The sequence below is a fragment of the Pseudorhodoplanes sp. genome (assembly GCF_059499825.1).
This window is the reverse complement of the sequence record NZ_JCABZI010000018.1, coordinates 167,633-224,428: the sequence shown is the minus strand read 5'-3', so window position 1 is coordinate 224,428 and position 56,796 is coordinate 167,633. Positions and strand designations below refer to the sequence as shown.

Genomic DNA, 56,796 nt, shown 5'->3' with positions numbered 1-56,796 from the left:
TCGCTCGGCGCTTACGGCTCGGCGATCTACGGCGCGGCCGGCCTGTTCATTTTCACGCTCGTCAACCTTGCCGGCACGTATGAGAGCAAGACTGCACAGAACGTCCTGACGGTGCTCGAATCGTGCGCCCTCGCGGCGATCGCGCTGGTCGGCTTCATCTATGGCGGCGGCGTTGCGCCCGCGGCAGCGCCCGCGGCCGACCTCAGCATCGGTGCGTTCGGGCTCGCGATGGTGCTGATCCTGCTGACCTATGGCGGCTGGAACGAAGCGGCCTACATTTCGGCCGATCTGAAGGACGTCAAGCGGGACATGATCCGCATTCTCCTGATCGGCACGGCGGTCGTGACGGTGCTGTATGTGCTGATCAATCTCGCCTACCTCAATGTTCTGGGGCTGGACGGCATCCGCAAGAGCGACGCCGTCGCGGCATCGGTCATGCGCGCGGCCTTCGGCGCAAGCGGTGCGATCATCCTGAGCGTCATCGTGATCTGCGCCGCAGCCTCCACTATCAACGCCAGCATCTTTACCGGCGCGCGGCTTTATCACGCGCTCGGGCAGGACCTCGCGCTCGAGCGGCTGCGGATATGGAACGTCGAGGGTAACAATCCACGCAACGCGATCGTTGTGCAAAGCGCGATTGCATTCGTGCTGATCGTTTTCGGCGCCATGTCGCAGGACGGCTTTCTCGGCATGGTGCTCTACACCTCGCCGGTCTTCTGGTTTTTCATCTTGCTGACCGGGCTCGCTTTGATCGTGCTTCGCCAGACAGATCCGAACCGGGAACGGCCGTTCCGCGTGCCGCTTTATCCGGTGACGCCGATCCTGTTCTGCCTGATGTGCGGGTATCTGCTTTATTCAAGTCTGGCCTATGCAGCCAGCAAGGACGCCAATATCTTCGGCTGGATCGGCGTTGGCGTTCTCCTGCTGGGCGTCCCCTTGGCCTTCCTCGTGAAAGGCAGGCGCACAGCCTAACTGACCGAGGTTTGCTTGCCCGAGACCTACGACGCCCTGATCATCGGTGCCGGCCATAACGGCCTCGTCTGCGCCGCCTATCTCGGCATGGCCGGGCTGAAGGTGAAGGTGGTGGAGCGCCGGTCCGTCGTGGGGGGCGCGGCGGTGACCGAGCAATTCCATCCGGGGTTCCGCAATTCGGTCGCGGCCTATACGGTCAGCCTGCTCAATCCGAAGGTGATCCGCGATCTCGATCTCGCCGCGCACGGGCTGAAGGTCGTGGAGCGTCGCGCGCTCAATTTCCTGCCGACTGAAGACGGCCGCTATCTGCTCACCGGCGAAGGGCGCACCAAGGCCGAGATCGCCAAGTTCAGCGCCAAGGATGCGGCAAACTACGACGCCTATGGCGAGGAACTCGACGCTATCACCGATGTGCTGCGCGATCTCGTCCTGCAGCAGCCGCCCAATCTGGTGCAGGGCTGGAACGCGCGCTCGTTCCGCGAAGCGCTGCGGCTCGCTTTCGTCGGCAAGCGGCTGCGCAAGCTCGACACGGAGCGCCAGCGCGCGCTGCTCGACCTGTTTGCCAAATCCGCCGCCGAGTATCTCGACCGCTTCTTCGAAAGCGATCCGATCAAGGCCGTGCTCGGCTTCGATGCCGTGGTCGGCAATTACGCCAGCCCCTACACGCCGACATCCGCCTACGTCCTGCTCCACCATTGTTTCGGCGAGGTGAACGGCAAGAAGGGCATCTGGGGTCATGCGATCGGCGGCATGGGTGCAATCACCCAGGCGATGGCGAAATCGGCGCGTGCCCAGGGCGTGGACATCGAAACCGATGCAGGCGTGCGCGAAGTTATCATCGAGAAAGGCCGCGCCACGGGCGTTGTGCTTGACGATGGCCGAACCATCCGGGCACGCGCGGTCATCTCCAATCTCAATCCGCGGCTCCTTTACGACAAGCTCATCCCGGACACGGCACTGCCGCCCGCCTTTCTCGCGCGCGTGAAGCACTGGAAATGCGGCTCGGGCACTTTCCGCATGAATGTCGCGCTGTCGGAATTGCCAAGCTTCACAGCCCTGCCCGGCCGCGAGCTGGCGGACCATCACACCGCCGGTATCATCCTGGCGCCGACCCTCGCCTATATGGATCGCGCCTATGACGACGCGCGCAAATTCGGCTGGAGCCGCGAGCCGATCGTCGAAATGCTGATCCCGTCAACGCTCGACGATTCACTGGCGCCGAAGGGCCAGCATGTCGCGAGCCTGTTCTGCCAGCATGTCGCGCCGCAACTGCCGGACGGCTCGTCCTGGGACGACCACCGCGACACCGTCGCCGATCTGATGATCGCGACCGTCGACAAATACGCACCCGGCTTCAAGCAGAGCGTGATCGCACGCAAGGCGCTGACGCCGCTCGATCTCGAACGCGACTTCGGTTTGATCGGCGGCGACATTTTCCACGGCGCGATGTCGCTCGACCAGATTTTCTCGGCACGGCCGATGCTGGGCTATGCGGATTATCGCTCGCCCGTCGCAGGGCTTTATCTGTGCGGCTCCGGCACCCATCCCGGCGGCGGCGTCACCGGCGCGCCAGGCCACAATGCAGCGAAGGTGGTTGCGGGGGATTTGAAACGGCGGATCTAGCTATCCCTGCCGCGGCTCTTTCCGCTTCGCCACCCGCGTGCGCACATGCGTGTGGGTGATATCGTAGACCTGCTTCATGACGATCTGCTGCAACTGCGGAGCATTGTCGATGTTGCCGTGGTCGAGCCGGGTGTCGCCGGACAGATTGATGTTGCTAAACTCGCCGGTGAAGCCCGCAGGCTCGATCGCCGGGCGGCCGAAACCGTTATTCTGGTAGAAGTTCTCGAACCGCAGCACATTGAGCGGCACCTGCAGGCCTTCGGTGATGTCGAAGGTCACAGCGAGATCGACCGGGATGCCGGCCTGCGCCAGACGGTCGGCGACCTGCACCACCGCATTCGATCCGAGGGAATGCCCGATCAGGACCACATGCGCGTTGTCGCCATTCTGATGGCCGGCAATGATGTCATGGGCGATCGGATCGACATCGGTCCAGCTCCAGAGCGAGACATTGGCATAGCCCTGCGCCTTGAATTGCGCCGCCAGTTGATCCATGCCGCTGGAGAATACGCCGAACAGCCCGCGGATCAGATAGATCTGCGCCTGCTCGACCTGAAGCGCGGGCGCGCGGCTATGCGGTGCCCGCTGCTGGGAGAACACCGTGTGCAACGGCAGCGCAGTCAGTGCCGCACCAGCAGCGAAGGTGGTGAAGTCTCGGCGCGTGATGCGTGTCATTCTCAGTCCCCTCGAAAATTCGCGGGAACTTTAAGCAAAGCGGGATGACCGACTCAAGAACCGAAATTTGCCTTTTCAGGCCGCCAGCATTTTCTGCACCTCGTTGACGAGGTCGCGCAGATGGACCGGCTTCGACAGCACCTTGGCGTGTTTCGGTGCCTGCGAATCCGCGTTCAGGGCCACGGCGGCGAAGCCGGTGATGAACATGATCTTGATTTCGGGATCGAGTTCGGAGGCACGGCGCGCCAGCTCGATGCCGTCCATTTCCGGCATCACGATATCGGTGAGGAGCAGTTCGAACGGCTCTTCGCGCAGCCGCTGATAGGCTGAAAGCCCGTTGTCATAGGATACAACGTTGAAGCCGGCATTCTGCAGCGCCTTGACCAGAAAACGGCGCATGTCAGTGTCGTCTTCGGCAAGCAGGATTTTCGGCAGATCGTTACTCATACACTCAACCGATCTCTTGATCCGCCGGGGCGGCCGGCTGGAAGCTTCTATCTGCGGGCGTGAGATTGCAAGATGGCGCCGCCGCAAACGGCGACCGCGATCTCCCTGCCCCTGTTCCATTAGCGCGATGCCCGGTAAATATCGGGTGAAAGCTGGGCCTTCGGCGGTCAAACTCGCACAATAAATGCGTCCCGGGCCCGAAAAGGGATACCGAAAAGCGCCCTAGCGCTCTATGTTGCGTCTGCACAACGGCCCGCAAGATTTCGGTGTTAATGACCGTTTCGGACGAATTCGACCCGCCTTACGACGTGATTGAGCCGGACCACTGGCGTGGCCCGGTGGTTTTCAACTCGCCGCATAGCGGTTCGGTCTATCCGCGCGCGTTCCTGATGGCGGCGAGGCTCGACCATGCCACCTTGCGGCGGAGCGAGGATTCCTTTGTCGACGAACTGATCGCGGGCGTCGTCACGCGCGGCTTTCCGATGATGCGGGCGCATTTCCCGCGCTGCTATGTCGACGTCAATCGCGAACCCTACGAGCTCGATCCGCGCATGTTCGACGGACGGCTGCCGTCCTTCGCCAACACGCGCTCAATGCGGGTCGCCGGCGGGCTCGGCACGGTCGCCCGCGTGGTTGGCGACGCCCAGGAAATTTACGACCAGCGCATCTCGGTCGACGACGCGCTCCGCCGTATCGAGAGCCTGTACAAGCCGTACCATCGGACCTTGCGCAAACTGTTCACCCGCGTGCATGCCGATTTCGGCGCCGCCGTGTTGGTCGATTGTCATTCGATGCCGTCGGCGACCGGATCGCGCGACGACCGGCCGCGCGCGGATGTGGTGATCGGCGACCGTTACGGCACCAGCTGCGTCGCACCGGTGGCGGATACCGCCGAACAGGTTCTGCGTTCGCTCGGCTATTCGGTCAGCCGCAACAAGCCCTATGCGGGCGGGTTCATTACCGAGCATTACGGCAATCCATCCGCCGGGCTGCATGCGCTGCAGATCGAATTGAACCGTGCGCTGTACATGGACGAGCGCAGCCACGAGCGGATCGCAAATTTCCGCCGGCTCGCCGGCGATATCGAATTCCTTGCCGATCAGATCGCCGCGATCCCGCTCGAGGAGTTGCGGCCCTATCGCGCGGCGGCCGAATAGCTTCGGCATCGCTCGCGCGAACGCGCTCGCTGCAAACCGTATTCTGTATGGCTTTGCGGCCGCTGCTGCGCCCCAAAAGAAAAAGGGCCGCTAGCGAACTAGCGGCCCAAGTCTAGGGAGGAAACGCCCAAGGAGGGCGGCGGGAATGTGCAAGGCACATTGCCGCGCTGCAGCAATATTGCATTGCGCCGCACCAAAAGCAAGGGGAAACGTCAGTATCACTGTCCTATCCCCAGGACCGGGGATGTCGCCGGGTATCGATCGAGAACGAATAAATCAATAAAACCAATAGGATAAGCCCTGCCTGGAAAGCGAATACAGCGCGATATGCATCCAGCGCATACCCGTCGCTCGCTAACGGATACAGGTCGATAATGAATCCGGTAATCGACTGGGACACGAACACGCCTCCCATCGTCCCGATATTCATCAGTGTGATTCCGCGCCCGACCATGGCGGGCGGAAACAGCGACTTGCCGTGCGCGATCAGAACCGACAGCACCGCGGTGGAAAATCCGATAGCGATAAACCACAAGGGGAGCGCCCAGGGCGGGAAGATCCCGATCCAGGCGGCCAGCCCCATGGCCATGGCGGTCAGAAGCTGCGCCATCAGCACCGGGCGCTTGTAGCTCTTGAACAGCCTGTCGCTCGCCCCCCACAGGAACGATCCCACGACCTGAGCCACCACCGCGACGAACAGCATGTTGCCGCGCTCGGTCAGGCTGAAGCCGTAGATATGCGTGAGATAGGGGCCACCCCACAGCCCGACCACGATCACGAAACTCGAATAGCCGGCGCATTGCATCGCAAAGACCGGCCAGAACGAGGGCACCCGCGTCGCCTCGAGCGTACCGCGCAGGCTGTCGCGCAAGGTCTCGCGGATCGCCGGGCGATCGTCCGCCTGCTCCCGCACCACCACCGAGACCAGTAGCGCTGCAACCAGCACAAACACTGCGATCGCGACGAAACTCATGCGCCAGCCGATCAGCGCGACCGCGAAGGCAAATGGCGCCGTCGCCAGCAGGGTCCCGAGCGTGCCGAGACCGATCTGGAGGCCCACCAGGGTCGCAAACCGGTCCGGCGGATAACGCTTCGCATAGAGTGCAAGCGGCGCCATCAGATAGCAGGACGAGCCCAGCCCCATCAGCACGCGGGCCACAATCAGCCAGACCGGCGACGCAGCCATCGCAAACATCAGGGTGCCGAGGATCGCAATCGCGGCGCAGACCAGCATGCAATTGCGAGGGCCATAGCGGTCGAGCGCGACCCCGAGCGGGATTTGCGCGGCCGCGAACGAAAAGAAGAACACGCTGGCCAGCAATCCGATTTGGGAGGCTGACAGTCCGAGTTCGCTCGCCAGATTGGGCGCGATGACGCCGACCGAGTTCCGCAGGAACTGGCTGACGATATAAATGCCGCCGAGCGCCGCCACGAGCAGGACGGTCTCGCGGGTTGCGAGCGATATCGGGCGCGCCTCCGCTGACATGGTTCCCGGCCTTGAGCGGTTGTGCAGGGCGGTTCTGGTCGCACGCGCGCGCGCGTCGGGCAACCCACGCAGGTGCAGAGGTTCGGTTGCCCGCTCTGCAACTATTCGATAGGTGAAAGCGGTAACGGGGCGCGGCGGACACATGACGGCAATCGATTTTGCGGCATTCGTCGACCGGCTTGCCGCGGTATCCGGCGAAACCATCCTGCCGTTTTTCCGCTCGTCGCTCGGCATCGACGACAAGGGGCCGGCGGGCCGCTTCGATCCGGTGACCGCCGCCGACCGCGCCGCCGAACAGGCGATGCGCACGCTGATCCGACAGACCTTCCCGGAGCATGGCATTATCGGCGAGGAGTTCGGGTCCGAACGTGCCGATGCGGAATATGTCTGGGTGCTCGACCCGATCGACGGCACCAAGTCCTTCATTTCCGGGATGCCGGTCTGGGGCACCCTGATCGCACTGACGCGGCTTGGCGAACCCGTTTTCGGGTTGATGCATCAGCCGTTCATGCGCGAGACGTTTTCCGGCGACGGCCTCGCCGCCGATTATCGCGGGCCGGCCGGAAAGCGCAGCCTGCGGTCGCGCTCCTGCACCGGCCTGTCGGATGCGATCCTGTTCACCACCAGCCCGCTGCTCATGAACGAAACGGATCGCGCCGCCTTCCGGAAGGTCGAGGCGACGGTCAAACTCTCACGCTACGGCGGCGATTGTTATGCCTATTGCATGCTGGCGGCGGGACATATCGATCTGGTGATCGAGACCGAGTTGAAGCCCTACGACATCCTGCCGCTGATCCCGATCCTGGCCGGCGCCGGTGCCGTCGTCACCTCATGGGACGGCGGACCGGCGGCGCTTGGCGGGAGAGTGATCGCGGCCGGCGACGCCCGCGTCCATGCCGCGGCGCTGGAGCTTCTGAAGAGCTAGCAGACCTCGCTTGTGCCGCCCCGGAGGCTATGGCGTAATTGCTCGCCCAAGCTTGCGAGCGCGCCATGACCGCACCGGACGGTTTCTGGTCGACTGACGATGCCGCCCCAGGCATGGGGCTGAGCTATTGGATCGAGGCGATCTGCGAAGCCTTTCTCGAAATGAAGGCGGACGGCGATCGCGAAAACTTCGCAGCGCAACTGACCAAGTTCCAGTTCGGCCCGATCGATCTGAACTTCGTCGACACCGACCCGCAGGAAGTCTGGCGCAGCCGCGCTGCAATCGCGCGCAGCCGCGAGAATTTCTTCTACCTTCTATACATGCACGGCGGTCACATGGGCGTCGCGCAAGGCGGCCGCGAAGCGATTATCGCCCCCGGCAATTGCATGCTGGTCAACAGCCGCGAGCCGTACCGTTTTTCGCTGCCCGACAAGAACCACTGCCTGTCGGTGCAGATCCCGCAACGCTGGCTGCGGACCTGGCTGCCGCAAGCGGACGACGCGACCGTGATCACGCTTGCCGATCACTCGCCATGGGGTGCGACGCTTGCGAGCGCGCTCGGCAATCTGCGACCCGATGCGCTCGACCGGATTGTGCTGCCGTTCGGCGTCGTCGCCGACCAGATCGGCGCTATGCTGGCCCTCGCCACCGGCCATCAAGACGTGGACCTTTCCCCGCATGGCGGCGCACTCATTCGCCGGCTGACCCGCACAATCGCGGAGCAAAGCGCCGACCCCGCGCTCGAGCCGGCCGCGGTTGCCGCCGCGCACGGAATTTCAAAACGCTATCTGCATCTGGTGCTGGCAAAGGGCGGCACGAGCTTCGGCGCGGCGCTGATCGAGGCCCGGCTGAACCGCGCGAAGGCGCTGCTGGAAGACCGGCGCTTTGCGCGGATTTCGATTTCGGACATCGCCTGGCGCAGCGGCTTCGCGAACCCCAGTCATTTTGCGCGGCGTTTCCGGCAGCGCTTCGGGATCGCCCCCACCCTGTTCCGCAAGACATTGCACGGCTAGGCGCAAGACACTGCACGGACAGTCGCGCGGCTTTTGCGCCCTCGTGCATCGTTCCGCAATGACAAGCAGAGGGGGAACACCATGGGTTACACCTTCGTCCTCGTCCACGGCTCCTGGCACGATAACCGGCCCTGGCAGCCCGTGATCAAGCGCCTCGAAGAGACCGGTCACAAAGCCTACGCGCCGACCGTGGCCGGGCACGCGCCCAACGATCGCAAGGACGTAACGCATGCCGATTGCGTGAAATCGTTGGTCGATTTCATCAAGGAGAAGGATATCCGCGACTTCGTTCTGGTCGGGCATTCCTTCGGCGGCACGGTAATCCAGCCGGTCGCCGAGCAGGTCGCCGATCGCGTTCGCCGGCTGGTATTCTGGAATGCCTTCGTGCTGCTCGACGGCCAGAGTCTCGAAGACAATGTCCCGCCGCATTACAAGCAATTGTTCGACGCGGTGGCGCAGCCCGACGGCGGGGTGATGCTGCCCTACCCGATCTGGCGCGACGCCTTCATCAACGATGCCGACGACGCGCTCTCCCGCAAGGCCTATGAGATGCTGTCGCCGACACCGCATCGCAGCCACACTGACAAGGTGCCGTTGAAGACCTTCTATTCGCTGCAGATCCCGAAGAGCTATCTCAACTGCACCGAGGACATCGCGCTGCCGCCGGGCGAATGGGGCTGGCATCCGCGCATGTCATCGCGGCTTGGCCTCTACCGCCTGGTGCAGATGCCCGGCAGCCACGAGGCGATCTTCACAAATCCGCAATTGCTTGCCGACAAGTTCGTGGAAGCGGGCCGGGATTGACTTCGACTGACGCATGCGGCCCAAACTAGGACCGCATGATCGCCGAGAATGACATCAGCGCACTCACCGTCTGGCTTGCGGAAGCCGGGCTGAACGGCGTCGCCGAAGACGCTTTGGTGGCCGGCTTTTGCGAACGGGCCGGCGCCATCGGCCTGCCGGTCAATCGCTGTCTGGTGCTGATCGACACATTGCACCCGGTCTACGAAGGCCGGCTGTTCCGCTGGGGGCACGATCCGTCACAGCCGGGTGTCGTCGAATATGGCCGCACCGCCTTGCCGGACGGTCTCGTGCTCGGGGCTGAAGAGGAACGGGCGGCGGCGAGCTGGCGGGCCAGCCCGTTCTTCCACATGCTGCAGACCGGCGAGACGCTGATGCGGCTGACCGAGGCGCATACCGCGTGGTTTCCGGTCATGCAGGACTATATCGACGCGGGAATGAAAGGCGGCGCGGCCATCGTCAACCGGTTTGCCGCCGAAGGCGTGATCGGCGAAATGGACGCGGTCTATTCGAGCTGGATGACCCGGCGTCCCGGCGGCTTTTCGGAAGACCATCTTGCGGCGCTCGCCCGCCTCGTTCCGTCGCTCGCGCTGGCGGTGAAAACCCTCGCGCTGACCCGCATGACCGGCACGCTTATGGAAACCTATCTCGGCCGCGATGCTGCGCGCCACGTGCTCTCAGGCCGCATCATCCGCGGCGTCGCCGATCGCATCGACGCCGCGATCTGGTTCAGCGATCTCCGCGGCTTCACGCGGGTGACCGATTCCGCGCCCGAGCAGGTGATCCCGCTGCTCAACGATTATGCCGAGGTCGCGGTGTCGGCGATCCATGCTCATGGCGGCGACGTGCTCAAACTGATCGGCGACGGCATCCTCGCGATTTTCACTGCTGCGGATCGCGCCCATGCCTGCGGTGCGGCGCTCAGTGCCGCTGCCGACGCGCGGCGCGAGGTGGCCCTGCTGAATGCCCGACGCGCTCACGGCTTGCTGCCGGTCACCGATATGTATCTCGGCCTGCATGTCGGCGAAGTCTATTACGGCAATATCGGATCGCTCGACCGGCTCGACTTTACCGTGGTTGGACCGGCGGTGAACGAAGCCAGCCGCATCGCCACCATGTGCCGGTCAGTGGAGCAGCCGGTGCTGGTGTCGCAAGCCTTCGCCGCCGTCGACGGCATGCGCGGCCGGCTGGTGTCGGTCGGGCGCTACGCGCTTCGCGGGGTCGAGCGCCCTCAGGAATTGTTCACGCTGGAGCCGGGCGGCGGCATCCAATAGCGCAGCCTCAATACAGCGGCGTGCCGGGCACGAAGGCGTCGAACGCCGCCCAGAATTGTGCGCGGTAGCGATCGGTCTCCATCATCATCTCGTGCCGCGAGCCGGCAATGATGAGATGCGAGCCCGCCCGCAGCCGTCCGGCAAATTGCTCGATGGCCGGCGTCGAGACGGTCACGTCACGGCCCGCCGCGATCATCATGATCGGCTGGCGGATTTTTCCGGGATAATTGACGTTCTCGAACTCCTTCATCATCGCGAACGCTGCCGACGCCCAGGCATTGGTCGGCGAGCCAAGGCCGAGCGCGGGCTCCGCCTCCAGCACAGCAGCGGCGCGAGCATGACGCACCGGATCGGATGTCAGCACGTTGCCGAGGAACGGTTGCGACGCCACCACTATCGGACTGCCGCCCGGGACGTAAGACGTGCCCATGCCGATGCCGTTCAGCAGCGACACCGCCGGCTTGGCGAAGGGCGTCAGCAATTGTGGCCCGAGGCTGATCAACGGCGCGCACAGAACCATGCGGTCGAACCATTGATAGCCGCGATAGGCGATGCGGGTCAGGATCGACGCGCCCATCGAATGGCCGATCGCGTAATAAGGCGGCGGGCAATCCGGCAGCACGATCTCACGCATGAAGGCTTCGAGATCGGTCTCGTATTCGCGGAAGCTCTCGACATAGCCCTTTTTCGGATCGCGCAAGGTGCGCTGCGACATCCCCTGCCCGCGCCAGTCCATGGTCGCGACCGCAAAGCCGCGCGACCGCAATTCGCGGGCGGTCTCGAAATACTTTTCGATGAATTCCGCGCGCCCCTGAAAGATGCAGACAGTGCCCTTGCGTCCCGCCGGAGGCGCCCAGCGCGCGAACCGCAGATCGATGCGATCCGGCGTCTTCAGCGTACCGGAGACGACATCCTCAGGCACCGGATTGGCGGGAATCGAAATGAGTTTCATGAGGGAACATGCGCACGAGCCGGCGACGCGGGCAAAGATTCGCCGGACAGAATCATGCGCCACTCCTTGGGGGCGGCGGGTGCGGCGTTATAGCAGGGGCCGGGCCAGTCTCAATTGGCCTGCGCGAACAACTGGGGGCAAATCCAGACAACTTTATAAGCCGTTGATTTTTCTCAAATTCGCCACCCCTTGACGAAAAAACGCAGCTTCCTAGATCAAGGGTGCGCCGGCCATAAGGCGGCGCAATACCTTAAGGGTCCGGCCCATTCGGGAGGATCCGATTGCACATGTCGCTTCAAGGAGGACATACCATGCGTCACTTCGATCTTACCCCCTTCTATCGTTCGACCGTCGGTTTCGACCGGCTGTTCAACCTCCTCGACCAGACCAGCGCGGAAAGCGCCCCCGGTTACCCGCCTTATAATATCGAGCGGACCGGCGAGAACGATTACCGCGTCAGCGTCGCGGTCGCGGGCTTTGCAGAGTCCGAGCTCAATATCGAGCTGAAGGAAAATACCCTCACCATCAAGGGCGAGAAGCAGGCCAAGACGGAAGAGAAATCCGGCGAGGTCCTGTATCAGGGCATTGCTGCACGCGCCTTCGAGCGGGTCTTCCAGCTTGCCGATTTCGTACAGGTGAAGGGCGCCGCGCTCGAGAACGGTCTCCTGCACGTCGACCTCGTCCGCGTCATTCCGGAGGCCAAGAAGCCGCGCCAGATTCCGATCAATGGCAAGTCCGGCGACAAGGCCATCGAAGGCCAGGTCGAGACCCGGGTCGCCGCCTGATCGGCTGCGTTCTGACGTCGAAGAAGAAGTGGCGCCCCGGGCAACCGGGGCGCTTTACTTCATGTGAGCATCGCTTGAGCGTCAGTCCAGGCTCCGTGAACGCTAGTCCAGACGCATCCAGTCAACGGAGCGACAGATCACGCCGCTCAACACGCAGCCGCGCGATGTGAGGCGTTTTCCGATCACCTTCAGCTTCGTCGAAATCGTCAATTTTCGCTGCGGATCGTAGGCGGAGCCGGCCCAGCCGTCGCCTTGTTGTGTGACCGCGAAGATCAGCTTCTCACCAACCTTCTCGCCGCTTCCTGAATCCTTCACCCAAGTGTTTGTGGCACACAGGGACTCGCCACAGGCGGCAATCCGGATGCGGACATTGCCGTCCCCGCGTTGCCAATCTCCAAGCAGGGTATTGGCGAAAGCGCAGCTTGGTAGAGCCGCGATTGCGCCTGCCATTATGAGTGGTTTCAACCTGATCATGTCGCCCCCGTCATGCCGAAACGCGCCAGCTACGGCCGACCTACGTTCGCGGTTTCAAGCCGTATTAAAATGCTGGCGGCATGCGGTCGCGTTCTCGGGCTGCACGACGAATTGGTCACAGCAGCAGCAGCAGCAAACAACGCGCCGCAGGTTCGTGTGTTGGCGCACGCACCTGCGGTTCGCAGTTTAGAACCGGATCGCCTCGCCCGGCTTGTCCGCGGGCTTCGCTGCGTCCTTCGGCTTGCTGAGATCGATGACACGGATCTCACGCTCTGCCGTTTGCGGTTTCTTTGCCGCCTCGGGCTTGGTTGCAGCTGCAGGCGCCGCGCGCGTTTGCTTGACCGCAGGCTTTGCGGCTTCAGGCTTTGTGGCTTCGAGCTTTGCGCCTTCAGTTTTGGCACCCTCGGTCTTGGCGCCGTCGGCTTTGCCGGCATCGCGCTTCAGCGCATCCGGGCTCACCTCGGCCTTGGCTTCAGCCTGGCCGGGCTTCTGCGCCGCCGCAGGTTTGGCGTCAGCAGGCTTGGCGTCGGCAGGCTTAGCGTCAGCCGGTGCGGCAGAGGCCGGCTGTGTAACCGATGCAGCCGGCTGGGTGCCGGGGTCGTTGGCCCGCGCCAGCGCCGGACGCGGTCGCGGCACCGGTGTGGCGTCATTCGGCGCAGCATCCCTGCGCACCGCCGGAGCACGACGCGCGACATTGCCGGTCACCGACGGCTCTCGCACCGGCGCAACCTCGCGTGACGGCGCGCGTGGCGACAGCGAACCCTGTTGCCGGTCGTTGTCGAAGAATTCGTCGTCATCAGGGAACGGTCCACCCGGCGGAAGCGCCCGGCCGTCCATCGGATCGTAAGGTGCTTGGCCACCATAGCCGGGCGGCGGAGGCGGACCGAAGCGCCCGCGTCCGAGCGGACGCACCGCCAGCACCTGCCCGTCGCGTGCATCGAGCACAACGTTGACCTCGCGGCCGTAACCGTCGACGGCCGCAATCACATAGCGACCGCGCCTCCAGGCCGGACGTCCGACCGGACGGAGCCCCATCGACGCAACGATGGTCGACACTTCGTAGGCCGGCAGCAGATCGGCCGCCACCGGTTGCGCCTTTGACGGCGTCGCAGCCATCGCAACCGCGAACGCTGCAATGATGAGTGTGTGTTTCAAGTCGCCCCTCCCAGGGAGGCAAGATCAATCCCCGTCAGCGAAGGTGCTGCGTGATTGGGGCGACGCTACGGCGGAATTTCAACCGCTTTGCACCAGGCTCGCGAATTTTTCGATTTCGCTTTCCACAGTCGCGAACGATGTGACCAGCCGCACCAGCATCTGATCGGGCGCAATCGCAACGTCATCGCCGGCGAGCGTCTTCGGACGCACATAATAGGCGGCGCCGGCCGCCTTCAGTTTCGCGTCCAGCGCCTGAGGCAGCAGCGCGAACACGATATTGGCGTCGACCGGCCACACAATGGGAACGCCGCAAGCGCGCAGGCCGTCCGCCAGCCGGTCGGCCATGGCATTGGCGTGCCGCGCGAGTGCGAGCCAATAGCCGTCGTTCAGATAACCCTCGAATTGCGCCACAAGGAAGCGGTGTTTCGACAGCAGATGCCCGGCGCGCTTTCGCCGCTCCGGCATGAAGTCCGCCTGCTCGCGATCGAAGAACACCACCGCCTCGGCGGCCATGGCGCCGCCCTTGGTGGCGCCGAACGAGAGCACATCCACACCGGCTTTCCAGGTGGCTTCCGCCGGCGTCACATTCATGCGCGCGAGCGCATTGGCGAAACGCGCGCCGTCCATATGCACCGCAAGTCCATGCGCATGCGCGACCTCGCTCAGCGCCGCGACCTCGTCGACGCGATAAACCGTACCGGCCTCGGTTGCCTGGGTGATCGAGAGCGCCGACGCGTTGACCTGATGCGGCACATGGCCGGAATAGCGCGCGATCGCGGCCGCTACCGTGTCGCGGGTGAGCTTGCAGCCGGCGCCGCGAAGGCCGATCAGCTTCAGCCCGCCGCCGAAGAATTCCGGCGCGCCGCATTCGTCCGACATGATGTGCGCCTGCTCGTGGCACAGCACCCCGCCCCACGGCGGCGTCACATGCGCCAGTGACAAGGCATTCGCCGCGGTGCCGGTCGGCACCAGGAACACGGCGGCGTCGCATTCGAACAACTCGCCGATCCGCTTCTCGACATCCCGGGTCAGCGCGTCGTTGCCATAGCCGAGCGCGAAACCGTCATTGGCGCGCAGCAGCGCATCCATGATGCCGGGCGCCGCCGCCGCGGTATTGTCGCTGGCAAAATTCACCAGAAAATCCCCGTTTGCTGCCGCGGCCCGGCGGGCCGGTCGCCGACCGATAGCAGAGACCGGGCAAAATTGGCTCACCCGCCCCCCAGAATCTACTTGTTACGGGGCGCGTCGGCGGAAAGAATAAAGTTGGAAGAATGCCAGGGTCGCTTGGCCCACCTCTTGTCGGCTGGGCGAAAATTTGGCAAAGATGCGATAGGACAGCATTGCTGTCCCACTTCAGGAAGTCGAGGCGGCGGGTTGTGCGAGCCACCCTGCCGACCGGGGGTGCGCGGTGCGGCTCGGCATCGAGGCACCGACTTCGAAGCAGTCCGCAAGGGCGTGCCGATGGGCAGGTCCGGGCTGCCGCTCCGAGCAGGAAATTTTCGCCGAACGCAGTGGCCGGGATACCGGCGCGGCGAAGGCGGCAGGTACGCCGAGGAATGCTTCAAGGGACGGCATCGATATGAGCTGGAAGATCGATCGGGGAGAGCAGCAAAAGCGGACCGCCTTGCGCGCGTCCGATTTTGCCGATTCCGCCGATCCCGGGCTGCCAGCCGCGACCGGTCTTTACGACCCGGCACTCGACAAGGATTCCTGCGGTGTCGGCTTCATCGCCGATATCAAGGGCCGCAAGTCGCACAAGATCGTCGAGGATGCGCTCACCATCCTGGTCAATCTCGAGCATCGCGGCGCCGTCGGCGCCGACCCGCGCGCCGGCGACGGCGCCGGCATCCTGGTGCAAATCCCGCATGCCTTTTTCGCCCGCAAGGCGAAGGAATTAGGCTTCACCCTGCCCGCGCCCGGCCATTACGCGGTCGGCTTTCTGTTCCTGCCGCGCGACCAGGAATGGCGCGATCAGATCCGCAAGACCTACGAAGAGGTCGCGGCGCAGGAAGGCCTGAAAATCCTGGGCTGGCGCGAGGTCCCGACCGACAATTCGACGCTCGGTGAATCGGTCAAGCCGACCGAACCCGTGCACATGCAGGTGTTCATCGAGCGCCCCGCGCACATCAAGACCGAGCAGGATTTCGAGCGCCGTCTGTACATCCTGCGCAAGGCAATCTCGAACGCGATCTACCAGCGCCGCGAGCGCCGCCTCTCCGGCTATTATCCGGTGTCGCTGTCTTGCCGCACCATCATCTACAAGGGCATGTTCCTCGCGGACCAGCTCGGCGCCTATTATCCTGACCTCCACGAGCCCGATTTCGACAGCGCGCTGGCGCTGGTGCATCAGCGGTTCTCGACCAACACCTTCCCGGCCTGGTCGCTCGCCCATCCGTATCGCTTCATCGCGCATAACGGCGAAATCAACACGCTGCGCGGCAACGTCAACTGGATGGCGGCGCGGCAGGCGTCGGTCTCCTCGCCGCTGTTCGGCGACGACATCAACAAGCTCTGGCCGATCTCCTATGAGGGACAGTCCGACACCGCCTGTTTCGACAACGCGCTCGAATTCCTGGTGATGGGCGGTTATCCGATGTCCCACGCCATGATGATGATGATTCCGGAGGCTTGGGCCGGCAATCCGCTCATGGACGAAGAGCGCCGTGCGTTCTACGAATACAATGCCGCGCTGATGGAGCCGTGGGACGGCCCCGCCGCCATGGTTTTCACCGACGGCACCCAGATCGGCGCCACGCTCGACCGCAACGGCTTGCGCCCGGCGCGCTATTACCTGACCCGCGACGACCGCATCATCATGGCGTCCGAGATGGGCGTGCTGACGATTCCGGAAAAGGACATCGTCAAGAAATGGCGTCTGCAGCCCGGCAAGATGCTGCTGGTCGACCTGCAGGAAGGCCGCCTGATCCCCGACGAGGAACTGAAGGCGCAGATCGCCAAGTCGCATCCCTACAAGGAGTGGCTGCACGCGACCCAGATCGTGCTCGAAGAGCTGCCCGAATCCAACGGCAAGTCGGCGTTGTCGAACCTGTCGCTGCTCGATCGGCAGCAGGCTTTCGGCTACACCCAGGAAGACATCAAGATCCTGCTCGCCCCGATGGGTTCGACCGGCGAGGAAGCGATCGGCTCGATGGGGAACGACACGCCGATTTCGGCGATGTCGGACAAGTCGAAGCTGCTCTACACCTATTTCAAGCAGAATTTCGCGCAGGTCACGAACCCGCCGATCGATCCGATCCGCGAAGAGATCGTGATGAGCCTGGTGTCGATCATCGGGCCGCGGCCGAACCTGTTCGACATCGAAGGCACCTCGACCACCAAGCGCCTCGAGACCCGGCAGCCGATCCTGACCGACAAGGACCTGGAAAAGATCCGCTCGATCGGCGACATCGAGGACAATCACTTCCAGTCCTGCACGCTCGATACGACCTTCCCGGCCGAACAGGGCGCGGCCGGACTCGAGCCGGCGCTGAAGCAGTTGAAGGCTGACGCCGAGAAGGCGGTGCGCGCCGGCATCAACATCATCATCCTGTCGGATCGCAAGGTCAGCGCCGAGCGCGTGCCGATTCCGGCGCTGCTGGCCTGCGCCGCCGTGCATCATCACCTGATCCGCGAGGGGCTGCGCACCTCGGTCGGCCTGGTGGTTGAATCCGGCGAGCCGCGCGAAGTGCATCACTTCGCCTGTCTCGCAGGCTACGGCGCCGAAGCGATCAACCCCTATCTCGCGTTCGAGACCCTGATCGCGATGAAGGACGCGATGCCGCAGAAGCTCGACGACAAGGAAGTCGTCAAGCGCTACATCAAGTCGGTCGGCAAGGGCATCATGAAGGTGATGTCCAAGATGGGCATCTCGACCTACCAGTCCTATTGCGGCGCGCAGATCTTCGATGCAATTGGCCTGAGCAGCGAATTCGTTGCGACCTATTTCACCGGAACGCATACGCGCATCGAAGGCGTCGGCCTTGCCGAGGTCGCCGAGGAAACCGTGCGGCGGCATCGCGACGCCTTCGGCGATGCGCCGGTCTATCGCGATGCGCTCGATGTCGGCGGCGAATATGCCTATCGCGTGCGCGGTGAGGATCACGTCTGGACCGCGCAGACGGTCGCGAACCTGCAGCATGCGGTGCGCGGCAATTCCTATGAGCAATATCGCGCCTTCGCGCGGACCCTGAACGAGCAGACTGAGAAGCTGCTCACCATCCGTGGATTGTTCCGGATCAAGAGCGCGGAAGAAGACGGCCGCAAGCCCGTGCCGCTCGAGGACGTCGAGCCGGCCAAGGACATCGTCAAGCGCTTCGCCACCGGCGCCATGTCGTTCGGTTCGATTTCGCGCGAGGCGCATACCACGCTCGCGATCGCGATGAACCGGATCGGCGGCAAGTCCAATACCGGCGAAGGCGGCGAGGAAGCCGACCGTTTCAGGCCGATGCCGAATGGCGATTCGATGCGCTCGGCGATCAAGCAGGTCGCCTCGGGCCGCTTCGGCGTCACCGCCGAATATCTCGTCAATTCCGACGTGATGCAGATCAAGATGGCGCAGGGCGCAAAGCCCGGCGAAGGCGGACAATTGCCGGGCCACAAGGTCGACCAGGTGATCGCCAAGGTGCGCCACTCGACGCCCGGCGTCGGGCTGATCTCACCGCCGCCGCATCACGACATCTATTCGATCGAAGACCTCGCGCAGCTCATCTACGACCTGAAGAACGTCAATCCGGCGGGCGACGTGTCGGTGAAGCTCGTGTCCGAGGTCGGCGTCGGTACGGTCGCGGCGGGCGTGTCCAAGGCGCGCTCCGACCATGTGACCATCGCCGGCTATGAGGGCGGCACCGGCGCCTCCCCCCTCACCTCGATCAAGCATGCCGGCTCGCCGTGGGAAATCGGCCTTGCCGAAACGCACCAGACGCTGGTTGCCAACCGCTTGCGCGGCCGCATCACCGTGCAGGTCGATGGCGGCATCCGCACCGGCCGCGACGTCGTGATCGGCGCGCTGCTCGGTGCTGACGAGATCGGCTTTGCCACCGCGCCGTTGATCGCGGCCGGCTGCATCATGATGCGCAAGTGTCACCTCAACACCTGCCCGGTCGGCGTCGCGACCCAGGACCCGGTGCTGCGCAAGCGGTTCACCGGCCAGCCTGAGCATGTGATCAACTACTTCTTCTTCGTTGCTGAGGAAGTACGCGAGATCATGGCCGAGATGGGCTTCCGCACCTTCGACGAGATGATCGGTCAGTTGCAGATGCTCGACCGGCGCGCGGTGGTCGAACACTGGAAGGCCAAGGGGCTCGACTTCTCCAAGATGTTCACCAAGCCGGTCGCACCGGAAGGCGTCGCGATCTTCAATTGCGAAAAGCAGGATCACAAGATCAGCGACATTCTCGACCGCAGGCTGATCGCGCAGGCGCGGCCCGCCCTCGATGGCGGTGCGCCGGTAAAGATCAACACTGAAATCCGCAACATCGACCGGTCAGCCGGCGCGATGCTGTCGGGCGAAGTCGCCAAGCGCTACGGCCATGAAGGGTTGCCCGACGACACCATCCATGTGTCGCTGACCGGGACCTCCGGCCAGAGCTTCGGCGCGTGGCTCGCCAAGGGCGTTACCTTCGACCTGCAGGGTGAAGGCAACGACTATGTCGGCAAGGGCCTGTCCGGTGGCAAGATCATCGTCCGGCCGGCCGCGGATTCCGGCATCGTGCCGGAGGAGTCGATCATCGTCGGCAACACCGTGCTGTATGGCGCGATTTTCGGCGAATGCTACTTCCGCGGCGTTGCCGGCGAGCGCTTCGCCGTGCGCAATTCCGGTGCGGTCGCAGTCGTCGAAGGCGCGGGCGACCATTGCTGCGAATACATGACCGGCGGCATCGTCATCGTGCTCGGCCCGACCGGCCGCAATTTCGCAGCCGGCATGTCGGGCGGCATCGCCTACGTGCTCGACGAGAGCGGCGATTTCGAAAAGCTCTGCAACATGGCGATGGTGGACCTCGAACCCGTGCCAGCGGAAGAATCCATCAACGAGCGCTTTTATCATTCGAAACACGACCTCGAGACCGCCGGCCGCGTCGAGATCCTGACCGACATGACGCGGCACGATGCCGAACGCCTGCGCTATTATATCGGCCAGCATGCGAAGCTGACCGGATCGACGCGGGCAAAGGCCATCCTCGACGACTGGAAGACTTATTGCGGAAAATTCCGCAAGGTGATGCCGCTCGAATATCGCCGCGCGCTGAAGGAAATTCAGGCCGCGCAAGCGCTCGAGGCTGCGGAGTGAGGCCTGTCATCAATGGGTAAGATTACGGGCTTCCTCGAGATCGAACGCGAGGATCGCGATTACGCTCCGGTCGAGGAGCGTATCAGGAATTATCGCGAATTCGTGCTGCTGCTTCCTGAAAACGAGACGCGCGACCAGGCCGCGCGCTGCATGGATTGCGGCATCCCCTATTGTCACAACGGCTGCCCGGTCAACAACCAGATCCCGGACTGGAACGACCTCGTCTATCGCGGCAACTGGGAAGAGGCCGCGCGCAACCTGCTGTCGACCAACAATTTTCCGGAAGTCACCGGCCGCGTGTGTCCGGCGCCGTGCGAAGCGTCCTGCACGCTCAATATTGAGGACGTTCCGGTCAACATCAAAACCATCGAATGCGCGATCGCCGACAAGGCGACGATCGAGAACGGCTGGATCAAGCCGGAGCCGGCCGCGCACAAGACGGGCAAGAAGGTCGCCGTGATCGGCTCAGGCCCCGCTGGCATGGCCTGCGCGCAGCAGCTCGCACGCGCCGGCCACGACGTGCATGTCTACGAGAAATTTGCCAAGGCCGGCGGCCTGATGCGCTACGGCATTCCCGACTTCAAGATGGAGAAGGGCGTCGTCGACCTGCGCGTCAATCAGATGGAAGCCGAAGGCGTCACCTTCCATTACGGCGTGCATGTCGGCGTCAACATGCCGGCCGACAAGCTGCTCGCCGATTATGACGCCGTCGCGCTCACCGGTGGCGCCGAGCATCCGCGCGACCTGCCGATCCCCGGCCGCGACTTCGACGGCATCCATTTCGCGATGGATTTCCTGCCGCAGCAGAACCGGAGAGTCTCCGGCGAGCCGCTGAACGGCGTGAAGGAGATCCTGGCCGGCGGCAAGCATGTCGTGGTGATCGGTGGCGGCGATACCGGCTCCGATTGCATCGGCACCTCGATCCGCCAGGGCGCGCTGTCGGTGACAAATTTCGAAATCATGCCGATGCCGCCGGTGCGCGAGAACAAGGCGCTGACCTGGCCGGACTGGCCCTACAAACTGCGCACCTCGTCGAGCCATGAGGAAGGCGCCGAACGCGAATTCTCGGTGCTGACGCAAGCCTTCGAAGGCGAGAACGGCAAGGTGACCGCGATCCGCTGCGTTCGCGCCGACGACAAGATCAAGCCGATCCCCGGCACCGAATTCACCGTAAAGGCCGATCTGGTGCTGCTCGCGATGGGCTTTGTGCATCCGGTGAAGGACGGCATGCTGGCCTCGCTCGGTGTGGCGCTCGATCCGCGCGGCAACGCCAAGGCCAATACCGAGGATTACAAGACCTCGATCGCCAAGGTGTTCGCGGCCGGCGACATGCGCCGCGGCCAGTCGCTGGTGGTCTGGGCGATCCGCGAGGGGCGCCAATGCGCGCACGCGATCGACAAGTTCCTGATGGGAACGACGACGCTGCCGCGATAAGGGCAGCGGCGTCGGGGTACGATCAAGAATCTACCGCCCGAACAATCCGAAGAAGAACCGCGGGCCGGAAGATTCCGGGGCCTGCCGCCGCCAGAACGGCTGCTGTTGCTGCTGTCGCTGGGCGGCGACACGCGGCGCCGGCGCCCCCGGCTTCTGCCCCGGTGCCGCCGCCTGCTGAACCGGTGCTGCGGCAGGCTGAGCGCGCACGATTGCAAGCGGCGCGCCGGTCGGCGGCAGCGGCTCGGACGCAACCAGATTCGGCATCCGCGGCGGCCAGGCGAGATCGTCGGCGCGTCCGGCTTCGGAACGCTGCGGCTCGCCCTTCACCAGCATGCGATTGGCCACGGCATCCAGCGCCGGCGGCGTCTTGGCGGGAGCGGCACCGGCAAGATCGGTCGGCTCTTGCAGCGGCGTACCGAGCAGGATCACGGGCCCTGCCAGCGGCCGCGCGGTCGGACCGGCGGGCTTTGCCGGCTGCGCCGGCTGCGGGTCGACCGACACGTTGGAGAGTGCCGCGGGGATCGGCTCGCGCAGCACGCGCTTGAGATCGCGCTCGACATAATGCGCGAGCTTGCGGGCGCCGAAGCGGGTGAAATGCACGCCGTCCTGCGCGCGCAGCACACGGATCTGGCCGGTCTCGTCCGGCCCCCGCTGCATGAAATTGCCGCGCTCATCGACGAAGCCGTCCCAGATATTGACGAAGAGGAAGCCGGCCTTCTCGACGCGCGCGCGGAAGATGTCGTTCAGATATTGCATGTCGGCGGTCGACTTCGCGCCGCGAACCGCCGGCACGCCGACCCACAACACCGGGACATTGGCGGTGCGAAGCGCGGCGATCATCTCGTCGATCCTGGCGCCGTAAAGCTCTTCCCACTGCTCGCTGCGGAATTCGGCCGGAGCGGCGGGACGCGCGCGCTGCGGCTCCGTTGCGGCAATCGTCGGGGTCTCGTCGTTATTGACCTCGCCGGGCTTCTGGCCCTGCGGCGCGGCCTGTCCGGCCTGTCCGGGCTTGGCCGCCGGCTGCGGCTTCGGCGGCGCCTTTTCGCGAATCTCCACACGGTCCTGCAAGCCGAGAAGGACGATCACCGCCTGCGGCTTTTCGGCGGCGATCAGTTCGCGCGCGACTTTCGGCCATTCCGCATCGCTCTTCTGCTCGTAGCGGATCAGGCCGGAAAACGCGCGGTGCTTGCGCACGATGCCGATCTCGGGCGTCTCGGCGAGTTGCTCCTCGAGGCCGAAAGCAAGCCAGTCGGCCATCGTGTCGCCGAGCACCAGAATCCGGATGGACGGCGGCACCTCGACCTTTTTCGGAGCGGGCGCTGTACTGAAATCCTGCTGGACCGGCGCACGCGGCTTTTGCGGTCGGGGCGGGCCGAAAAAGCGATCGTCGAAGGGAAAAAACTGCGCCTGCGCCGGCCAGCCGGTCACGGCCGCCGCCAGCGCCAGGCCAGCAAGACCCATCGCCCGAAGCAGCCAGCGCCTTCGCGTATCGTTATTGCGCGCCATTTGGCCCTTGCGTAACCGGTGCCCATCGCCCGGCGACTGCCCGGGTCATATCGGACACCAATAGCAAAAGAACATGGCGAGTCGAAGATCGATCCGCCCTGCCCTCAACCGCCGCGCAATCGGACGAGCACCGTGGTGCTCGGGAAACCGTCCGGAACGAGCCCGGCTCGCGCCTGGAAATCGCGGATCGCGGCGCGGGTCTTGGGTCCCAACCGGCCGTCCGGGGTGCCGATATCGAAGCCGCGGCGGGCCAGCAATTGCTGCATTTCGGTGCGCTCGTCGCGCGTCAGAACCCGCTCATGCCGCGGCCAGGACTGGATCAGGGGGTCGCCGCCCCTCAGCCGGTCCGACAGATGCCCGATCGCCAGCGCGTATGCCTCGGCCGGGTTGTAGCGCATGATCACGCGAAAATTATTCAGCATCAGGAAGCCCGGGCCCTGGCTGCCCGCCGGGACCATCAGGAACGCGCGGTCGGATGGGCGCGGAAACGGCTTGCCGCCCGCCCGCCTGATGCCGAGTTGCTCCCATTCGCGCAGGGTCATCTGCTTGCTGCGATCGGCCAGCATGAAATTGAAGCTTTTCGGAACCTCGACCTCGTAGCCCCAGGTCTGTCCGCTCTCCCAGCCATTGCGCCGGAAGTAATTTGCGGTCGAGAATAGGAGATCGGGCACCGACGTGGTGAGATCGCGCCGGCCATCGCCGTCGGCATCGACGGCGTAATTCTTGTAGACCGTCGGCATGAACTGCGTCGGCCCGAACGCGCCGGCCCAGGAGCCCTTCATCCGATCGGCGTGAACGTCGCCGCGATACAGGATTTCGATCGCGGCCAGGAATTCATTGCGGAAATAATCCTGGCGGCGTCCAACACAGGCAAGCGTCGCGGTCGAGCGCACGACCGAACGCTCCCCCATCATCGTCGAGTATTTCGACTCGATGCCCCAGATCGCGGCGATGACATAGCGGTCGACGCCGTAGGTCTTCTCCATCGCATCGAATGCCGCGCGGTTTTCGGCAAGGATTTCGCGTCCGCGCTGGATGCGCTCCTCGCCAACCAGCCGGTCGAGATAATCCCAGAAGGCGAGCGTGAACTCGGGCTGCGCATCCACCAGATCCATGATCCGCAGATCGGGCGTCAGGTCGCGAGTGAAGGCATCGTAGGCCTGCTTCGGAATGCCGCGTTTCGCCGCTGCCGGATAAAGCCGTTGCAGGCACCCCTGGAAATCGGCGGCAGCGGCGCGAATGGCGTCGGCCGACATCTCCGGATGGCCGGATGAGCCGGACTCGCCGCTCCAGTCCGGGCCGGTCGCCTGGGCGAAGGAGCGGCGCGCGCTGGCCGAATGCGCGGCTCTCGGAGCCGGGGCAGCCGCCCGGGCTTGCGGGACACCGGCAGATTGCGGGACACCGGCAGGCTGCGGAATTGAAGACGTCGCCATGACGCTGCGATCGTCGGTCGCGCCGGCACAGCCGATCAGCAATGTGCCGAGAGCGGCGACCGCGCACAGACTCGCAGTGGTTCCACGCCGACGGACCATCTCACCCTCACGCAACCGGGACACAAAAGCGCCCTATGGGGAACGCATACGGTTGCCAGACGATTAACGACATTCATAAATCCGTGGAGGTTTTGCGGCCTGCGACGGTTTTTCGTTCAAACCCATGTTAACAGAAGCCCCGTTTTCCACAGTCTTCCGCGGTTCCCCACATGAAGCCCATCCGTAAGGCGATCTTCCCGGTGGCCGGTCTCGGCACCCGTTTTCTTCCGGCGACCAAGGCGATGCCGAAGGAAATGCTCACGGTGGTCGACCGTCCGCTGATCCAGCACGTGGTTGATGAGGCGCGCGAAGCCGGCATCGAGCACCTGATTTTCGTCACAGGACGCAACAAGGGCGTGATCGAGGATCACTTCGACCGGCAGTTCGAACTCGAAGTAACACTGAAAGAGCGCAGCAAGAAAAGCGAACTGAAGCTTCTTGCGGAAGACACGCCGGACGCCGGCACCACCAGCTTCACCCGCCAGCAATCGCCGCTCGGCCTCGGTCACGCGGTGTGGTGCGCGCGCGAACTGGTCGGCAACGAGCCGTTCGCGGTCGTGCTGCCTGACGTGCTGGTGCAGAACGAGCCCGGCTGCCTCGCGCAGATGGTTGCCGCCTACAACAAGCAGAAGGGCAAGGCCAATATCATCGCGGTGGAAGAAGTGCCGGCCGATCGCGTGCACATGTATGGCATCGTCGGTGTCGGCAAGGACAGTGGCGCCGTCATGCCGATCACGCAAATGGTCGAGAAGCCCAAGCGCGAGGACGCGCCATCCAATCTCTCGATCACCGGGCGCTACATCCTGCAGCCGGAGATTTTTTCGATCCTGGAGAACCAGCAGACCGGCGCCGGCGGCGAAATCCAGCTCACCGACGCGATGATCACGCTTGCCAAGACCCAGCCCTTCTACGCGGTGAAGTTCGAGGGCCGGTCCTACGATTGCGGCTCCAAGCTCGGCTTCCTGACCGCCAACGTCGCCTATGCGCTCAAGCGCAAGGACATTGCCGGCGAGTTGCGCGAGGAACTGAAGGGATTGCTGGGGTAATATCCCGATCCGTCACCCTGAAGCGCGTGGCGCGAGCCGCGCCTCGGAGGGCGACGCTTCAGCCCCTCACCGCTGCAACCGCAATCCCAGCGTGAAGATATTCGAGGTGTAGTCCCAGCCCTCGACAGTCGACTTCAGCCATTCACGGCGCGCTTCCGCCTTCAGGTGAACTTCGCGGGTCAGCTTGTAGATCATGCTAGCGGCGATCAGAAAGCGGTCGTCAGTGCGGTCAGAGCCTTCGTAATTGTCGGTGCCGTATCCGAGTGTCACGGTGCCGATGAGCCAGCGCCGGAAGGCATGATCGATCTGCACCCCGTAATCCTGGCTGAGCGCGCCCGCCACACCAGACAGGATGGACTCATTGACCGAGGTCTTGGCGTAGATCTTCCACGTGGTCAGCGGCGTCGCATAATAGGTGAGTTTTGCGTCGACCAGGGGCGCGCGAATGGTGGGAAACGTGTCGTCTGCGTATCTACGTTCCAGAAAGCCGATCGACGCCTCGCCGACCAGCTGGCGGGACAATTCGAATTCCGATCCGACCTTGATGGTCGAGCCATCGGAATTGCGCGCGACGCCTGCGGCATCGTTTTCGCGGTCGTGTCGCCGCTGATCCATGCCGTATTCCACGAACGGCTTGATGCCGGGCAGCATCTCATAAGCCGCGCGCACCCGCGCGCCATATTGATTATAGTTGCGGTCGCGGAAGTCGACATACGTGCCCTGATAGGTCTCTGCATCGCCATAGGCTGTGCGATCAATCGAGCCTTTCAGAGATAATTCAAGCCGATTGAAGCTGTGCGTGATCCCTGCTGTCGCGCCGGGCGTGATGTAGAGTGGAGGCGTAGAGATATTGGCGGGCAAATTCGGATCGCCCGGATTGTCCGCCTGCAAACCGAAACGGCCTTCGAATTCGGCTTTGGTTTGCTTGCTGATATCGAGCCGCCCCCTGGCTTGCAGATCGAGATTGGGCTGGCTGAGGTTTTCAAGACCGTTTTGGTTGTACCAGATGTAACTACCCTTCAGGTCGGCGGACAATTCGTGCCGCGACCAGTCCGACTTGATGCTGACTTCGGGCGCGACTTTTTCGAACGTCGATCCTTTCGGGAACTGGCGCTGACCCGGGTTGCTGTTGTAGCCGCCTGATACTTCCAGCGCGGGCTTGTAGAGGAACGAGCCGGCATAGAAACCGACCGGGCCGAACGGGTCCTCCTCATCCACACGCTTGCGAACCGGACGCGCAACCACCGCACCGGTGGCATCGAGCGGGATCGGCGCCGAATTGGTCGCGCGCCGGCGCTGCGCTGCACGGCTCTCCTGGCGCTGAAACGGAGCAGCCACCGTCCGGTCCGGCGCCGTGGCGGCAATCGGCGGAAGATTGTCGGCATCGGTGCGCGCACGCTTCTGTGCGGCCTCCTTCGCCTTGCGCCGGACCCGTGCATTGGTGGCGTCGAAGCCGGTCGTGCCGGCAGCACTCGACACCGGCGCAATCGGCTCGCCGGGCCGCGCCGGCGCGCCAGGTCGGCGGAATTGCTGGGTGCGGCCTGAATCGAAATGCGGATCGAACAGCGTCGGCGTCGAGGGGTCGCGCGGCTCGGCCTGCTGCGCCAAGGCCGGCACGCTCGCGCAGAGGCCGGCCAGGCTGAGCACCACGATCGGGACGAGGCCGCGCGCCACGCATCAACTCCTGCCGCGCCCGCATGTCAGCGCCCCCCAACGGGGACGCGCACATACGGGCAGCCAGCCTCGCGGCCGGCGGAAATGGTTAACGGAGTTAAAACGGAGATGGTTAACGGCGGGTTAGGACACCCAGCCCATCAGTTCGCGCAGCACCACCGCACGGATCGCATCCATTCCCTGCGGGCTGTCGTTGAGGCATGGGATGGCGGCGAAGTTCACCCCGCCATGCGCCTTGAAGATATCGCCGTTCTCGACTGCGATCTCTTCCAGCGTTTCGAGACAATCGGCGGAGAAGCCCGGCGTCACGATCGCGAGATTCTTCACCCCGCCTTGCGCCAGCGCCTCGACCGTCTTGTCGGTGTAGGGCTTGATCCATTCGGCCGTGCCGAACCGCGACTGGAACGTCATCCGCAGGCGATCTTCGCCGTAATCGAGCGCGTCGCGGAGGAGCCGCGTGGTCTTGGCGCAATGGCAGTAATAGGGATCGCCCTTGTCGAAATAATCCTGCGGAATACCGTGGAAAGAAGCGAGGATCACCTCGGGCTCGAAGGCGAGCTTCGCCAGTTCTTCGCGCATGGACGAGGCCAGGGCATCAATATAAGCGGGCTCGTCATGGTAGGGCGGCGCCACCCGCAAGGTCGGCTGCCACCGCATCGTCATAAGGTGCTTGAAAGCCGCGTCGCAGGCTGTCGCCGTGGTCGCCGCCGCATATTGCGGATAAAGCGGCACATAGAGAATGCGGTCGCAGCCTTTCGCCATCAGCGCGTCGATGGCCGAGCCCACCGAAGGGTTGCCGTAGCGCATGCCCCACTCGACCTCGATCCGGCTGTCCACCGGCGCGAGCGACGCCGCCAGCTTCTGCGCCTGCGAGCGGGTGATGGTCTTGAGCGGCGATTCGTTCAGTTCGCGGTTCCAGATCGTGTCGTAGTCATGCCCCTTGGTGGCCGGCCGGCGGGTCAGGATGATCAGGTTGAAGACCAGCTTCCAGGTCAGCGAGTTTTCCTCGATCACCCGCTTGTCGGACAGGAATTCCTTCAGATAACGCCGCATCGACCAATAATCGGTCGCATCCGGGGTGCCGAGATTGGCGATCAGAACGCCGATCTTGCCGGATTTGACCGGCGGATGGCCGGCAGGCCGATGCGATTTTGAGACCGCGTCTGACGATGCGTCGTTCATGGAGCCATGCTAAGCCACACCTTCCCGCCGGAAATCAATGACGAAAATGACCATCACCCGCCGCCTGCTCCTGCTCGGATCGTCCGCCCTGGCGCTGATCGCCGCCCTGCCCCGCCTGACATCGGCCCAGGCCACGCGATCGCGCGTCACCTTCGTTCTGGTCAACGACATCTACCAGATGAGCGAACAGCCGGCCCCGGACGGGCAACCCCGCGGCGGCTTCGCGCGCCTCGCCGCGGTGGTGAAGGCCGAGCGGGCCAAGGGGCCGGTGATCTTCGTTCATGCGGGAGACACGCTGTCGCCCTCGCTGATGTCAGGCATCGACCAGGGCGAGCACATCATGGTGCTGACCAACATGATCGCGCCGGACGTGTTCGTGCCGGGCAACCACGAATTCGATTTCGGCAAGGACGTGTTCTTCAAGCGAATGGCCGAGGCCAAATTCCCGATTTACTGCGCCAACATCCTGAACCCCGACGGCACGCTGGCGAAGGGTCTGCAGGAGCGCACCGTCATGACGGTCGACGGCATCCGGATCGGGATCGCAGCCGCGACCGACGAGGAAGCGGTCATCCTGTCGAGCCCGGGCGACCTGAAATTCCCGAAGGCGGTCGAGACCATCGAGAAACAGGCGGCGGCGCTGCGCAAGGAGGGCGCCGACTTCGTCGTGGCCTGTGTGCATACCGATCGCGCCAAGGACGAGGCGATGTATCGCTTGAATGTCGTGGACCTGATCCTGAGCGGTCACGACCACGATCTCTGGCTCAATTACGACGGCCGCACCGCCGCGGCGGAGTCGAGTTACGATGCGCATTTCGTCACGTGCATCGATGTCACCTTCACGACGCGCACCAATGACGGACGGCGCGAGGTGGTTTGGCATCCGGAATTCCGCGTCGTCGATACCCGCAATGTGACGCCGGACCCCGACGTCCTCGCCGTCGTCAACGGCTATGAGAAGAAGCTGTCGAGCGCGCTCGACGTTGCCATCGCGACCACCGCGGTCGAACTCGACAGCCGCAACGCCACGGTGCGGACGCAGGAGGCGGCGATCGGCGATCTGATCGCGGATGCGATGCGCGCCGAGGCCGACGCCGAGATCGCCATCACCAACGGCGGCGGCATCCGCGGCGGCCGCGTCTATCCGGCGGGCACGACCATTACGCGGCGCGATGTCATGGCGGAACTGCCGTTCAACAATCACATCTCGGTGCTCGACCTGTCCGGACGGGCGGTGCGAGCCGCACTCGAGAACGGTTTCAGTTATCTGCCGCGTGCGGCCGGACGCTTTCCGCAGGTATCGGGCCTGAAAATCGTGGTCGATCCGTCGCGGCCCGTCGGTCAGCGCGTGGTGTCGGTCGAGGCCGGCGGCAAGCCGCTGGAGGACGGCCGGATCTACCGGCTCGCGACCAACGACTTCATGTCCGGTGGCGGCGATGGCTACGAGATGTTCAACAACGTGCGGGAGATCATCCCGGGCCACGACGGCCCGCTGATGACCAATGCCGTCATCGAATATCTGCAGAAGATCAAGACGGTGCGGACCGGGATCGAAGGACGCATCGTATTCAAACAGGGATAGTCGGCCCTGAATCAAAAACGCCCTCTCCCGGGCGGGAGAGGGCGCTTCACTGAAAACCGATGAGCGCAGCGTTTACGGCGCGAAGCGCAGTTCCAGGCCCGCGACGCCGGCGAAGACGTTCAGACCGACCTGCCCCTCGACGCTGAGCGGCTGCAGCGCGAAGGAATTGTTGGACCCGCCATACATGACATTGGCGCCGGCTCCGACGCCGACCGCGGCGCCCGCGGTCACGCCGCCGTAATTGCCCGAGAGGTCGCCCAGTCCGATCTGCTGGGTCGGTGCGAACACGCCCCAGACCAGGCTGGATACGGCGGTGCCGCCGAGATCGACGCCGGCGCGCCGCATGACCGCAGTGTAGAGTTGCCGCGGCCCGAAATCCGGACGGAAGATGCAGCTCAGTTCGGTGACGGAACCGATGACGAAGCCGACCGAGCCACCGCCCCGGCATTCCAGGACGCCGGCCTGAACCTGTTGTTGCGCGGACGCCGGGATGGCGGATGCGGAGACCAGCATCACGGCAGCGAAGAGCGATGATCGGAGCATGAAGTTCCCTCTTGAAACTTGAGAATCGTGAAAGAGCCGCGGCCAATTGGCGCCAGAAGTCGGGCCGAAATTAGTCCGCGCCGCCCGCCGGCAGGTTACGGGCGCGAAGCTGCATTTCCGTTAAATGGCTCCCACCGCAATCTCCCGGCGGCGGCTGGCTTATTTCAGGTTGCCGCAGAAGCGCTGGATGCGCCGCCCCGCCTCTTCCAGGTCTTCGGTCTTGGTCGCGTAGGAAATGCGGAACGCAGGCCCGGCCCCGAACGCGGAACCTTGCACCACCGCCACGCCCTCGGTCTCCAGCAGCTCGGTGACGAAATCCTCGTCGGTCGCGAGCTTTTTGCCAGAGGGTGCGGTCTTGCCCATGGTGCCGGCGCAGGACGGATAGACGTAGAACGCGCCCTCGGGCGTCGGGCATTTGATGCCGCTGGCCTGATTGAGCATCGACACGATCAGGTCGCGACGCTCCTTGAACACCGCGTTGTGCTTGGCGATGAAATCCTGCGGTCCGGTCAAGGCTTCGACCGCGGCCCATTGCGCCACCGCCGACGGGTTGGATGTCGACTGCGACTGCAACATCGCCATCGCCTTGATCAGATGGTCCGGCCCGCCGGCATAGCCGATGCGCCAGCCGGTCATGCAATAGGCCTTCGACACGCCGTTGAGGGTGAGCGTGCGCTCGTAAAGGCGCGGCTCCACCTGCGCGGGCGTGGTGAATACGAAGTCGTCATAGACCAGGTGCTCGTACATGTCGTCGGTCAGCACCCAGACATGCGGATGCTTCATCAGCACATCGGTCAGCGCCTTGACCTCGTCGCGGGTGTAGGCCGCGCCGGTCGGGTTGGAGGGCGAGTTGAAGATCAGCCACTTGGTCTTCGGCGTGATCGCCTTTTCAAGTTGCGATGCGGTGAGCTTGAAGCCGCTCTCCATCGTGGTCACGACCGAAACCGGCGTACCGCCGAGCAGCGCCACGATCTCCGGATAGCTGACCCAGTAAGGCGCCGGGATGATCACTTCATCGCCCGGATTGATGGTCGCCATCAGCGCGTTGAACAATACCTGCTTGCCGCCGGTCCCGACGATGATCTGCGACGGCTTGTAGTCGATGCCGTTCTCGCGCTTGAACTTGCCGGCGATCGCAGCCTTCAACTCGGGAATGCCGTCCACAGCGGTGTATTTCGCCGCCTTCCCGGTCTCGATCGCCTTGATGCCGGCCGCCTTGATGTTGGCCGGCGTGTCGAAATCCGGCTCGCCTGCGCCGAGCCCGATCACGTCGCGGCCGGCGGCTTTGAGCGCGCGCGCCTTGTCGGTCACCGCGATGGTGGCGGACGGCTTGATGCGGGCGAGCGCGTCGGCGAGGAAGGCCATTGGAAGGGCTCCGGTCTTGCTAGCAGGTGGATACCAAGGGATTGCGAGCGCTTGGTAATGCCCATTTTGCTGCGCCGCAAGCAACAATCGGTGATGGGCTTATTCAGGAAAGCGATGGCTGGAGCGCCCGCTCCTGCCTCCAAAGGGACGCCTTGGGCCACGCCGGCGCGAAACGCGAGGCTCGCGGATTTCAGCGGTTTATCGCGCCGAGACCCCAGGGCGACTCGCGCGTCAGGGATACCGCGCGCCGTCACAGGTCTCTCCAGTTTGAAGCGATTAAAGCAAACACGAAACGTTTATTTCGCTGCAGCGCAGTGTCACGCAATGAACGTCACTTTGTGATCCGGTGCCGCCTGGCCGCCTTGCAAAGGCCGGGCTTTTCTTATTGTCTCCGCCGCGTCATCATGACCGTGTGGGGACCGCGGCTGAAAAATCTGAGTCAGGAGCCACGGATGTACACGCTCTATTCGATGCAGCGCTCGGGGAATTGCTACAAGGTGCGCCTTGCTCTGGCGCAGCTTCAGATTCCGCATGCGCTGGTCGAGGTCGACATCCTGAAGGGCGAAACCCACACGCCGGATTTCCTCGCCAAGAATCCGAACGGCCAGATCCCGCTGCTGGAAGTCGAACCCGGCCGCTATCTGGCCGAGTCGAACGCAATCCTGTGGTATCTTGCGGAAGGCTCCCATCTCGATGGCGAGGGCCCGCTCGAACGTGCGCGCGTGCTGCAATGGATGTTCTTCGAGCAGCACGCCATCGTGCCGAATATCGGTGCCGCGTATTTCTGGCTGTGTCTCGTCAAGGGCGGCCGGGAGTTGCAGCAGCACGCGCTCGACGACTGGATGGAGGAAGGCCAGCGTTCGCTGAACCTGCTCGACAAGCACATGGCGCGTAATCGATTCGTCGCCGGCGATCGCTATTCGGTGGCCGATGTCACGCTCTATTCCTACACGCATCTCGCCGAGCAATGCGATTTCGACCTGCGCCCGTTTCCGGCCTTGCGCGAGTGGTTCGCCCGCGTGGCAGCAGAGCCGCTTCACATCGCGATGGATCATCGCCCGGAGGCATTGAGCGTGGCGGCGGAGTGAAAAAGTTAACTAGTCGTTAACGGTTAAGGGGCCGTTAACGCCTTGTCATCAAATTGCCATCAGAGATGACGCCTTGCGCCGCTTTCCGGCCGGGGCGTCGCCGCCATCCCGTAAGATTATGCCTCCGGGGGTTGATTCGCTCGTCGGAGCCACTGTCATGACCAGGGAACGGATGGCCGGGATCGGCTTCCACCATCCCGAACGGAACGCCCGTCCGTTGACCAAACGGAAGCTCGTGCTGGCGCATCTGCTGATGACCGCCGCGCTCGTGATTTGCATCGTCGTCGCATTGACCGCGGTCGCCATCGGCACCGCGCGGGCCGTGGGCTTAAGCGCACCGGCCGCGAGCGGCGACGCCCTCCTCCGCTGACCTGTTTCCGGGAAGATACGCCCTGATGGCAGTGCCGTGGCCGGATCGGTTGCGGCATTGCGGCGCTCTTACGGAACGCTGTCCGGCCCCCTACCGTTAGCTGTCCTGTTTTTGGAGAGCGGTGGACATGAAAGCTTACGCGATTGCGGCCGTGCTGACGCTGCCCGCGCTAACGGCGCAGGCCCAACAGGTCTTCAAATCGGACGCGGGCGATATCCGCGTCGAAACCATCGTCTCCGGTCTGTCCTACCCGTGGGCCCTCGCTTTTCTCCCCGACGGGCGCATGCTCGTGACCGAGCGAAGCGGCAGCATGCGCATCGCGAGCCGTGACGGTAAACTGTCCTCACCGCTCGGCGGCGTGCCGAAGGTTCTGTCGCAGAATCAGGGCGGCCTGCTGGATGTGATCCTCGACCGCGATTTCGCGGCCAACAACACGATCTATTTCTGCTATTCCGATCCGGTCGACGGCGGCGCCCAGACAGCACTCGCGCGCGCCAGGCTGGACGTCGCCAAGACGCAACTGACCGACGTTCGGCGCATCTTCCGGCAGGAGGGTCCGCCCTCCCGCGGCCTGCATTACGGATGCCGGATCGTGCAGGCGCGCGACGGCAACCTGTTTCTGACCACCGGCGACCACGGCAGCGCGTCCAAGAGCGCCCAGACCCTCGACAATCATATCGGCAAGATCATCCGGATCGCGCCCGACGGCTCGATCCCGAAGGACAATCCGTTTGTCGGGCGCGCGGACGCAAAACCCGAAATCTGGAGCTATGGCCATCGCAACAGCCAGGGCGCGACGCTGCATCCGGCCACCGGCAAATTGTGGATGCACGAGCACGGTCCGCAGGGCGGCGACGAACTCAACATTCCCGAGGCCGGCAAGAATTACGGTTGGCCGGTGATCGGCTTTGGCGTCAATTACGGCGGCGCCAAAATCCATGAAGCGACCAGCAAGGCCGGGATGGAGCAACCGATCCGGCAATGGACCCCGGTGATCGCACCGTCTGGTTTCACCATCTATACCGGCGACCTGTTCCCGCAATGGAAAGGCAACGCCTTTATCGGCGGCCTGCGCACGCAGACGCTGGTGCGGCTCGAACTCGACGGCGAGAAAGTCACCCGCGAGGAACGGATGCTGCGCCAGCTCAGCGAACGCATCCGCGACGTCCGCACCGGACCGGACGGCGCGCTGTGGCTGGTGACCGACGATGCCCAGGGCCGCATCCTGCGGCTGACGCCCGCGAAATAAGCGCGCCGGAGTTTTCTCGCTTCCTCGGCCTTATCGAGACGCACAAGAACCAGCGATGAGAGACTACGCCCGGCACGCCGGCGCCGTGAGCGGACGCATCGCCACCCACAGGACGAGGCCCGCTGTCGCCACGAGGCCGAGGGCCGCAAAGGCTGCCGCATAGCCGAACCGTTCGGCAATCTCACCGCCCAATGACGGGCTGAGGGCCGCCCCGACGCCCTGCAAGGTCATGACGATACCGATGCCGGCATTGACATGACCGGTACCCGATAGAATGCGTGCCGTAAGGCCGGGGACAGCAACGCCCAACAGACCCGCTCCGACGCCGTCGAGCATCTGCACCGGTATCAGGCCGTAAGGGCTTGTCAGATACGCGGCGATGGCCCCACGGATCGGCAAGGCCAACAGCGCCAGCAACAGGACCACCCAATAGCCACGTCGCTCGGCGAGCGCCGCCGCCGCCAGAGCCATCGGGATCATCGTCAACTGCGCAATGATGACCGTCATTCCGGTCAGGGCGCTGGGATCGCCACCGCCGCGCGCCACGATGGCTTGCCCCAAGAGCGGCAGCATCGCCGCGTTGCCGAGGTGAAACAGCAGCAGGGTCGCGGCCAGCACCAGCAAGGGTACGGATGTCAGCACGATCGAGAAGCCGGAGCCGGACTGCTCTGCGTTCTCCGGCGAGCCTCGCGCGGCGGCGTGATTGATGTCGGCGGGATTGATCAGCGCGGTGGAAGCGATGGCGGCCACGGCGAGAACGCTCATGACCGCGAAAACCGCACCCAGCCCAAATAGATAACCAAGCCCGCCGGCCAGCAACGCCGCGACGACGTTGCCGGCGTGGTTGAACGCTTCGTTCCGGCCGAGTTGATGCGCAAACCCCCGCTGCAACACCAAGCCGAGCGTGATGGCGGCAATCGCTGCCGGGATCACGGCGCCGGCAATGCCGCTGATGGCCTGCGCGGCAGCCGTCACCATAAAGTCAGGTGAATAGTAGTTGGCGGCCGATGCAACAACGATTGCAATGGCTGCAACCATGAGAACGGCGCGCTTTGCCTTCGTACTGTCGACCATCAGGCCGGCCGGCACCGTGGCCATAACGCCGGCCAGTCCGCCGATGGTCATGGCCATCCCGATCTCCGCCGGCGACCAGGCCTGCGATTGCAGGAAGACACCAAGGAAAGGACCGAGTCCGTCGCGAACATCGGCGACGAAGAAATTCAACGCACCCAGCGCCAGCAACGACCGCCGTGTCATCAGGAGAGACCCTGGCCTGGCGATCCGACTTCAGGACAACGGGCCCTTGAAAACGAAGAAAGCGCCGACCGCGATAAAGCCGAAGCCGACCGCATAGTTCCAGGTGAACGGCTCCTTCAGATAGACCACCGAGAAGCCGGCAAAGACAATGAGGGTGATCACCTCCTGGATCGTCTTGAGCTGTGCGGTCGTATAGACCTCGCTGCCCCAGCGATTGGCCGGCACCGCCATGCAATATTCGACGAAAGCGATGCCCCAGGCCACGAAGATCACGATCAGCAGCGGCTGTTCCTTGAACCGCAGGTGACCGTACCACGCGAGAGTCATGAAGACATTGGAGCCGAGCAGCAGGAGGATCGGCAGCAGATACGGCGATGTGGGTGACATGGGGAACCGTTTGGCGTGAATGACAGCGGTTTCTAGCATCGCCGTCGCGAAAGTGCGCAGTCCTGCCTGACCTCAAAAATGATCAGGCGGAGCGCCGTAGAGCGGTCGCAATTTCGTGCCCCAGGCTTTACGCTTCGCTGTCCTCCCCCGGAGAATCACGATGCGCCAGACAACACGCCATGCGACCGCGATCCGTGCGACCGCCCTAGCCGCCGCCATCCTCCTTGCGGCGCCCTTCGGCGCGCAAGCCCAGCCGAAGCAGCCCCCGCAGAAAGGCCCGCCGCCGGCCGCTCCCGCCAAGCCCTACACCCCGATCGCCGTGAAAATTCCCGCGCCGGTCAACGACCCGAGTTACGAGGCCTTCCGCAAGCAGCTCGGCGAAATCGGCGCGAAAAAGGACCGCGCCGCGCTTGCGAAGCTGGTCGTGACGCAGGGCTTCTTCTGGGAAGGCGAAAAGGGCGACCAGGCCGACAAGAAGAAATCCGGGATCGACAATCTCGCCACGGCGATCGTGCTGGGCGGAAAGCAGCCGGTCGGCTGGGACATCCTGCAGGGTTACGCCGCCGATCCGACCGCGACCGCCTTTCCCGGCCGGCAGGGCGTGATCTGCTCGCCCGCCGATCCGCAGTTCGACGAAAAGCAGCTGGAAGAGGTGGCCAAGGCCACCGGCACCGATCCCGGCGACTTTGCCTATCCGCTGGATGAAAATGTCGAGGTCCGCGGCGCCCCCCGCGCCGATGCGCCGGTGACGGAAAAGCTCGGGATGGTGCTGATCCGCATCATGCCGGATCCCAAACAGGCCGCCCCGAAACAGAACGAGGTGCCGATGGTGCGGGTCGTAACCCCGTCCGGCAAGGTCGGCTACATCTCCGCCGACATCCTCTCGCCGCTCGGAAACGACCAGATTTGCTACATCAAGGACGCCAGCGGCTGGAAAATCACCGGCTATGTCGGCGCCGGCCCGGGCCAGCAGTAGCCGGGGGCAGGGTCACCGTCCGGTTGCGGATCGCCGCGCCCGGACGCTCCTTCCCGGCGGCCGGGGAGGTAATAAAGAACCATTCCGAGCCATACTGTCGCGGAGTTTTGACGTCCGCGCATATTGAATTTTGCCACATATTTGGGTCAGAGTTTCGTCAACATTGTTCTTGGGGAGCCGGGTTTTCAACATGAACTGGATACGAGGGCTGGCATTCGCCGGCATAGTGGTTGCGTGCGGCCTGCCGGCACCGGTCGTTGGACAAGGTGCGGGCCAGGTGCCGGCACCGACGATCAACGATCGCGATCCCGGCGTGGACGGCAATGCAGGCTTCTCCCTGCCCTACGAACTGAGGCGTCAGGCGGTTTTTTACCGCACGCATGAAGCCCCGGGCACGATCATCGTGAACACGCATGATCGCTTCCTGTATCTCGTGCAGGGCGACAATCGCGCCATCCGCTACGGCGTCGGCGTCGGCCGCGACGGCTTCCGCTGGGGCGGCATCCACAAGATCTCGCGCAAGCAGGAATGGCCGGACTGGACGCCGCCGCCGGAGATGATCGAGCGCCAGCCGTATCTGCCGCGCTTCATGGCCGGCGGTCCGGGCAATCCGATGGGCGCACGCGCGCTTTACATCGGCAGCACGGTGTATCGCGTACACGGCACCAATGCGCCGGAGACAATCGGCCATGCGGTGTCGTCGGGCTGCTTCCGGCTGGTCAACAGCGAGATCGAAGACCTCTATTCGCGCGTGCCGGTCGGCACCAAGATCGTCGTGCAGCACCGCTGACGATTGCGACTTCATTTCGTGAGCCGAAAAACCGCTAGGCTTTTCGCAAGGTCGAAATAGCGAGACGAAAAAAGCCGCCGACGGGCGGCTTTTTTGCGCGCATGTCGTTGCGTTCGGCTTTATGACAGACCGGCACGGCCGCTTGAGACGGTCGATCGGAGGAGATGCCATGTCTGTCATGATCGCGCGGTGCGCGTTTGCCGCCTTGCTGCTTGCTATCACCGCACCCGCTTTCGCCCAGGACAGCTATCCCTCGCGCCCGGTACGCGTCATCGTCGGTTTCGGCGCCGGTGCATCTGCTGACACCACGGCGCGCGTTGTCGCGCAGAAACTGGGGCAGTTGCTCGGACAGCAATTCATCGTCGAGAACAAGCCGGGCGCCGGTAGCAACATCGCCACCGAGTTTGTCTCTCAGGCGCCCAAGGACGGGTACACCCTTCTGTTGGGAACGGTTGCCAATACGATCAACACCACGCTGGCGCCGCAGAACCGCTTCGACTTCGCCCGCGACTTTGCACCGGTCACGCCGCTGGTCGTGTTGTCGAACATCCTGGTTGTGCACCCGGACACCGGCGTGAAGAGCGTCGGCGAACTGATCGCTCTTGCGAAATCCAAACCCGATTCCCTGTCATTCGCCTCTTCCGGCGTCGGAACATCCCCGCATCTTTCCGGCGAGCTGTTCAACCAGATGGCAGGCGTGAAGCTCGTGCATGTCCCTTACCCCGGCAGCGGACAGGCGGTGACCGACCTCCTCGCCAACCGCGTGCAGGTCATGTTCTCGCCGGCGCCGACCGTGTTGCAGCATGTGAGTAAAGGCACCTTGCGGGCCCTCGCCTCCACGCAGTTGAAGCGCACCAATGCCGCGCCCGAATTGCCGACGATGGACGAAGCCGCATTGAAGGGTTTCGACACCGGCCTCTGGTTCGGTTTGCTGGCCCCGGCTGGGACGCCGAAGGACGTCATCGACAAGTTGTCGAAGGCGACCAACGAAGCGCTCAAATCACCCGACGTCGTCGAAGCGCTCTCGAAACAGGGCATGGACATTCTCGGCGGCTCACCGGAGCAGTTCGCAAAACTGATTGCGAGCGAAACCGAAAAGTGGAGCAAGGTGGTCAAGGCCGCCGGCCTCGAGAAAAGCAAGTAACAATTGAGGCTGCGGAATCGCAGCGCAATGACAACAGGATCGAACCGATGAAGCTGAGCGCGAAAGCCTGCCGACCTTTCTTCGATGCGGTGGACGAAAAGTCCAGGGAGATGGGCGTGGCCGTCACCACCGCCGTGGTTGGACCGGAAGGCCACCTGATCGCACTCGAACGTATGGACGGCGCCGGCTTCATCACGCCCGACACCGCAATCGCCAAGGCTTATACCGTCGCGGCGTTTCGCTCGATGAGCCCGCGCTTTCCCGACGGACTCGTGATCCAGCAATGGTTCAAGGAGCGCAATCCGCAGCTGATGGCCAACGCGTCGGTGTTCACAAACGGGAAGATCGCAGCGTCAGGCGGTTCGCATCCGGTATTCCATGGCAACGAGATGATCGGCGCCTATGCGGTCAGCGGTGCAACGTCCAATCAGGACGAAGAGATCGCCGAATATGCGCGCAACAAGGTCGGCTGGGCGAAGACCGCTGCGGACGATTCGGTGGCAGACGGCGTCAAAAAGCATATCAACGAGATTTACGAGAGAGTGGGCATTCGCGACCGCAAACTCTGATCGTTATTGGCGGAGCGGTTCGACAGTTGCAATTTGAACGATTGCGTTAGCGTCGGCGTCACCCTCCTTGCGGATCGTTCTTGCGTCTTAAGCGAGCTTAAGCCGTGGCTTCGGTATAGCGCTGCTGTCGCAGGGCCGAACCATGAAACTCCTCTCGCTGTTGAAGTCGTCTCCTCCCTATCTCTGGCTGTTTCCGCCGCGGCCGTTGTTCCGCGATCGCAAGCCGCCGAGTGAAAAGCCCGAAAGATCGCCGGTCAGTCCGGTCGGCGTTCTTGCCGGCGGCATGATGCTCGCCAGTCTCGTGGTGACGACATCGGCGGTCCTGCGCGGTCCGGTTTCGGCATCGACCACGGATGGCTATGCCGCTGCGGGACGCGAGGCCGAGCACGGCGAGGACATGACCGTGAATCCGGTGATCGCCGTGATCGACCGGAATTGCGCAGAGCACGCGCGCGAAAAGCTGATGGTCGGTCTGACGAATTACTATCTGCAGCGGCGCCTGCGTCCGGGCGCGACGTCGGACGACGCGGCGGAGACATCGTCGCTCACCGGCGTCCTTGCCGGCCCGGGCGATCCCGCCGCCATGACCCCGGCCACGTCCTGCCAGAGCTGAAACCGCGGCCTGGCTGCCACGCCGGCAGGCCTTCGGCGTGCGGCAATCGCCATTCTCTCGACATGAAGCCGGTCTAACGACCGGCATTCGACAAGATCGCGATTGAGCCAGGCGGCGCCGCGGCGCCGCCTTTTGCTGTGTGTGGACACCGCATGTTCGGGTGGTTTGAGAAAGTGCTGCAGCCGACGGTGCTGCCGGATAATCCGGAGCCGCCGCCGACGCTGGCTGCCTTCTATTGGCATTTCGCACGACAGGCGAAGGGGCTGTTTGCCGCGCTGTTCGTCACCGGCTTCATCGTCGCTTTGCTCGATGTCACGATCCCGGTTTTCATTGGCCGCGTCGTCACCCTCGTCACATCGAGCGACCCGGCGACGCTGTTCGCGCAGTCGTGGCACATCCTGCTGGCGATGGCTGTCGTTCTCGTGGTGCTGCGCCCGCTGGCGCTCACCGCGCAGAACGTGGTCGCCAATCAGGCGATCGCCGCCAACCTCACCAACCTGATCCGCTGGCAGAGCCACTGGCATGTGGTGCGGCAGAGTTGGGCGTTCTTCCAGAACGACTTTGCAGGCCGCATCGCCAACAAGGTGATGCAGACCGGCCCCGCGATCCGCCAGAGCCTGGTCTCGATGATCACCGCGGTCTGGTACATTCTCGTTTACGGCACCAGCGCGATGCTGCTGCTGGGAGCGGCCGATCTCTGGCTCGCCTTGCCGATTCTGGTCTGGTTCGTTGCCTACGCCATCCTGCTGTGGATCTTCGTGCCGCGCATGCGCGACAGGTCGCTCGACGTGTCGGAAGCGCGCTCGCTCGTCACCGGACGCGTCGTCGACACCTACACCAACATCCTGACGCTGAAACTGTTCGCACGCGCCCGCGAGGAAGACGCCTATGTCCGCGACTCGATCGAGATGCATACCGGACATTTCCATGCGTCGCTGCGGCTCAACACGCTGTTCACGCTGACGCTGTCGACCCTGAACGCGGCGATGGTCGTGTCCGTTGCGGGCCTGTCGATCTTTCTATGGACGCAAGGGTCGGTGCAAGTCGGCACGGTGGCGATGGCGCTGCCGCTCGCCTGGCAGATCGTCAACATGGCCGGCTGGGTCGCCTATCAGATCACCGACATTTTCGAGAATATCGGCGTCGTGCAGGAAGGCATGCGCGCGATCGCCCGTCCGCTCGGCCTGACCGACAAGCCGGATGCCAAAGAGCTGAAGGTCACGCGCGGCGAAATCGCATTCGAGGATATCCGGTTCGGCTATGGCAGCGAGAAGGGCCTGATCGAAGACCTGTCACTGACGGTGAATCCCGGCGAAAAAATCGGTCTGATCGGCCGCTCCGGCGCCGGCAAGTCGACGCTGGTCAACCTGCTGCTGCGCTTCTTCGAGCTGGAGGACGGCCGCATCCTGATCGACGGGCAGGACATCGCGCAGGTGACGCAGGAATCGCTGCGTACGCAGATCTCGGTGGTGACGCAGGATACCTCGCTGCTGCACCGCTCGATCCGCGACAATATCCGCTACGGCCGCCCGTCCGCGTCGGACGATGAGGTTGTCGCGGCGGCGAAGCTTGCCCAGGCGCATGACTTCATTCTCGGCCTAGAAGACTGGCGGCACCGCCACGGCTATGACGCGCAGGTCGGCGAGCGCGGCGTCAAGCTGTCCGGCGGCCAGCGCCAGCGCATCGCTATCGCCCGCGTCATCCTGAAGAACGCGCCGATCCTGGTGCTCGACGAGGCAACATCCGCGCTGGATTCCGAGGTCGAAGCCGCGATCCAGTCGAGCCTCGATGAACTGATGAAGAACAAGACGGTGATCGCGATCGCGCACCGGCTTTCCACCATCGCGCGCATGGATCGTCTTGTCGTTCTCGACAAGGGCCGCATCGTCGAACAGGGCACGCATGACGGATTGCTGCAAGCCGACGGACACTACGCGGCGTTGTGGCGCCGCCAGTCAGGCGGCTTCATCGATTCCCCGGGCCTCGCCGCGGCGGAGTAGGTTGCGCGCCGCGCATATCTTCGCGCGGCCTGTGCATGCTAGCGTGTGGGCCTTATCGCGAGGGGCATCATGCGCATCATTCATCTGGCCGCCACCGTCCTGTTGTCGCTGTCATCGATAGCCGGCGCACAGGCTGAGACCATCCGCGTCGCGCATGACCAGCGTTTCCCGCCTTTTGCGGAAGTGAAGGACGGCATGTCCGCAGGCCTCGCGGTCGATATCCTGAACGCCGCGGCGCAGCGCGCCGGCCTGACGGTCATCTACGTGCCGGTCCCGTTCGCGGAAATTCAGAAGACACTCGAAGACGGCCGCGCCGATGCGGTGTTTCCGCTGGCGATCAATCCGGAGCGGCGGCAAGTATTCGACTTCTCGGCCCCGCTGGTGATCACCGGCGGCGCGTTGTTCGTTCGTGCGCCGCAGCCGACGCCAGATGGATTGAAGGCGCTCGCGGGCAAGACCGTGGTGACGCCCAAGACCGGCCCGCTCGCCGGCTTCATCGGCAAGACCGCGCCCGAGGTGAAGCTGGTGGTCAATGCCGACTACGACGAAAGCTTCGCGCAATTGCTGTCGGGCGAGGCCGATGCCGCTGCGCTGAATTTCCAGGTCGGGCGCAGGCTCGCGTCCACGCTTCACGCCGGCAAGGTCACTTTGCCGGAGAAACTGTTCCTCGAATTGCCGCTCGCGGTCGCGGTCCGCAAGGGCCAGTCCGCCGATCTGATCGCAAAACTCGACAAGGGCATTGCCGCCATTCGCGCCGATGGCACCTGGGAGAGCATCAACAAGCGCTGACCGGCGATCGCGGGTTGAACACACAGCAATAGCTCCGCTTGCAACTATTGCGTGTGCTCACCCGTCCGGCTGCCGCATGGCCCAAGCGAGCGGCGTGCATGGCCTGCGGGTTGCAGGCCGCCGGACGATTGCGCATATATGGCGGGAACCGAGTCACGCGTCCGCCGCCTCGGACCACCTGACACATTCCGACCTGCATGCGCCGCCGCCCGCGCGTCCGCCGTGTTTCGGGGTGCAGACGTCCTCCGGCGAACCAACAAGGAGAACAACAATGGCGCGCAAACCGACCAAACGGACCGAATTCGTCCTGTTCGACGTGATCTACGAAGACGGCAGCCAGCGGTCCAACCGTCGCGTGCCTGGCGAAGCGCTGGGAGGCCTGGAAGGCGATGAGCCCGCCCGCGTCATCATCGAACAGCAGGACCGGGAGATCGCGGAAAAATCCGGTCAGAGTCCGCTCCGCATCAAGACCCTTCACCGGGCCGGCACCAAGCCGTCGGAAAAGGAATGGAAGCGGCAGCGCTCCTGAGCGGATGGCCCTGTCGTAAAACTGTCATCCACTAAACCTAGCTCGTCGCGCACACCCCGCAGACCGGGATCCCGTCGCGATGAATCGGCCAGAACCGCCGGTCGACAGCACACCTGCTGCCGGCATGATTTCCGCCTTCGCTTTCGATGCCGAAGGCCATGCCCGTGCGCTGCTGCCCGATCAGGTCGAGGCCGCGCTCGGCAGCACGCAGGGCTTCGTCTGGGTTCATCTGTCGCGCGCCGACATCCGCTGCCGCAAGTGGGTCGAACTGCACGCGCCGTTGAGCGACATCGCCCGCGAGATCATGCTGGGCGACGAAGACCATCAGCGCGTCGAGGTCTATGGCCGCGAGATCGTCGGCGTTATTCCCGAGTTGCATCTCGAATTCGACAATCCGACCGAGGATTTGACGCGGCTGCGCTTCGCCATGACCGACCGGCTGCTGGTCACCATGCGGCGCATCCCGCTGCGCTCCGTGGAAAATGTCCGCCGCTCGATTGCGGCCGGCACGCATTACACAGCCCCGATCGAAGTCCTGGACGGAATCATCGATCACTTCGCGCATGTGATCGGCCAGTTTGCCGAACGCATCGGCGACGATCTCGATCTGGTCGAGGAACGGGTGGCGCACAGCCCGCGCGGCGACGAATCCCAGGTGATCGCACGCGCACGCAGCCAGTCCGTGCGCATGCATCGCCAACTCTCGCAAATGCGCGGACTGTTTCACCGGCTCGAACTGCGGGTGGCCGGTCCGCTGCCGGAGCTGGCCGCACCGGTCCAGTCGCTGGCGCAGAAGATCGACGATTTCGATCACTCGGTCGCCGCGATCCACGATCGCGCGCGCCTGTTGCAGGAAGAACTGGCGGGCCGCATGGCCGAACTGACCAACCGCCGTCTGCTGACGCTCTCGATCCTCACCGCCGGCATCCTGCCGCCCACGCTGGTCACCGGCTTCTTCGGCATGAATACGAAGGACCTGCCGTTTCTGGAAACGCCAGGCGGCACCTGGTACGCGTTGGCGATCGCCGCCTGCGCCGGCGCTTTTACCTATTGGGCGATCCAGCGGATGCGGGCGCTTTAGGCGGCAAAGGCGTTGCAGCAAAGGCGTTGCAAATGTGCGAGGGTTTGGTTTCCTTCTTCAATTGGGGGGAAGTCGATTGTCGAAGCGAGGCTTCGGCAGTCAGGTGGGGTCACACTTGCTGGATGACCCCCTCCCCAAACCTCCCTCTTTCAGGGGGAGGGAGTCGAGAGAGCGCCGCTCATGAACAATAATTGTACCCCCCTAACCCGCCGCTCGCTGATCGTCGGTACCGCGGTCGCGGCCAGCACGCTTGCCGCGCCCGCGCTCGCGCAGAACGACAGCCGCAGTTTCGTGCTGGTGCATGGCGCCTGGCGCGGCGGCTGGTGCTGGCGACGCGTCGCCGACCGGCTGGAAAAGCGGGGGCACAAGGTCTATTCGCCGTCGCTCACCGGGCTCGGCGACCGCTCGCATCTGATCGGCACGCGGCCGACTGTGACCACCCATATCGACGACATCGCCAACATCATCCGCTTCGAGGATTTGCAGCGCGTGGTTCTCGTCGGCCATTCCTATGGCGGCCTCGTGATCTCCGGCGTCGCCGAAAAGGCGCAGAAGCAGATCGCTTCGATCGTGTTCCTCGATGCGTTTGTTCCGGAGAACGGCGCGACCATCATGAGCCTGTCGCGGCAGGGATTGCGCGACAATGTCAACGCCGCGATCAGGCGCGGCGAGTTGGGCATTCCGCCGGCCAGCGCGGCCATCTTCAACGTCAACGAAAAAGATCGCGCCTACGTCGACAGGAAATGCACGCCGCAGCCGATCGGCACCTATGGCGATCCGGTGAAACTTACCGGCGCGCGGGAGAGGATCGCCCGCAAGACCTATATCCGCGCGAAGGGCTTCAACTCGGCCGGCTTCGACGCCATCGCGGCAAGGCTCAGGGCCGATCCGTCTTGGAACGTGCACGACATGCCCTGCGGACATGATGCGATGATCGACATGCCGGATCGTCTCACTGAGCTTTTGCTCGCAGCGTCATGAAAAACGCCGCGCCCAGAGGGACCTGAGCGCGGCGCGCCTCCTCATTCCGGCGCCGCTGGAAGGTCGCACGCCGGACGAGTAGCCGATGATCAGAGAGCCGGTTACATCGCCGGCAGGATCGCGATGTCCTTCACGTCACCCTTCACGCCTTCGATGGTCGCAGCCTTGGTGGCCTTGCCGGTCTTCAGATCGACCGACCACAGGTCGGCGCCGGTCATCGCCCAGGCCTCGTTCTTGGTGCCGTCGGACCAGATGTCGAACGCGATCATCTTCGGCGAGGCACCGAGCATGCCGACCGTATTGAGAACGCCGTCATTCGGCGGAACCTGCTTCACCAATGCTCCGGTGCCGAGATCAATGTTGAACAGGTCGGTCGACTTCGTTCCCTTCACCGAGTTGGTATAGGCGCCGGCGCCGATCATCGGGGTCTTGCCCTTGCTGGCATCGCTGTCGGCGTATTTGTGGCTGCCATCGGTGATGACCTTGCCGTCATCGACATTGACCCGCAGGCTGGTGCCGTCATTGCCCATCACGCGGAGACGATCGGCGGCCGGATTGAAGTCGACCGTCGCCCAGACGCCCTGCTTCAGCATGGTCTCGAGCTTGGATTTCATGGTGGCCTTGCCGTCCATGCCAACGGTGTAGAGCGTGCCGTCCGCGGCGAGCGCATAGAGCATGCCGTCGGCCGGGCGTACGTCGATACCGAGGATGTCGCCCTTGATGCCGTCGACCTTCATCGATTTCGTCACCTTCTTGGCGTCGGTATCGACGATGGCGATGGTGTCATTGCCGATCAGGGCTGCGACCTGAGCGGCCTGCGCCGCGACAGCGGAAAATGTGACGGCCGCGGTTGCGGCCAGCAATGTCTTGAACGTCATCTGCAAAACTCCGTGCTTTTTGCGCCCCGGGGGTTGGGGTCGTGGCGGATACCGGCCGGGATGCCGGTTTGGATGCAGCCCGAGAAAAAATCTTTTTGCAGGTTCCCTGCATCCAAACGCCGCGGTGCCCGGGTAACCGGTCGATACAACGGAACGGGGCTGCTATACGCAGACGCAACAGGGACCGGTTCCGGGATGGCGATGGACGACCAGGCCGATGAGGCGCAGTTGACCGCAGCGCTGTTGCGCTGCGCCGGCGGCGACCGCGCGGCTTTGCGCGTGATATTCAATTTGGAAGCCGCCCGCATGACCGGTGTTGCGTTTCGCATTCTGCGCCGCCGCGATCTCGCCGACGAGGCGGTGCAGGAGGCGTTCCTCAGAATCTGGCGGCTATCGAAAAGCTTCGATCCGGCCCGCGGTAGCGGCCGGACCTGGATCTATACGGTGCTGCGCAACCGGGCGCTGACGCTGCTTCAGGACGAAGCGAAGTATCCGGCCTCCGATAGCGACAGCGAATGGCCCGAGGCCTCGGCGGAAGCGGCATTTGCCATGCTGCCGGAGACAAGCGCGCTGCGTCGCTGCCTGGAGCAACTCGATCTCAAGCGTCGTTCGGCCGTCGTGCTCGCCTACGCCCACGGCATGAGCCACGGCGAACTGGCCGGCAAGCTCGGCGTGCCGCTCGGCACCGCCAAGAGCTGGACCCGGCGCGGCCTTCTCTCCCTGCAGGAGTGCATGGGATGACCGAGCGCGACAACATTCTCGCCGCCGAGTTTGTGTCGGGCCTGCTCGATCCGGCGCAGCGCGCCGAAGCGGAGCTCCGCGTCGAAACCGACGCCGCGTTTGCCGCGCTGGTTGCGCAATGGCGTGAGCGCCTGTCCGACCTGGACCGCACCGCGCCGGCCATGCCACCGGATCCCTCCTTGTGGCAGCGGATCGAAACCGGTGTCGCAGCGTCACCGCCGTCCGATCGCCGCCCGCAGCCAGGCTGGTTCGCGCGGCTCTGGAACTCGATCGACGGCCTGCGGGCGGCCACCGCGACCTCGCTTGCATCCGCACTGGTGTTTGCCATCGTCGCCGGTGTAGCCCTGACCTATGCAACGCGCGAAGCGGTGCGAAAGCCGGTCTATGTCGCGATCCTCGTCAATGATGATACCAAGCAGCCCGGCGCCGTCGTCAATGCCTTCGCCGACGGCCGCGTCGAGATGATCCCGTTGACCGACATCGCGGTGCCGCCCGGCCGCGCACTCGAAATCTGGACCTTGTGGGATCGCAATGTCGGCCCGCGTTCGGTCGGCCTGATCGATCGTGCGCGGACCGTGCAACTCAATCTCGACAAGCTGCCGCCCACCGGACCCGACCAGTTATTCGAGATCACGCTCGAGCCCGAAGGCGGCTCGCCGATCGGCCGTCCGACCGGCCCGATCCTCTACAAGGGCACGACCTCGCGCTCGCTGTGATGACGTGCCTGGTCGCTCGCACCGGCCCAGGCATCGTCCGGCATTTGCATCAAATCCGAACAAACGGATTGACGCCGCCCTCACCAAGACCGCGCACGTGCGGGCGCCTGCCTCGCTGTCTCCATGATCGCACGGAGAGATGCGGCATGCGCGCGATCGCGTGAGCCTCCTCCATCACGAGACAGTCTGAATGAAATTTGTCCGGAGCCCGTCTGGCCCGCCTGGGTTCGCATCAATGAAAGCGATCGAGCAGATCCGTCTTCAGCAGGCCTTGCAGGCGCAGAAAAGCGCCGGTCCATTGCCGATCATACTCGGCGCGGTGATCGCGTTGGGAATCGGCCTGCTCGGCGCGAGCGGCACCATACGCGCGCCGACCTTGTCGCAGGCCAGGATGCAGATCGCGGCTGGCGGGGTCAGGCCACCGGCAACGGTCGCCATTGACGCGAGCATGGACCGCATCGGCAACGCTGAAAACGCGATCCTGCTCCGGACATGCGTACCCTTTGCGCGGTTCGGCCTCGGCGATGCCATCGAGCACCGCCGCTTATACAGGTCGCTGCAAACCGCCAGCGGCTTGCCGGCCGTCTCTGCGATCACCGGGAAACGGCCGAAGCCGATTGACGACGCGCTCTCCGCCGCGATCTGGGCCGAAGCGGCAGACTGCATCTACCGGCAGAATAGCTGGATGCTGTGCGATCCCGACAATCGCGCGCTGGCCGTTGAAACCGCCAGCACCTTTTTTCGTCGCCTGTCGGCCGCGGAAAAGACGGAGCAGTTCGTCGACGGCCGCACGCGTCGCCCCGGCATCGGCGCGGACCCCCGCAGCCACGCCTTGCAGCATGCGTCCGCGAGCAAGGATCGCGTATTATCCGGCATCCGCGCACAAGTCGCCGAAGGTCGCATCACCGAAACGGATTTCGGCCTGTTCGCGCCTGTCGAGATCACCCAGATCGCTCGGGAGACGCGGGTAGCGCGTGATGTCTGCGCCGCGGAAGATTGAGGCTGGCGGACCGAAGTTCGGCCCGGGGAACCCTACCCCACCACCCTGTCCATATATGCCGCGCCGCCGATATCGCAGACATCGTGCCGGCCGAACCAGCGATAGCGGTTGCGCGCAATCATGCCGTAGGCCCAGTCCCGCAGCGGCTTCGGCACGATGCGGAACGCGCGCACCCAGCCATAGCGCGGCAGACGCGACAGCGCGGCAATCGCTGAATCGGAGCGAAGATTGACGGTCCCGTCGACCAGCACCGCATTGCTTTGCGGATTGTCAGGATCGATGCCGTGCTTCAGCGCCAGCGCCCGACCATAATCGCTCTGGATTGGCGTGAACAGAAACAGACGCTCCCCATCGCGGCTGGCGACGAAGCGCACCCAGCCCGAGCACAGGACGCAGACGCCGTCATAGAGGATGAGCCCGCGCCCGCCCGGCTCGCCGATCTTGTGAAGCTGCGGATCGCCGGGTGGGATCATCTGGATGAATCACCGGTCGTCGGACATCGCAAGCGCGACAATCATCAACACGATCGCGGGTCCGGTCTTGACCAGAGCGCCGAGCGGTTCGATCCAGAGCGCCGGCGTCAGGATCGCGGTCCCGAACATGTAGCCAACGGCGACCACGATGCCAGCGACCAGCCCGATCCGGGATGTGCGGCGAAACGCGATCAGCAGCCCGACCGCGATATCCGTCAGGCTCGACGTAATGACAAACGCGTGCGACTGGCCGCCTGGAAAGCCAGAACGGGCCATCATGTCGAGCGCATCGTCATAGGCGACCGTGATCGCGATCAGCCCCGAGACCAGCCAGAACACCGCGAGCACTGTGATGATCAGCGCCTTGAGCAGATAAAGCCGCGCGAACCAGCGATTCTCCACCGTCGCCGGACGCTCGTTCAGCACGGCATCGAGCGAACGCGGCGCAATCAAGGTATCGGTCATCCAGCGCGCAGGATCGCCGACCACGCCGCGTCGCAATTCGGCAATGGCGGTCGAGCGCATCGGCGGCGACCAGCCGAGCCATGACGACAGGTCGCCGGCTTTGGCGCCGAGATCGATGATGAATTCCGGCATGCGAAGCCGCCACGGCCAGATATCGCCGAGCCATCGGCGCAAGCGGACAATCACACTTTCCAGGCTGTGCGGTTCAGGATGCATCAGGTCGTAGACCGCCGCGGAGGGCTCGCCCGGCTTCCAGCGTTCGGCGAGAACCGCCACCGTCTCGGCGATATCCTCCACCGCGACATAGCGGAATGGCCGTTCGGCCAGAGCCGTGGGAAGATCGACCGGCAGGGCCGCGAGCGAGCGCAGCATGGCGCTGCCGCCGTAAGGCGCAGGCGCGAGCACCATGCCGGGCCGCAGGATCGCATGCGGCAAGCCGGATTCCACGATCAGCCCGTCGGCACGCCGCTTGCTCTGCGCGAATGGCGTGACATCGCCGCCGGGCTCGCCGGGGATCGAGGTGTGGATCAGCAGCACCGGCCGCCCGACCGCGCATAACGCCGCGATCAGCCGCTCGATAAATCCGTCATGCGACTCGTGGGTGGACTTTCCCGGCTGGTCCTGCAGCACGCCGACGCAATTCAGCACGATGTCGGCGCCGCTCTGAGCAATCAGCGCCTTAAGGCCGAGAACGTCGAGGCTGGCGATCGGTGTCTCGCGCGCGGCATCGCCGAACATGTCGCGCTGGGCCGACGAGAAGTGGCGCGCCGCTGCGGTCACTTTCATGCCGCGACGGATCAGGTCGGCGGCGACGAATTGCCCAATCAGGCCGCCGGCGCCGAGGATCAGGATATGCGTCATCGCATCACCATAAGGTTTCACTGGCGCGCTGCGGCCACGCCTTGTCGTAAGCCTCGCCGCCGACCCGCGCCGAGGAGATGGCGGACAGGATCTGCCCCGCACTCGGAAGCGACTTGGGATCGACGTGCCGCTGTGGATTCCAGAGGTCGGAGCGGATGACCGCCCGCGCGCACTGGAAATAGACCGACTCCACGTCGACGATGAGCACGCTGCGCGGCGGCTTGCCGTCTATCCTGAAACTGTCCAGCAGCGCCGGCTCGATCGAAATCCGGGCGCTGCCATTCACCCGCAAAGTGCCGCCAAATCCAGGAATGAGGAACAGCAGCGCGACCCGCGGATCGGCGAGGATATTGCGCAGCGAGTCGATCCGGTTGTTGCCGTGGCGGTCCGGCAGGATCAGCGTTTTCGGATCGGCGACCCGCACGAAACCCGGGAGGTCGCCGCGCGGCGAGCAATCGAGGCCGTCCGGCCCGGCGGTGGCGAGCATCGCGAACGGCGATGCCGCGATGTAGCGCGCATAATCCGGGGTGATGTGGCCGGTTTCCTTCACGATCGCGGCCTCGGCGGGCGTGCCATAGATCGTTTCGAGCTGTTCGATCGTGGTGACCGTGGTCATCGCCGCCTCCGGAACGCGCCTCGGTGATGCAGGTAGCACGCCATGGACCGGGGAGAAATATGCGTGGCCGTCATGCTGGCAGCGCAAGCCCGAGCCAGTATGGGCAAAAGACGCATGGCCGCGCCCGCCGGTTACGACTAGCCTCGCAGCCTCAACGTGAAAGGATCAGTCCCTTGTCGGACAAAGCCGCAAACGTCGCCATCACACCCGCAACATATGCCCGCTACGCGCAGGCCTTTCCGACCCTGACTGCACAGGAAATCGCGCGGCTTCACCGTTTCGGCGAAGTGCGTCGCTTCGGCGATGGCGAAGCCCTGTTCCTGACCGGCCAGCCGCGCGGCATGCACGTCATCCTGTCCGGGCATGTGGTCGCCAGCCAGCGCGACGGCCTCGGCCATGTCACGCCAATCGTGGATTTTGGCCCGGGCCAGTTCATGGCCGAGGTCGGCTCGCTGGCGGGAGACCCGTCGCTGCTTGACGCGCATGCCGAAGGCGAGGTCGAGGCGCTGGTGATTCCGCCCGCCGGTCTGCGGCAATTGCTGATCGCGGAAGCCGAGCTTGGCGAGCGGGTCATGCGCGCCATGATCCTGCGGCGGGTATCGCTGATCGAGAGCGGCGCCGGCGGCGTCGTTCTGATCGGCGCGCACAGCGCCGTCGACGTGGTGCGGATCGAGAACTTCCTCACCCGCAACGCCTATCCGCATCACCTGCTCGATCCCGCGACCGACCGCGAAGCGCAAGACGTCATCGCCCGCTATGCCCCGCAGCCGAACGACCTGCCGCTGGTGGTGACGATGAACGGCGACGTGTTGCGCAATCCCGACGACAACACGCTCGCGCATGCGCTCGGGATGCTGGAGAAGATCGACCCGGACAAGGTCTATGATGTGGTCGTGGTTGGCTGCGGCCCCGCCGGTCTTTCGACCGCGGTCTATGCGGGCTCCGAAGGCCTGTCGGTGATGGTGGTCGAACGCAGCATGTATGGCGGACAGGCCGGCGCCAGCGCGCGGATCGAGAATTACTTCGGCTTTCCGACCGGCATTTCCGGCATGGCGCTGGTCAGCCGCGCCTTCGTGCAGGCGCAGAAATTCGGCAGCGAGATCATGAACCCGCTGGCGGTCACGCGGCTCGACTGCTCGCAGCCTGACGGACCATTTCGCCTCGATACTGACGGAGGCCGTATCCAGGCACGCGCGGTGGTGATCGCAAGCGGCGCGCGCTACCGCCGGCTTGAGGTCGACAATCTGGGCGATTTTGAAGGCCGCGGCGTCTGGTACTGGGCCTCGCCGATCGAAGCGCGGCTATGCGCGAACGAGGATGTCATGATCGTCGGCGGCGGCAATTCCGCCGGCCAGGCCGCGGTCTATCTCGCCGCGCATGCCGCGACGGTGCGGATCGTCGTCCGTGGCGCCGGCCTCGCCGCCACCATGTCGCGCTATCTGGTCGATCGGATCGCGGCTGCGCCCAATATCGAGGTGATACCGCACACCGAAGTCATCGGACTTGCGGGCGATGGGCGGCTCGAGCGCGTGCGCTGGCGCAACCGCAATACCGGCGAGGAAGACGAGGCGGCGGTCGGCAACCTGTTCCTGTTCATCGGCGCCGCCCCGGCAACCGCCTGGCTGGCCGATTGCGGCGTCGAACTCGACCGCGCCGGCTTCGTGGTGACCGGCAAGGAATGCTCCGCCGCTCATGGCGAAAATCCGCTGCAATCGAGCATTCGCGGCGTGTTCGCGGTCGGCGACGTACGCTCCGGCTCGGTCAAGCGGGTCGGCGGCGCGATCGGTGAAGGCGCGCAGGTGGTGGCGGCGCTCCACCGCTATCTCGGCGAACGGAGTTCGTGACACATGACCAAGCAATGCACCCATGGCAGCTTTATCCGCAAGGTGACACCGAGTGCGCTCGGCTGCGAGGAATGTATCAAAATTCCCGGCGCATGGTGGGTGCATCTGCGCCTGTGCCGGACCTGCGGTCACGTCGGCTGCTGCGACGACTCGCCGAACAAGCATGCGACCAAGCATTTTCACGCCACGCAACATCCGTCATCGAGGGCTACGATCCCCCGGAAGGCTGGGGCTGGTGCTATGTCGACGAAGTCTTCCTCGATCTCGGCGATGACGTGACGCCGCAACGCGGTCCGATCAAGCGCTTTGTGCGATAGGACGCGATCGGATCAACTTGCGCGTATCGCCGAGCCGCGGCGCCGGTCGTGCTCGGTCTCGAAATAGTGCTGGCGCTTGGCCTCCAGCATCGCAAGATCGGCGCGCTTGACGACGAATTCGAGCCGTTCGCCATGGCCGGCAGTCGCGACCCCCATCGACAGGCTCAGCGTCATATCCGGGTAGAAGGTGTTGTTGATCGCGATCAGGTCCTGGATGGTCTGGATCAAGGCCTCACCCGCCACTTCGTCGGTCTCCGGCAGCAGGATCGCAAATTCGTCGCCGCCGACCCGGCAGGCATAGGCCGGCTTCTCGACCACCGAGTTCAGCACCTCGCCCGCGCGCCGCAACAACGCGTCGCCGGCGGCGTGGCCGGACTCGTCGTTCGCATTCTTCAGGCCGTTCAGGTCCGCCATGATGATGGTGATCGGATGCGGCCCCTTGCGCTCCAGCCGGTTCAGCTCGTCGACATAGAACGAACGATTGTACAGCTTGGTGAGCACATCATGCGTGCCGAGATATTCGAGATAGGCTTCAGCCTTCTTCCGCGCGGTGATGTCGGTCAGCGCAACCTGTACCAGCGACCAGTCACGTTCGCTGCCGGGCAGAACGGAAAATTGCAGCAGCAGGTTCAGCTTGGTGCCGTCGAGCGCGTAGTTCACCACCTCACGTAGCTGGAACAGCTTGTTGTCCCACAGATCGATCAGTTGTTCGCGGAAATGCGTTTCCATGTCGTCGCGGAACACATCGGGCAGCGCCCTTAACAGCGCCGCCTTGTCGGACGCGCCGAACAACTCCAGGGTGCGGCGGTTTACGTCGAGAACGCGGATCTCGCTGAGGCAACGCGTCACGAATTCCGGATGCACGTCGGTGAACACGCGAAAGTCGGTGATGCCGCGTTCGCGGATCTCGTCGAGCAGCTTCTTGACGCCGGAAAAATCCTCGACCCACAGCGACACCGGCGAATGCGCGAACAACCCGAGGGCATAATTCTCGCTCGCGGTCATCTTCCGGCGGGCATTTTCGCGATCGGTGACGTCCTCGATCGCGATCAGCACCCGCTGCCAGCTGTCCTCATGCCCGGGCAGGATGCGGCCATGAAGCTGAATGTCGAGCCGCTCGCCGGTGAGGGTATAATTCGCGGTGTGGCTTTGGAACGTGGGTTTGCCTTCCCACAGCTGCACCAGTTCCTCGACATGAGCCGTCAGCATGTCGTCGCGCAGCACCGTGTCGAGATTGGCCACCAGATGGTCTGCGTCGTTCGCCCGATACAGCGACAGGGTCTTGCGGTTGACCTTGATCAGCCGGATGCAGGCAGAACATTGCTTCACCCGCGACAGGTCGGCCGCGAAATGCGCACGCAAGTCAGACACGCCGTCGGCGCGCCATTGATCAAACAGCGCCTTCAACGCGCTGTAATCCTCCAACCAGAGCGACACCGGCGCGAGATCGAACATCTCGGCATCGTCGTTGACGTGCGTGTGCTGAACGTTGTCCACGGGGTGATTGGCCATCCAAAACCTGCGGAAGCGGGCGATTTCAAATCGCGAAATTCGTCCAAGTATATGTGATTCCCGATTAGCAAAGCGTGTCTGCCCGGCTACGCGCAATTAACCGTTTTGACACCATGCCCGGGGCTCGGGTCAGCGTCTTTTCACGAAAAGTATCGGTAAATTTTGAGCAGCCGCCGCTCATCAATGTCCCATCTCACACCGATGCTTTGAGCTACGTCAAGTATCCGACCGCGGCCGCCACTTAGCCTGTTTCGTAGGGAGAAAACGGCCATGACAACAATTCGAAGCATTGCGCAGCCCTCCGTGCATGAGGGAGAAGTCGGCGTCCACTCGCTCGATCAGTTCGTGCTCGCAGTTCCCGACCTGAAAACGGCGGAACAATTCTACAGTGATTTCGGGCTCGATGTTCGCAACGCGCGTCACGGCCTGGAAGTGTTCAGCGCCGGCGGCGATCACTGCTGGGGACGTATCGTCGAAGGCCAGAGCAAACGGCTGCATCATCTGTCGTTCGGCTGTTTTGCGGAGGACCTGCCCTACTTCCAGGAACGCATGGAAGAGAATGGCGTCGAGATCCTTGATGCACCGCTCGGGCTGGAAAGCAACGGGCTGTGGTGCCGCGATCCGGCCGGCCTGCTGATCGAGATCAAGGTCGCCCCGAAAGTGTCGCCCGATCGCAAGATGAGCGGGACCTGGTCGTCGTCGCCGGAAGGGGTGATGGGCGCCTGCGCACGCGTCAAGGCGCCGGTGGTGCGGCCGCGCCGTCTGTCTCACCTGCTCGCCTTCACCACCAATGTCGACGAGGCAACGACATTCTATTCGCGCGTGTTGGGCCTGCGGCTGTCCGACAGCACCGGGCTCGCGGCCTTCATGCATTCGATCCATGGCAGCGACCATCACATCCTGGCCTTCGCGCAGGCAGACGCGCCGGGGATGCATCATTGCAGCTGGGACGTGGCCGGCATCGACGAGATCGGTCTCGGCGCCATGCACATGGCATCGAAAGGCCACACCAAAGGCTGGGGCCTCGGCCGCCATGTGCTCGGCTCGAACTATTTCCATTATGTCCGCGATCCGTGGGGCAGCTTCGCCGAATATTCCGCCGACATCGATTACATCCCGGCGACCCAGCTCTGGGAGGCGGGACGCTACGACGACGAGGACTCGTTCTACCTGTGGGGTCCCGAGCCGCCGGCGGATTTCACCACCAATTACGAAGCGCGGAACTGATCACCGCGTTTGCCCGGTATTGATCCCGATCAAGGTCAGGAGCGCGGCAACGGGCCTAATGGGCAGCATGAAACCGCGCTTCAAGCTGCGTCATGCTGTGGTCGGATATGTCGTCGCGCTCGTCTTTGCATTCAACGGGCTGCTGGCGAGCGTCATCGACGCAAGCATGGCCTCGGGCGGGAGTTCGTTTGCCCTGATCACCTGCCTAGGCGGGCCAGCGCCGGGGCAACAAGTGCCGGGGCAACAAGTCCCGGGCCAGAGCGACCACGCAGCGAAGTGCAGTTGCAATCTGAATTGCTGCTGCGCCAGTGGCTCGCTCGCCCGCAATGGCAGCGAGATCGACATTCAGTACCCTGCGTTGAGCACCGCATTCCTGCAGCGCGCACACGCGCCGGTCGTTCGCGACCTCCGCACCGGTCATCCGCTGCATCTGC

At 64.1% G+C, this 56,796-nt stretch carries 51 protein-coding genes and 1 pseudogene (2 of these 52 only partly in view); 32 read left to right on the top strand and 20 right to left on the bottom strand.

The annotated features are described in order from the left end of the window. Both AC5I5I_RS22630 and AC5I5I_RS22625 read left to right on the top strand, forming a co-directional pair. Nucleotides 1-972, top strand: the 3' portion of a protein-coding gene (locus AC5I5I_RS22630; RefSeq protein ID WP_495976838.1) for an APC family permease. 369 nt of this gene lie to the left of the window's left edge; the window shows 972 of its 1,341 coding nt (coding positions 370-1,341); its start codon lies beyond the left edge, outside the window; the stop codon is at nt 970-972. 15 nt (nt 973-987) lie between these two features. Then, nucleotides 988-2,595, top strand: a complete 1,608-nt coding sequence (locus AC5I5I_RS22625) for a phytoene desaturase family protein (RefSeq protein ID WP_495976836.1) — start codon at nt 988-990, stop codon at nt 2,593-2,595. Here AC5I5I_RS22625 and AC5I5I_RS22620 read toward each other — a convergent pair whose 3' ends face one another. Together AC5I5I_RS22620 and cpdR are read right to left on the bottom strand one after the other, a co-directional pair. After that, the gene (locus AC5I5I_RS22620) at nt 2,596-3,270 is read right to left on the bottom strand and encodes an alpha/beta hydrolase (protein WP_495976834.1); all 675 of its coding nucleotides are present in this window, start codon (nt 3,268-3,270) and stop codon (nt 2,596-2,598) included. Between the two features lie 75 nt (nt 3,271-3,345). Beyond that, nucleotides 3,346-3,717 (bottom strand): cell cycle two-component system response regulator CpdR, encoded by a 372-nt coding sequence (gene cpdR, locus AC5I5I_RS22615; RefSeq protein ID WP_495976832.1) that lies wholly within the window; start codon nt 3,715-3,717, stop codon nt 3,346-3,348. A 272-nt stretch (nt 3,718-3,989) separates the two neighbouring features. Here cpdR and AC5I5I_RS22610 point away from each other — a divergent pair, with 272 nt between their 5' ends. Then, complete coding sequence (locus tag AC5I5I_RS22610; protein WP_495976830.1) at nt 3,990-4,874, top strand: N-formylglutamate amidohydrolase; 885 nt, start codon at nt 3,990-3,992, stop codon at nt 4,872-4,874. Between the two features lie 226 nt (nt 4,875-5,100). On the opposite strand, the gene AC5I5I_RS22605 is transcribed toward AC5I5I_RS22610, so the two are convergent. Next, on the bottom strand, nt 5,101-6,360 hold the full coding sequence (locus AC5I5I_RS22605; RefSeq protein WP_495976828.1) for an MFS transporter: 1,260 nt from the start codon (nt 6,358-6,360) through the stop codon (nt 5,101-5,103). A 142-nt stretch (nt 6,361-6,502) separates the two neighbouring features. Between AC5I5I_RS22605 and hisN the strand changes: the two genes are divergently transcribed. The 4 genes from hisN to AC5I5I_RS22585 all read left to right on the top strand — a co-directional run bounded on the left by hisN (nt 6,503) and on the right by AC5I5I_RS22585 (nt 10,373). Continuing rightward, nucleotides 6,503-7,285, top strand: a complete 783-nt coding sequence (hisN, locus tag AC5I5I_RS22600; RefSeq protein WP_495758522.1) for a histidinol-phosphatase — start codon at nt 6,503-6,505, stop codon at nt 7,283-7,285. Between the two features lie 65 nt (nt 7,286-7,350). Then, nucleotides 7,351-8,298, top strand: a complete 948-nt coding sequence (locus tag AC5I5I_RS22595; RefSeq protein ID WP_495976826.1) for a helix-turn-helix domain-containing protein — start codon at nt 7,351-7,353, stop codon at nt 8,296-8,298. Between the two features lie 81 nt (nt 8,299-8,379). Next, a complete protein-coding gene (locus AC5I5I_RS22590) occupies nt 8,380-9,102 on the top strand; it encodes an alpha/beta fold hydrolase (protein WP_495976825.1) in 723 nt (240 codons plus the stop codon). Nucleotides 9,103-9,137: 35 nt separating this feature from the next. Continuing rightward, on the top strand, nt 9,138-10,373 hold the full coding sequence (locus AC5I5I_RS22585; protein WP_495976823.1) for an adenylate/guanylate cyclase domain-containing protein: 1,236 nt from the start codon (nt 9,138-9,140) through the stop codon (nt 10,371-10,373). Between the two features lie 7 nt (nt 10,374-10,380). Here AC5I5I_RS22585 and AC5I5I_RS22580 read toward each other — a convergent pair whose 3' ends face one another. Further along, nucleotides 10,381-11,325 carry an alpha/beta hydrolase gene (locus AC5I5I_RS22580; RefSeq protein ID WP_495976821.1) on the bottom strand — a complete coding sequence of 315 codons (945 nt, stop codon included), beginning with the start codon at nt 11,323-11,325 and terminating at the stop codon, nt 10,381-10,383. Between the two features lie 311 nt (nt 11,326-11,636). Here AC5I5I_RS22580 and AC5I5I_RS22575 point away from each other — a divergent pair, with 311 nt between their 5' ends. Next, complete coding sequence (locus tag AC5I5I_RS22575; RefSeq protein ID WP_495976819.1) at nt 11,637-12,110, top strand: Hsp20 family protein; 474 nt, start codon at nt 11,637-11,639, stop codon at nt 12,108-12,110. Between the two features lie 102 nt (nt 12,111-12,212). Here AC5I5I_RS22575 and AC5I5I_RS22570 read toward each other — a convergent pair whose 3' ends face one another. The 3 genes from AC5I5I_RS22570 to AC5I5I_RS22560 form a co-directional block, all read right to left on the bottom strand. Continuing rightward, on the bottom strand, nt 12,213-12,584 hold the full coding sequence (locus AC5I5I_RS22570) for a DUF2147 domain-containing protein (RefSeq protein ID WP_495976817.1): 372 nt from the start codon (nt 12,582-12,584) through the stop codon (nt 12,213-12,215). A 186-nt stretch (nt 12,585-12,770) separates the two neighbouring features. After that, complete coding sequence (locus AC5I5I_RS22565) at nt 12,771-13,739, bottom strand: hypothetical protein (RefSeq protein WP_495976815.1); 969 nt, start codon at nt 13,737-13,739, stop codon at nt 12,771-12,773. Nucleotides 13,740-13,817: 78 nt separating this feature from the next. Beyond that, on the bottom strand, nt 13,818-14,873 hold the full coding sequence (locus tag AC5I5I_RS22560) for a threonine aldolase family protein (protein WP_495976813.1): 1,056 nt from the start codon (nt 14,871-14,873) through the stop codon (nt 13,818-13,820). A 445-nt stretch (nt 14,874-15,318) separates the two neighbouring features. Between AC5I5I_RS22560 and gltB the strand changes: the two genes are divergently transcribed. Continuing rightward, a complete protein-coding gene (gene gltB, locus AC5I5I_RS22555) occupies nt 15,319-20,025 on the top strand; it encodes a glutamate synthase large subunit (RefSeq protein ID WP_495976811.1) in 4,707 nt (1,568 codons plus the stop codon). Between the two features lie 12 nt (nt 20,026-20,037). After that, complete coding sequence (locus AC5I5I_RS22550; protein ID WP_495976809.1) at nt 20,038-21,459, top strand: glutamate synthase subunit beta; 1,422 nt, start codon at nt 20,038-20,040, stop codon at nt 21,457-21,459. Nucleotides 21,460-21,489: 30 nt separating this feature from the next. On the opposite strand, the gene AC5I5I_RS22545 is transcribed toward AC5I5I_RS22550, so the two are convergent. Together AC5I5I_RS22545 and AC5I5I_RS22540 are read right to left on the bottom strand one after the other, a co-directional pair. After that, nucleotides 21,490-22,965 (bottom strand): SGNH/GDSL hydrolase family protein, encoded by a 1,476-nt coding sequence (locus tag AC5I5I_RS22545; protein WP_495976807.1) that lies wholly within the window; start codon nt 22,963-22,965, stop codon nt 21,490-21,492. A 104-nt stretch (nt 22,966-23,069) separates the two neighbouring features. Then, a complete protein-coding gene (locus tag AC5I5I_RS22540) occupies nt 23,070-24,497 on the bottom strand; it encodes a lytic murein transglycosylase (RefSeq protein ID WP_495976806.1) in 1,428 nt (475 codons plus the stop codon). Nucleotides 24,498-24,667: 170 nt separating this feature from the next. Between AC5I5I_RS22540 and galU the strand changes: the two genes are divergently transcribed. Then, entirely contained in the window at nt 24,668-25,543 is an 876-nt protein-coding gene (gene galU, locus AC5I5I_RS22535; protein WP_495976804.1) for a UTP--glucose-1-phosphate uridylyltransferase GalU, read from the top strand. 66 nt (nt 25,544-25,609) lie between these two features. Here galU and AC5I5I_RS22530 read toward each other — a convergent pair whose 3' ends face one another. Continuing rightward, entirely contained in the window at nt 25,610-27,217 is a 1,608-nt protein-coding gene (locus AC5I5I_RS22530; protein WP_495976803.1) for an outer membrane beta-barrel protein, read from the bottom strand. 123 nt (nt 27,218-27,340) lie between these two features. Further along, entirely contained in the window at nt 27,341-28,399 is a 1,059-nt protein-coding gene (gene hemH, locus AC5I5I_RS22525) for a ferrochelatase (RefSeq protein WP_495976801.1), read from the bottom strand. 37 nt (nt 28,400-28,436) lie between these two features. Between hemH and AC5I5I_RS22520 the strand changes: the two genes are divergently transcribed. Continuing rightward, on the top strand, nt 28,437-29,981 hold the full coding sequence (locus AC5I5I_RS22520) for a bifunctional metallophosphatase/5'-nucleotidase (protein ID WP_495976799.1): 1,545 nt from the start codon (nt 28,437-28,439) through the stop codon (nt 29,979-29,981). A 72-nt stretch (nt 29,982-30,053) separates the two neighbouring features. On the opposite strand, the gene AC5I5I_RS22515 is transcribed toward AC5I5I_RS22520, so the two are convergent. Beyond that, complete coding sequence (locus tag AC5I5I_RS22515; protein WP_495976797.1) at nt 30,054-30,524, bottom strand: DUF992 domain-containing protein; 471 nt, start codon at nt 30,522-30,524, stop codon at nt 30,054-30,056. Nucleotides 30,525-30,683: 159 nt separating this feature from the next. After that, entirely contained in the window at nt 30,684-31,889 is a 1,206-nt protein-coding gene (locus AC5I5I_RS22510) for a pyridoxal phosphate-dependent aminotransferase (protein WP_495976795.1), read from the bottom strand. Nucleotides 31,890-32,341: 452 nt separating this feature from the next. On the opposite strand from AC5I5I_RS22510, the gene AC5I5I_RS22505 reads away from it, so the two are divergent. The 3 genes from AC5I5I_RS22505 to AC5I5I_RS22495 all read left to right on the top strand — a co-directional run bounded on the left by AC5I5I_RS22505 (nt 32,342) and on the right by AC5I5I_RS22495 (nt 34,596). Continuing rightward, a complete protein-coding gene (locus AC5I5I_RS22505) occupies nt 32,342-32,977 on the top strand; it encodes a glutathione S-transferase family protein (RefSeq protein WP_495976793.1) in 636 nt (211 codons plus the stop codon). A 157-nt stretch (nt 32,978-33,134) separates the two neighbouring features. Further along, nucleotides 33,135-33,347 (top strand): hypothetical protein, encoded by a 213-nt coding sequence (locus AC5I5I_RS22500; protein ID WP_495976791.1) that lies wholly within the window; start codon nt 33,135-33,137, stop codon nt 33,345-33,347. 127 nt (nt 33,348-33,474) lie between these two features. Further along, nucleotides 33,475-34,596, top strand: a complete 1,122-nt coding sequence (locus AC5I5I_RS22495; RefSeq protein ID WP_495976790.1) for a PQQ-dependent sugar dehydrogenase — start codon at nt 33,475-33,477, stop codon at nt 34,594-34,596. Between the two features lie 63 nt (nt 34,597-34,659). On the opposite strand, the gene AC5I5I_RS22490 is transcribed toward AC5I5I_RS22495, so the two are convergent. Both AC5I5I_RS22490 and AC5I5I_RS22485 read right to left on the bottom strand, forming a co-directional pair. Beyond that, nucleotides 34,660-35,853 (bottom strand): MFS transporter, encoded by a 1,194-nt coding sequence (locus tag AC5I5I_RS22490; RefSeq protein ID WP_495976789.1) that lies wholly within the window; start codon nt 35,851-35,853, stop codon nt 34,660-34,662. Nucleotides 35,854-35,883: 30 nt separating this feature from the next. Beyond that, nucleotides 35,884-36,240, bottom strand: coding sequence for a DMT family protein (locus AC5I5I_RS22485; RefSeq protein ID WP_495976787.1), 357 nt, complete (start codon nt 36,238-36,240; stop codon nt 35,884-35,886). Between the two features lie 160 nt (nt 36,241-36,400). Here AC5I5I_RS22485 and AC5I5I_RS22480 point away from each other — a divergent pair, with 160 nt between their 5' ends. The 10 genes from AC5I5I_RS22480 (at nt 36,401) to AC5I5I_RS22435 (ending at nt 45,712) form a co-directional block, all read left to right on the top strand. Next, nucleotides 36,401-37,216 (top strand): hypothetical protein, encoded by an 816-nt coding sequence (locus AC5I5I_RS22480; protein WP_495976785.1) that lies wholly within the window; start codon nt 36,401-36,403, stop codon nt 37,214-37,216. Between the two features lie 190 nt (nt 37,217-37,406). Beyond that, a complete protein-coding gene (locus AC5I5I_RS22475) occupies nt 37,407-38,006 on the top strand; it encodes a L,D-transpeptidase (RefSeq protein WP_495976783.1) in 600 nt (199 codons plus the stop codon). Nucleotides 38,007-38,175: 169 nt separating this feature from the next. Further along, nucleotides 38,176-39,150, top strand: coding sequence for a Bug family tripartite tricarboxylate transporter substrate binding protein (locus tag AC5I5I_RS22470; protein ID WP_495976781.1), 975 nt, complete (start codon nt 38,176-38,178; stop codon nt 39,148-39,150). 47 nt (nt 39,151-39,197) lie between these two features. Beyond that, on the top strand, nt 39,198-39,719 hold the full coding sequence (locus AC5I5I_RS22465) for a GlcG/HbpS family heme-binding protein (RefSeq protein ID WP_495976780.1): 522 nt from the start codon (nt 39,198-39,200) through the stop codon (nt 39,717-39,719). 142 nt (nt 39,720-39,861) lie between these two features. After that, nucleotides 39,862-40,332, top strand: coding sequence for a hypothetical protein (locus AC5I5I_RS22460; protein WP_495976778.1), 471 nt, complete (start codon nt 39,862-39,864; stop codon nt 40,330-40,332). Between the two features lie 152 nt (nt 40,333-40,484). After that, nucleotides 40,485-42,332 (top strand): ABC transporter ATP-binding protein, encoded by a 1,848-nt coding sequence (locus tag AC5I5I_RS22455; RefSeq protein ID WP_495976776.1) that lies wholly within the window; start codon nt 40,485-40,487, stop codon nt 42,330-42,332. A 69-nt stretch (nt 42,333-42,401) separates the two neighbouring features. Next, complete coding sequence (locus tag AC5I5I_RS22450; RefSeq protein WP_495758581.1) at nt 42,402-43,121, top strand: substrate-binding periplasmic protein; 720 nt, start codon at nt 42,402-42,404, stop codon at nt 43,119-43,121. A 271-nt stretch (nt 43,122-43,392) separates the two neighbouring features. Beyond that, on the top strand, nt 43,393-43,650 hold the full coding sequence (locus tag AC5I5I_RS22445) for a hypothetical protein (protein ID WP_495758580.1): 258 nt from the start codon (nt 43,393-43,395) through the stop codon (nt 43,648-43,650). A 79-nt stretch (nt 43,651-43,729) separates the two neighbouring features. Then, complete coding sequence (locus AC5I5I_RS22440; RefSeq protein ID WP_495976773.1) at nt 43,730-44,731, top strand: CorA family divalent cation transporter; 1,002 nt, start codon at nt 43,730-43,732, stop codon at nt 44,729-44,731. A 180-nt stretch (nt 44,732-44,911) separates the two neighbouring features. After that, nucleotides 44,912-45,712, top strand: a complete 801-nt coding sequence (locus tag AC5I5I_RS22435) for an alpha/beta fold hydrolase (protein ID WP_495976772.1) — start codon at nt 44,912-44,914, stop codon at nt 45,710-45,712. Nucleotides 45,713-45,813: 101 nt separating this feature from the next. On the opposite strand, the gene AC5I5I_RS22430 is transcribed toward AC5I5I_RS22435, so the two are convergent. Continuing rightward, the gene (locus AC5I5I_RS22430) at nt 45,814-46,590 is read right to left on the bottom strand and encodes a DUF4394 domain-containing protein (protein ID WP_495976770.1); all 777 of its coding nucleotides are present in this window, start codon (nt 46,588-46,590) and stop codon (nt 45,814-45,816) included. 72 nt (nt 46,591-46,662) lie between these two features. Here AC5I5I_RS22430 and AC5I5I_RS22425 point away from each other — a divergent pair, with 72 nt between their 5' ends. From AC5I5I_RS22425 to AC5I5I_RS22415, 3 genes are all read left to right on the top strand, one after another. Further along, complete coding sequence (locus AC5I5I_RS22425; RefSeq protein WP_495976768.1) at nt 46,663-47,331, top strand: sigma-70 family RNA polymerase sigma factor; 669 nt, start codon at nt 46,663-46,665, stop codon at nt 47,329-47,331. Then, nucleotides 47,328-48,047, top strand: coding sequence for an anti-sigma factor (locus AC5I5I_RS22420; RefSeq protein ID WP_495976766.1), 720 nt, complete (start codon nt 47,328-47,330; stop codon nt 48,045-48,047). The genes AC5I5I_RS22425 and AC5I5I_RS22420 overlap by 4 nt, the downstream gene beginning before the upstream one ends. 235 nt (nt 48,048-48,282) lie before the next feature. Next, nucleotides 48,283-49,047: a hypothetical protein gene (locus AC5I5I_RS22415; protein WP_495976764.1), complete on the top strand. Its 765-nt coding sequence runs from the start codon at nt 48,283-48,285 to the stop codon at nt 49,045-49,047. A 32-nt stretch (nt 49,048-49,079) separates the two neighbouring features. On the opposite strand, the gene AC5I5I_RS22410 is transcribed toward AC5I5I_RS22415, so the two are convergent. The 3 genes from AC5I5I_RS22410 to AC5I5I_RS22400 are packed head-to-tail and all read right to left on the bottom strand — an operon-like array spanning nt 49,080 to nt 51,462. Further along, entirely contained in the window at nt 49,080-49,520 is a 441-nt protein-coding gene (locus AC5I5I_RS22410) for a thiol-disulfide oxidoreductase DCC family protein (protein WP_495976762.1), read from the bottom strand. Nucleotides 49,521-49,529: 9 nt separating this feature from the next. Beyond that, nucleotides 49,530-50,846 carry an SDR family oxidoreductase gene (locus tag AC5I5I_RS22405; RefSeq protein ID WP_495976761.1) on the bottom strand — a complete coding sequence of 439 codons (1,317 nt, stop codon included), beginning with the start codon at nt 50,844-50,846 and terminating at the stop codon, nt 49,530-49,532. Nucleotides 50,847-50,850: 4 nt separating this feature from the next. Next, complete coding sequence (locus AC5I5I_RS22400; protein ID WP_495976759.1) at nt 50,851-51,462, bottom strand: pyridoxamine 5'-phosphate oxidase family protein; 612 nt, start codon at nt 51,460-51,462, stop codon at nt 50,851-50,853. Nucleotides 51,463-51,521: 59 nt separating this feature from the next. On the opposite strand from AC5I5I_RS22400, the gene AC5I5I_RS22395 reads away from it, so the two are divergent. Both AC5I5I_RS22395 and AC5I5I_RS22390 read left to right on the top strand, forming a co-directional pair. Continuing rightward, nucleotides 51,522-53,306, top strand: a complete 1,785-nt coding sequence (locus AC5I5I_RS22395; protein ID WP_495976757.1) for an FAD-dependent oxidoreductase — start codon at nt 51,522-51,524, stop codon at nt 53,304-53,306. 3 nt (nt 53,307-53,309) lie between these two features. Continuing rightward, a pseudogene (locus AC5I5I_RS22390) lies at nt 53,310-53,623 on the top strand (UBP-type zinc finger domain-containing protein). A gap of 12 nt (nt 53,624-53,635) precedes the next feature. On the opposite strand, the gene AC5I5I_RS22385 reads toward AC5I5I_RS22390, so the two are convergent. Further along, nucleotides 53,636-55,135 carry a sensor domain-containing diguanylate cyclase gene (locus AC5I5I_RS22385; RefSeq protein WP_495764912.1) on the bottom strand — a complete coding sequence of 500 codons (1,500 nt, stop codon included), beginning with the start codon at nt 55,133-55,135 and terminating at the stop codon, nt 53,636-53,638. 270 nt (nt 55,136-55,405) lie between these two features. Here AC5I5I_RS22385 and AC5I5I_RS22380 point away from each other — a divergent pair, with 270 nt between their 5' ends. Together AC5I5I_RS22380 and AC5I5I_RS22375 are read left to right on the top strand one after the other, a co-directional pair. Further along, nucleotides 55,406-56,362, top strand: a complete 957-nt coding sequence (locus AC5I5I_RS22380) for a VOC family protein (protein WP_495764913.1) — start codon at nt 55,406-55,408, stop codon at nt 56,360-56,362. A gap of 67 nt (nt 56,363-56,429) precedes the next feature. Continuing rightward, nucleotides 56,430-56,796: the 5' portion of a hypothetical protein gene (locus AC5I5I_RS22375; RefSeq protein ID WP_495976755.1), read on the top strand. 26 nt of this gene lie beyond the right edge of the window; the window shows 367 of its 393 coding nt (coding positions 1-367); the start codon lies at nt 56,430-56,432; the stop codon falls past the right edge of the window.

Excerpts from the sequence above, each read along its gene's own strand:
- AC5I5I_RS22595 (WP_495976826.1), top strand. The coding sequence starts at position 7,351 with ATGACCGCACCGGACGGTTTCTGGTCGACTGACGATGCCGCCCCAGGC.
- AC5I5I_RS22620 (WP_495976834.1), bottom strand. The coding sequence starts at position 3,270 with ATGACACGCATCACGCGCCGAGACTTCACCACCTTCGCTGCTGGTGCG.
- AC5I5I_RS22445 (WP_495758580.1), top strand. The coding sequence starts at position 43,393 with ATGGCGCGCAAACCGACCAAACGGACCGAATTCGTCCTGTTCGACGTG.
- AC5I5I_RS22440 (WP_495976773.1), top strand. The coding sequence starts at position 43,730 with ATGAATCGGCCAGAACCGCCGGTCGACAGCACACCTGCTGCCGGCATG.
- AC5I5I_RS22480 (WP_495976785.1), top strand. The coding sequence starts at position 36,401 with ATGCGCCAGACAACACGCCATGCGACCGCGATCCGTGCGACCGCCCTA.
- AC5I5I_RS22495 (WP_495976790.1), top strand. The coding sequence starts at position 33,475 with ATGAAAGCTTACGCGATTGCGGCCGTGCTGACGCTGCCCGCGCTAACG.
- AC5I5I_RS22545 (WP_495976807.1), bottom strand. The coding sequence starts at position 22,965 with ATGGCGCGCAATAACGATACGCGAAGGCGCTGGCTGCTTCGGGCGATG.
- AC5I5I_RS22400 (WP_495976759.1), bottom strand. The coding sequence starts at position 51,462 with ATGACCACGGTCACCACGATCGAACAGCTCGAAACGATCTATGGCACG.
- AC5I5I_RS22465 (WP_495976780.1), top strand. The coding sequence starts at position 39,198 with ATGAAGCTGAGCGCGAAAGCCTGCCGACCTTTCTTCGATGCGGTGGAC.
- AC5I5I_RS22380 (WP_495764913.1), top strand. The coding sequence starts at position 55,406 with ATGACAACAATTCGAAGCATTGCGCAGCCCTCCGTGCATGAGGGAGAA.
- AC5I5I_RS22515 (WP_495976797.1), bottom strand. The coding sequence starts at position 30,524 with ATGCTCCGATCATCGCTCTTCGCTGCCGTGATGCTGGTCTCCGCATCC.
- AC5I5I_RS22500 (WP_495976791.1), top strand. The coding sequence starts at position 33,135 with ATGACCAGGGAACGGATGGCCGGGATCGGCTTCCACCATCCCGAACGG.
- AC5I5I_RS22570 (WP_495976817.1), bottom strand. The coding sequence starts at position 12,584 with ATGATCAGGTTGAAACCACTCATAATGGCAGGCGCAATCGCGGCTCTA.
- galU (WP_495976804.1), top strand. The coding sequence starts at position 24,668 with ATGAAGCCCATCCGTAAGGCGATCTTCCCGGTGGCCGGTCTCGGCACC.
- AC5I5I_RS22430 (WP_495976770.1), bottom strand. The coding sequence starts at position 46,590 with ATGACGTTCAAGACATTGCTGGCCGCAACCGCGGCCGTCACATTTTCC.
- AC5I5I_RS22450 (WP_495758581.1), top strand. The coding sequence starts at position 42,402 with ATGCGCATCATTCATCTGGCCGCCACCGTCCTGTTGTCGCTGTCATCG.
- AC5I5I_RS22415 (WP_495976764.1), top strand. The coding sequence starts at position 48,283 with ATGAAAGCGATCGAGCAGATCCGTCTTCAGCAGGCCTTGCAGGCGCAG.
- AC5I5I_RS22455 (WP_495976776.1), top strand. The coding sequence starts at position 40,485 with ATGTTCGGGTGGTTTGAGAAAGTGCTGCAGCCGACGGTGCTGCCGGAT.
- AC5I5I_RS22510 (WP_495976795.1), bottom strand. The coding sequence starts at position 31,889 with ATGGCCTTCCTCGCCGACGCGCTCGCCCGCATCAAGCCGTCCGCCACC.
- AC5I5I_RS22420 (WP_495976766.1), top strand. The coding sequence starts at position 47,328 with ATGACCGAGCGCGACAACATTCTCGCCGCCGAGTTTGTGTCGGGCCTG.
- cpdR (WP_495976832.1), bottom strand. The coding sequence starts at position 3,717 with ATGAGTAACGATCTGCCGAAAATCCTGCTTGCCGAAGACGACACTGAC.
- AC5I5I_RS22475 (WP_495976783.1), top strand. The coding sequence starts at position 37,407 with ATGAACTGGATACGAGGGCTGGCATTCGCCGGCATAGTGGTTGCGTGC.
- AC5I5I_RS22610 (WP_495976830.1), top strand. The coding sequence starts at position 3,990 with ATGACCGTTTCGGACGAATTCGACCCGCCTTACGACGTGATTGAGCCG.
- AC5I5I_RS22540 (WP_495976806.1), bottom strand. The coding sequence starts at position 24,497 with ATGGTCCGTCGGCGTGGAACCACTGCGAGTCTGTGCGCGGTCGCCGCT.
- AC5I5I_RS22585 (WP_495976823.1), top strand. The coding sequence starts at position 9,138 with ATGATCGCCGAGAATGACATCAGCGCACTCACCGTCTGGCTTGCGGAA.
- AC5I5I_RS22425 (WP_495976768.1), top strand. The coding sequence starts at position 46,663 with ATGCAGCCCGAGAAAAAATCTTTTTGCAGGTTCCCTGCATCCAAACGC.
- AC5I5I_RS22385 (WP_495764912.1), bottom strand. The coding sequence starts at position 55,135 with ATGGCCAATCACCCCGTGGACAACGTTCAGCACACGCACGTCAACGAC.
- gltB (WP_495976811.1), top strand. The coding sequence starts at position 15,319 with ATGAGCTGGAAGATCGATCGGGGAGAGCAGCAAAAGCGGACCGCCTTG.
- AC5I5I_RS22460 (WP_495976778.1), top strand. The coding sequence starts at position 39,862 with ATGAAACTCCTCTCGCTGTTGAAGTCGTCTCCTCCCTATCTCTGGCTG.
- AC5I5I_RS22405 (WP_495976761.1), bottom strand. The coding sequence starts at position 50,846 with ATGACGCATATCCTGATCCTCGGCGCCGGCGGCCTGATTGGGCAATTC.
- hisN (WP_495758522.1), top strand. The coding sequence starts at position 6,503 with ATGACGGCAATCGATTTTGCGGCATTCGTCGACCGGCTTGCCGCGGTA.
- AC5I5I_RS22550 (WP_495976809.1), top strand. The coding sequence starts at position 20,038 with ATGGGTAAGATTACGGGCTTCCTCGAGATCGAACGCGAGGATCGCGAT.
- AC5I5I_RS22435 (WP_495976772.1), top strand. The coding sequence starts at position 44,912 with ATGAACAATAATTGTACCCCCCTAACCCGCCGCTCGCTGATCGTCGGT.
- AC5I5I_RS22520 (WP_495976799.1), top strand. The coding sequence starts at position 28,437 with ATGACGAAAATGACCATCACCCGCCGCCTGCTCCTGCTCGGATCGTCC.
- AC5I5I_RS22470 (WP_495976781.1), top strand. The coding sequence starts at position 38,176 with ATGTCTGTCATGATCGCGCGGTGCGCGTTTGCCGCCTTGCTGCTTGCT.
- AC5I5I_RS22505 (WP_495976793.1), top strand. The coding sequence starts at position 32,342 with ATGTACACGCTCTATTCGATGCAGCGCTCGGGGAATTGCTACAAGGTG.
- AC5I5I_RS22485 (WP_495976787.1), bottom strand. The coding sequence starts at position 36,240 with ATGTCACCCACATCGCCGTATCTGCTGCCGATCCTCCTGCTGCTCGGC.
- AC5I5I_RS22395 (WP_495976757.1), top strand. The coding sequence starts at position 51,522 with ATGCGTGGCCGTCATGCTGGCAGCGCAAGCCCGAGCCAGTATGGGCAA.
- AC5I5I_RS22605 (WP_495976828.1), bottom strand. The coding sequence starts at position 6,360 with ATGTCAGCGGAGGCGCGCCCGATATCGCTCGCAACCCGCGAGACCGTC.
- AC5I5I_RS22490 (WP_495976789.1), bottom strand. The coding sequence starts at position 35,853 with ATGACACGGCGGTCGTTGCTGGCGCTGGGTGCGTTGAATTTCTTCGTC.
- AC5I5I_RS22575 (WP_495976819.1), top strand. The coding sequence starts at position 11,637 with ATGCGTCACTTCGATCTTACCCCCTTCTATCGTTCGACCGTCGGTTTC.
- AC5I5I_RS22590 (WP_495976825.1), top strand. The coding sequence starts at position 8,380 with ATGGGTTACACCTTCGTCCTCGTCCACGGCTCCTGGCACGATAACCGG.
- hemH (WP_495976801.1), bottom strand. The coding sequence starts at position 28,399 with ATGAACGACGCATCGTCAGACGCGGTCTCAAAATCGCATCGGCCTGCC.
- AC5I5I_RS22580 (WP_495976821.1), bottom strand. The coding sequence starts at position 11,325 with ATGAAACTCATTTCGATTCCCGCCAATCCGGTGCCTGAGGATGTCGTC.
- AC5I5I_RS22410 (WP_495976762.1), bottom strand. The coding sequence starts at position 49,520 with ATGATCCCACCCGGCGATCCGCAGCTTCACAAGATCGGCGAGCCGGGC.